Genomic DNA, 57,671 nt, shown 5'->3' on the forward strand with positions numbered 1-57,671 from the left:
ATGGTTTAGGCCCAATCAATACAACAAACACTCGTCCAATCGAAAGTCCAGCACCAGGTGTAATGGATCGTAAATCTGTTCATGAGCCACTTCAAACAGGTATTAAAGCGATCGATGCTCTTGTACCAATTGGCCGTGGTCAACGTGAGTTAATCATTGGTGACCGCCAAACAGGTAAAACAGCAGTTGCACTTGATACAATCATTAACCAAAAAGATGAAGATATGATTTGTATCTATGTAGCTATCGGACAAAAAGAATCAACTGTACGTAACGTAGTAGAAACACTACGTAAGCACGGTGCATTAGATTACACAATCGTTGTAACTGCATCAGCTTCTCAACCAGCTCCATTATTATACTTAGCTGCTTATGCTGGTGTAACAATGGGTGAAGAGTTCATGTACAATGGTAAACACGTATTAGTAGTATATGATGACTTATCAAAACAAGCAGCGGCTTACCGTGAGCTTTCATTACTATTACGTCGTCCTCCAGGTCGTGAAGCATATCCAGGGGATGTATTCTACCTACATTCTCGCTTATTAGAGCGTGCAGCAAAATTAAGTGATGCAAGAGGCGGCGGTTCTTTAACTGCACTACCTTTCATCGAAACACAAGCAGGGGACGTATCAGCTTACATCCCAACAAACGTAATCTCGATTACGGATGGACAAATCTTCTTACAATCTGACCTATTCTTCTCTGGCGTACGTCCAGCGATCGATGCGGGTACTTCTGTATCTCGTGTAGGTGGATCTGCTCAGATTAAAGCGATGAGTAAAGTATCAGGTACACTTCGTCTTGACCTTGCATCTTACCGTGAGTTAGAAGCGTTCGCTCAGTTCGGTTCTGACCTTGATAAAGCAACACAAGCGAAACTAAACCGTGGTGCTCGTACAGTTGAGGTATTAAAACAAGGATTACACAAACCGTTACGTGTAGAGAAACAAGTTATCATTCTTTACGCTTTAACACGTGGATTCCTAGATGATATCCCAGTAGTAGATATCACTCGTTTCGAAGAAGAATTCCATGCTTGGTTAGATTCAAATGCAACTGACTTATTAGAAGAAATCCGCACAACTAAGAAACTTGCGGATGACGACAAATTTGCAGCAGCTATTAATGGATTTAAAAAAGTATTCGTAGCTTCTGAATAATAAAAGCGTAAGCGGCTCGTTCAGGCTGCTGGAGCTAGATAATATATAAAGGCACCTCAAGTATTGAGATTGCTGACGGTTATGTAAAGGAAAAGAGTAGGTGCACCTATTCTTTTCCTTCAATCATGAGCAAGAATATCTTGCAACCTAGATTAGGAAGAGGATTCTTACTAATCGTGCCAACTTCCGGAAAAAAGGTGGTGAAAACCTGTGGCATCTTTACGCGATATAAAAGCGAAGATTACCTCGACAAAGAAAACGAGTCAAATTACGAAAGCGATGGAGATGGTATCTGCATCTAAGTTAAACCGTGCAGAGCAAAATGCTAAATCTTTCGTTCCGTATATGGAAAAGATTCAAGAAGTAGTAGCGAGCATTGCGCAAGGGAGTAAAGGAATTAATCATCCAATGCTAAATGCGCGTCCTGTAAAGCGTACAGGATACATCGTTATTACATCTGATCGCGGACTAGCAGGTGGTTATAACAGTAACGTATTACGTACGGTAAGTAACGTAGTTCGTGAACGTCATAATATGGATTCAAACCAATATTCAATTATTGTGCTTGGACGACTAGGACGTGATTATTTAAAACGTCGCGGCTTTAACATCATTGATGAAGTAGTTGGATTATCTGACCACCCATCATTTACTGATATTAAAGATCTTGCTTCTCGAGCAATTGCGATGTTCGCAGACGGTGCTTATGATGAGCTGTACATTTACTACAATCATTATGTAAGTAAAATTTCACAAGAAGTAACGGAAAATAAAATTTTACCGCTTACTGATGTGGCGTCTAACAAACCGACGACAGCTTATGAATTCGAACCTTCTGAAGAAGAAATTTTAAAAGTATTATTGCCACAATACGCAGAAAGCTTAGTGTACGGTGCATTACTAGACGGTAAAGCAAGTGAGCACGCAGCGCGTATGACAGCAATGAAGAGTGCTACAGACAACGCAATGGAAGTTATCGATTCACTTACACTTTCATTCAACCGTGCGCGTCAGGCAGCGATTACGCAAGAGATTACGGAAATCGTTGGTGGAGCAGCAGCGTTAGAATAGTAATAAAAAGCGGAAGCGGCTCTTTTAGGAGATTCGCGTAAGCTATAAACTAATAAAAATTAAAAGCCGACTTCTCTTAGAAAGCTGGCTAATTAAAAGAAAGCTAGGAGGGAACCCGATGAATAAAGGGCGCGTTACGCAAATCATGGGTCCGGTTGTAGACGTTAAGTTTGATGGCGGAAAGCTACCAGAAATCTACAACGCCCTTACGGTAAAACAAAGCAACGAAAACGGAGCAGGCATTAACTTAACATTTGAAGTTGCACTTCATTTAGGTGATGACACAGTTCGTACAGTTGCAATGTCTTCCACAGATGGACTTGTTCGTGGCACAGAAGTAGAAGATACTGGTAAAGCAATCTCTGTACCAGTTGGTGATGTAACACTTGGTCGTGTATTCAACGTATTAGGTGATGCAATTGACTTAGATGGTGAAGTTCCTGCCGATGTACGTCGTGATCCAATTCACCGTCAAGCACCTGCATTCGAAGAATTATCTACTAAAGTAGAAATTCTTGAAACTGGTATTAAAGTAGTAGACTTACTTGCTCCTTACATTAAGGGTGGTAAAATCGGTCTATTCGGTGGTGCCGGTGTAGGTAAAACAGTATTAATTCAGGAATTAATTAACAACATCGCACAAGAACACGGTGGTATCTCTGTATTCGCTGGTGTAGGTGAGCGTACTCGTGAGGGTAACGACTTATATCATGAAATGAGCGATTCTGGCGTAATTAAGAAAACTGCGATGGTATTCGGACAAATGAACGAGCCACCTGGAGCACGTCAACGTGTTGCATTAACAGGTTTAACAATGGCTGAACATTTCCGTGATGAGCAAGGACAAGACGTACTATTGTTCATCGATAACATCTTCCGTTTCACGCAAGCAGGTTCTGAAGTATCTGCCCTTCTTGGTCGTATGCCATCTGCGGTAGGTTACCAGCCAACACTTGCAACAGAAATGGGTCAATTACAAGAGCGTATTACATCTACAAATAAAGGATCTATCACGTCTATCCAAGCGGTATATGTACCAGCCGATGACTATACGGATCCAGCACCAGCTACAACGTTCGCTCACTTAGATGCAACAACAAACTTAGAGCGTCGTTTAACACAAATGGGTATTTACCCAGCCGTAGATCCATTAGCATCTACATCTCGTGCACTTTCTCCAGAAATCGTAGGAGAAGAGCATTATGAAGTAGCTCGTCAAGTACAGCAAACTTTACAACGTTATAAAGAGCTTCAAGATATCATCGCTATCTTAGGTATGGATGAGTTATCTGAAGAAGATAAGTTAGTTGTACATCGTGCTCGTCGTATTCAGTTCTTCTTATCTCAAAACTTCCACGTAGCTGAGCAGTTTACAGGTCAAAAAGGTTCTTACGTACCTGTAAAAAATACAGTTAGTGGTTTCAAAGAAATTCTAGAAGGAAAATATGATGACCTTCCAGAAGATGCATTCCGTCTTGTAGGTGGCATTGAAGAAGTTATTGAAAACGCGAAGAAAATGATGGCGTAAGGCCTTAGGAGGGACGAAGTATGAAGACATTTCCAGTCAGTATTGTAACTCCTGATGGACCGGTTTACGAAAAAGAAGTAGAAATGGTAAGTGTAAAAGCAGAGAGTGGGGAAATGGGGATCTTACCAGGTCACATTCCAACTGTTGCACCATTAAAAATTAGTGCAGTTCGTCTGAAACATGGTGGACACACTGATTATGTAGCAGTAAGCGGTGGCTTTATCGAAGTTCGTCCAGATAAAGTAACTGTATTATCATCATCTGCTGAAGAAGCAAACCATATCGATATCCATCGTGCAAATGAGTCGAAGCGTCGCGCTGAGCAACGTATGCAAGATAAACAAGCTCATGTTGACTTTAGACGTGCAGAAATGGCACTACAACGTGCTGTGAACCGTTTAAACGTTTCCGATATGAAGTAAAAAAAACCGTAAAGGCTTTGCCTTTACGGTTTTTTTTTATAAATGATAGTTCATGAATAATTTTACAAAAATGGTATAATTATATTGGTATTTGTATAAGTAGAGAATGTACAACAATTTATATTTCATAAAGGAGACGAATCAATGATCGGTGAAATGAAACGAGGAGCATTGTACTCTTTAAAGGGAAATTGGGGACTAGGTGTTGGATCAACGATTTTATATTTTATTTTAAGTTATGTTGTTTCAATGGCTGCAATGCTTATACTTTTAATTCCAGGAATTATTATATTTTTATTATTTGCTGGTTTAACAGGCTCACTTGAAGAGGGAACAATATCAATCGGGGCAGGTATTACATTTGGGATTTTTTATTGTATAATGATCATTTTGAGTAATGCATCTAACGGTATTACATCGTACGGTTATACGAATGTGTTGCTACAAATTAGTAAACGAGACGATGCAAAAGTAGATCACTTATTCGAAGGATTTCGTGGTTTTAAAAGAATGATGAAAACAATGTGGGCAATGCTTGCGATTTTGTTATATACAGGTATGTGGATTCCGATGTTGTTACTGGGTTTATTCGCGCTTTTTGGTGAAGAAGGGAATACGTCGTTTGCAATTGCTTTCTTCGTATTATTAGCTATTTCAATTGTCGGCATGATTGTGATGTATTTTTCTTATGCGATGACGTATTATGTTATGATTGAAAATCCAGATTATAGCGTTTCACAGGCGATGAAAGAAAGTAAGAACCTTATGAGGGGACATAAACTAGATTTATTTCTTTTATGGCTTAGTTTCATAGGATGGGCTATCTTAGCGATTTTTACTCTTGGAATAGGATTTCTTTGGCTTAGTCCATATGTAGGTACAACGACAGCGCATTTTTATCGCTATATTGCAAAAGGTGAATTGCAGTAGGGACGTGCTATACTAATAGAGTTATTACGTATAGGAGGAAGAATATGATTAGTGATTTAAAAGGAGAAGCGCTAGATTCATTAGAAGGGAAATGGGGATTAGCTGTCGGGGCAACATTACTGATTTCGATTCTTATTTCAGCTTTTAGTTTTAGTATTGATTTCATTTTCTCTCAATTTTGGGATTGGAAAGAAGTAAATAACTCACTTTCAGTAGATGTTATTACAATATTGATGGTAGGTCCATTAACGCTAGGTGGTTATTATTTAGCGCTGCATATCATTCGTGAAAAAGAAGCACGTATTGGGCATATATTCAGATGGTTTACAGAAGGAAGTAAGTTTATAAAGTCATTTTTATTATATATAGTAGTGAACATTTATATTTTCTTATGGTGCTTACTATTTATTATTCCAGGTATTATTAAATCATTTTCTTATGCAATGACGTACTTTATTATAAATGATCATCCTGAGTATTCCATAAATCAAGCTATTACAGAAAGCCGTCGTATGATGGATGGACATAAAATGGAGTATTTCATTTTATGTTTAAGCTTTATTGGTTGGTTTATATTAAGTTGTATTACATTAGGGATTGGATTTTTATGGTTAATTCCATATTTTTATACGACGTCAGCAGCTTTTTACGAAGAGATTGCAGAAGAACATTACGAGAAAAAAATTCCGACACTATAAAGTGAAACTTTAAATAGCGGGATAAAAACACCCAGTGTGAACTATTGGTTCATACTGGGTGTTTTTTGTAGAAACCTTATAAATTCTTTACTTGTTAGAGGTTTACTGAAATAGTAACCTTGCATGTATTTACAGTTATTTTTTTTCAAGAATTTAAGCTGTTTTTCTGTTTCAATTCCTTCAGCAACGACGGAGAGATTTAAAGTATTCGCAAGAGAAAGGATAGTGGAAACGATGGCTCTTTCTTCAGGTCGATGATCGGCTAGTTGTGTAAATTCTTTTGGTACTTTTAATGTATCGATAGGGAAAATTGATAAATAAGCAAGAGAAGAATAGCCGGTACCGAAGTCATCAATGGACGTTTGAATACCATATTCTTTTAATTGCTTTAGTCTAGACAATGTTTCTTTTTCATCAATCATCGCAATTCTTTCTGTTAGTTCAAGTGTTACATCTTTCGGGTCAATCTCAACGTCCTTTAGTATTCGTGAAATATTTTCGATTAATTGATTTTGTTGAAATTCTCTCGCTGATAAATTGACACTCATTTTTAAGCTTGTGTATCCAAAACTTTGCCATATTTTTAGTTGAAGACAAGATTCTCTTAACACCCAATGTCCAAGAGGAACGACTTGTGGTGTCTCTTCTACAATTGGAATGAACTCGCATGGTGAAATGTCACCTAATAGTGGATGTTTCCAACGTATTAATGCTTCAGCACCGATAATTTTATTTGTTGTCGTATCAATTTGGGGTTGATAGACGAGATAAAATTCGTTGTTTACTAAAGCGAGTGGCAAGTCTTTTTCGATTCGAGCTTTTCGTTCCATTTTCTTATATAGTTCTTTCGTGTAAAGAGAGCTACGATTTTTCCCTTTATTTTTTGCTTCGTACATGGCCATATCGGCATGTTGCAAAATAGACAGTGGGTCTTCGCCTGCTTCAGGGTATATGGCAATCCCGATACTCGGTGAGATGTGTAAATGTTGATTTTCAATTTCGAATGGTTCGTTCATAGCTACTACAATCATATCAGCTATCTTTTTTACATCTGTTCTTTTTTTATAATTTTCGATGAGGATTGTGAACTCATCCCCAGCTAGTCGAGCAAGTTTCATATTCTGTGTCGATATTCGTTCGAGCCTTTTTGCTACTGCAATTAATAGGAGATCTCCTACCCGGTGACCAAGGGTATCATTAATAACTTTAAAGCGATCTAGGTCTAGAAACATAACAGCAAAAGGTCTTTTCGATATTTTTGCTCGTGCAATTGCTTGTTCTAACTGCTGATGAAATGAACGGCGATTTGCAAGTTCCGTTAAAGTATCGTGATATGCTAGGAAGTTAATTTGTTCTTGTTGCTGCTTGCTTTCTGTAATATCTTTAATCATTAAATAAACTCCAGAAATATGTTCCTTTAAAAAGATGGGAACAGCTGTAACATGCAAATAGTAAATATCTCTATTTTTATGATATGCCCGTATTTCCAAAGAAATAGATTTTCCCTTTTTCACGCGATGGAAGGCATTAATGATTTCTTCCAAATCTTCTTCATACATAAGTGAATAGTATGGTTGGTTTAATAATTCATTCGTTTGATAACCGAGTAAAGTAGTTCCAGCGTTGTTCACATTTAGAAAATTACCGTACAAATCTAATGTGAAAATTGGATCTGGATGATGCTCGTATAAAGATTTAAACATTTGTTGGTTATGATATAACTCATTTTTTTGTTCTACTAAATCTTCTGTACGTAGTTCAATTTGTTTCTCAAGTTCCAAGTTGAATTGCATTTGTGCTAGCAATAATATTTTATTTTGTCTTCGGACTAACATATGGCGTATGAGAACGAAGGCGAAAGTTACCATCAGTCCAATTACTAGGATAGGTGCAAAAACATTTTCGACCAATATAAAAACAATAAGCATCACTACAGAAATATATGGTAATGATAATCGGATTGATTCACCCAATCGAGGTGTTAGTAATACTTGTTCATGTTTTTCAGGTTCTTTTGTGTGAAGTATACAAGCGATTGCTACCAATACTAAAGTTACTTGATAGAATGGAGCAACTGTGAACATAGAGTGCTCAGGTTGGAAGTATTTTATATAAGAATAAATAGCATCCGCAGTAGCATACAAAATTAAAGCACTGCCAAGAAGAGCACCAACTTGTTTTGGTAGTAAGAATAATGGTCTAAATAAAAGATTGATTCCTATTAAAAGAAAGAGTAAATCAGCCATTGGATACGTGAGTTGAACAAACATGTCGATATATGATGTTGTGAAAATATGAATGGTTCTTTCGATAAGCAAATAGTAGCTTAAAGTAAATTGAGCTGTAACAATAATACAAATATCACATATCGTAGAAAGCTGTTCCAATAAGTTTCGGCCATAAATAATTTCATATAGAAAGGCAAATGCAAAGCTAATTAAAAATAATAAGTAAAAAAAGTCTGATGGATCAACGAATGTATAGTAGTCATGTAGAATTAAGCGTTGATAAGCAACTACTATATCACCGATGAAATAAGAGAAGGATCCGATAGTTAATGTTATCCAAAACAAACGGGATAACCCTTGTTTTATATTTGAAAAATAAAATATATAACTGCAAATTGTAATATCAATTAATATGGTACTGATGCCAGTTAATATTTGAAATGGGAGTGCGTACTCATATAAAAAGGACATTGATACGTAATGAATAGCTATATACAACAATGAAATGCTTATAAGAATACTTACGTGTGCTTGTTTTGTCATTTATATCACCCACTGTATATACATAAGAACCGCCTTTTGTAGTATATGTTTTTTTAGGATTGCTTGAAAAACATATAGAATTTCTATATTTATTTTACACATTTATAATGAGTTGTAAAAATAGATTTGTTTAGCAAGTATTAATTGTTGTTTCTGTTCCCAATATATCGACATAGGAATTTGAAGTTTGCTATAATGATTAAAATAGTTGCATTATTTAGAAAAATTTAAAAATAATAAATGATGCAAGTAAGACATATTGTTTACTATGTGAACTTGTTCTTAATTCAGGGGGGAGGGTTTCACAATGGCAAGTGTATATGAAAATAGTTATATGATCGTTTTGATTTTCTTGCTATTAGGTATATTGCTGCCGGTAGTGGCTCTTACATTAGGGAAAATGCTGCGTCCAAATAAACCGAGTGCAGCGAAAGCAACGACGTATGAGAGTGGAATTGAGCCTTTTCATGATGCGAATATTCGGTTTCATGCTCGTTATTATATTTTTGCTTTATTGTTCGTCATCTTTGATGTAGAAACTTTATTTTTATATCCATGGGCTGTTGCATATGACAAGCTTGGTTTATTTGCACTGATTGAAATGCTCATTTTTGTTGTGATGTTGTTGGTTGGATTAGCGTATGCTTGGAAAAAGAAGGTGTTACAATGGTTATAAATTTTGAGGAATTACACCCACAGGAACGAGCGGAATTAGAAAGGAATATCTTTTTTTCTACACTGGAACAGCTCAAGGGATGGGCGCGGAGCAACTCTTTATGGCCGATGACATTTGGACTGGCATGCTGTGCGATTGAAATGATGGGAGTAGGTTCATCACATTACGATTTAGATCGATTTGGGTCATTTTTTCGGACGTCACCAAGACAATCGGATGTCATGATTGTGTCAGGAACGGTAACGAAGAAAATGGCGCCTATTGTTCGGCGCCTATATGATCAAATGCCTGAACCAAAGTGGGTAATTGCGATGGGATCTTGTGCAACAGCCGGTGGTCCGTATGTGAATTCGTATGCGGTTGTGAAAGGCGTAGATCAAATTGTACCAGTTGATGTATATATTCCTGGATGCCCACCAAACCCTGCTGCTTTAATTTATGGAATTAATAAATTAAAAGAAAAAATTCGTTACGAGGCGAAGACAGGGAAGCAGGTGACGAATAAATGAGTGATCCAAATAAAGACTTAGAAAGTATGAAGAGAGAAGCAGCTCGTCATGCGAAAGAGGAAGCGCGAAAACGTCTTGCCGCGAAACATGAGACGGAAATGTCTAAACTTGAAGGAGAACATCGAGAAAAAGAGAAAGCGCTACCAAAGTATGGAGAAGTTAATGTAGAAGAAGCAAAACGTGTTGCAGCCGCAGCCGCAAAAGCGAAAGCAGCGGCATTAGCGAAGCAAAAGCGAGAAGGAACAGAAGAAGTACCGGACGAAGCAAAAGCGAAGGCAAAGGCAGCTGCAGCTGCAAGGGCAAAAGCGGCGGCATTAGCGAAGCAAAAGCGAGAGGGAACAGAAGAAGTACCGGACGAAGAAAAAGCAAAAGCGAAGGCGAAAGCCGCAGCAGCCGCAAAGGCAAAAGCGGCGGCACTCGCGAAGCAAAAGCGAGAGGGAACAGAAGAAGTACCGGACGAAGAAAAAGCAAAAGCGAAGGCGAAAGCCGCAGCAGCCGCAAAGGCCAAAGCGGCGGCACTCGCGAAGCAAAAGCGAGAAGGAACAGAAGAAGTAACGGACGAAGAAAAAGCGAAGGCAAAGGCAGCTGCAGCTGCAAGGGCAAAAGCGGCGGCATTAGCGAAGCAAAAGCGAGAGGGAACAGAAGAAGTACCGGACGAAGCAAAAGCGAAGGCGAAAGCCGCAGCAGCCGCAAAGGCAAAAGCGGCGGCACTCACGAAGCAAAAGCGAGAGGGAACAGAAGAAGTACCGGACGAAGAAAAAGCAAAAGCGAAGGCAAAGGCTGTAGCAGCTGCAAAGGCCAAAGCCGCGGCACTAGCAAAAGCAAAATCTTCGAAAGGTGATGGGGATTCTGGAGGTGAAAAAGCAAAGGCTATCGCAGCCACAAAAGCGAAAGCCGCTGCTGCGGCAAGAGCAAAGGGAGCTGTAAATAAGGTAGAAGATGAACCGCAGCAGGAAGAACCATCAGTTAACCAACCGTATTTAAATCAGTACGTGGAGGTTGTTAAGGAGAAGGTAGGGGAATATGCATTAGTAGATTCCTATATTAATAAGCTTTCAAAAGATGTTCCAACTCTTGTGGTGGAGCCTTCAAAATATTATGAAGTGATGGAGTTAATGCGATTGCATGAGGGACTTGCTTTTGATTATATGTCAGAGCTACATGCGACGGATTTTGTGACACATATGGAAGTATATGTTCATTTATTTTCATATGGAAAGAAACAGTCAGTAGCAGTGAAGGTAAAGCTGGATAGGGAAGCGCCGCAAGTAGAATCGGTGACGCCGCTTTGGAAAGGGGCAGATTGGCCGGAGCGTGAAGCGTATGATTTGCTAGGTATTGTGTTTAAGGGTCATCCTAATTTATCTCGCATTTTAATGCCGGATGATTGGATAGGGTATCCACTTAGGAAAGATTATGAACCGTATGATGTGGAGGTGTAGCTTGTGATCCGTACGGAAGAGATGCTCTTAAATGTTGGACCGCAGCACCCGAGTACACATGGTGTGTTTCGGCTTGTAATTAAGATTGACGGGGAAATTATTAAAGAGGCTACACCAGTTATTGGATATTTGCATCGCGGAACAGAAAAGATCGCTGAGAGTTTGCAATATACACAAATTATCCCGTATACAGATCGAATGGACTATTTATCAGCAATGACGAATAATTACGTCATTTGCCACGCTGTAGAGACGATGATGGATCTTGAGATTCCAGAGCGTGCTGAATATTTACGGGTGCTTGCAATGGAGCTTGGGAGGGTTGCGAGCCATCTCGTCTGGTGGGGAACGAATCTTCTTGATATAGGAGCGGTTAGTCCATTTTTATACGCGTTTCGTGAACGGGAAATGATTATTAATTTATTAAATGAATTGTGTGGTGCAAGGCTTACTTTCAACTACATGAGAGTTGGCGGCGTGAAGTGGGATGCGCCAGACGGCTGGATTGAAAAGGTGAAAGAGTTTGTTCCGTATATGAGAGAGCAATTGGAAGGTTATCACGACCTTGTTAGCGGAAATGAAATTTTTTTAAATCGTGTGAAAGGCGTTGGCATATATAGCGCGGAAGAGGCGATCTCGTATTCTTTAAGCGGCGCAAATTTGCGGTGCACGGGAGTAAATTGGGATCTTCGCAAAGATGAACCGTATTCTATTTATGATCGTTTTGACTTTGATATTCCTGTTGGGGGCACGGGAGATGCTTGGGACCGCTACGTTTGCCGGATGAAGGAAATTGAGGAGTCATTAAAAATTATTGAGCAAGCAGCTGAGCAGTTTCCAAAAGACGGAGCTGTGCTGGCGAAAGTGCCGAAAATCATTAAGGCGCCTAAAGGGGAAGCGTTCGTCCGTATAGAGTCGCCACGAGGAGAGATTGGTTGCTATATTGCTAGTGACGGAAAGAAAGAGCCGTACCGCTTGAAGTTTCGCAGGCCGTCTTTTTACAATTTGCAAATTTTACCGAAGTTATTGAAAGGTGAAAACATCGCCAATTTAATTACGATTTTAGGTGGAGTTGATATTGTACTTGGGGAGGTTGATGGCTAATGATTGAGACGCTCTTACAATCACCTTCAAGCTGGACGAATTTCTTCATTTTTTTCGGATTAGCGGTACTTCTATTATTTGCAGTCCTGGGCTTCGTTACATACGGTATTTTGGCAGAACGGAAAGTGATGGGATTTATGCAAGGGCGGATTGGACCAAACCAAGTTGGGGGGCGGTTCGGTTTACTACAGACGGTAGCTGATGTTTTGAAATTATTATTAAAAGAAGATAGTATTCCGAAAGCTGCAGATAAACCGTTGTTTATATTAGCGCCTGTCATTGCATTCGCACCAGCATTTATGGTGCTTGCGGTTATCCCGTTTACTGATAAATTTCAGTTCGCGGATATTGGCGTAGGATTGCTGTATTACATTGCCGTATCTGGGATTACGACGATTGGCGTTGTAACTGGGGGATGGGCATCAAATAATAAATACTCCCTTTTAGGAGGGATGCGTGCAGCGGCGCAAATGATTTCTTATGAGATTCCACTTGTGATGAGTGTAATTGGCGTCGTTTTGTTAGCAGGTAGTCTTAATTTAAATGAGATTGTAGCGGCGCAGGAGAAGGTATGGTACATTTTTGCACAGCCAATCGGTTTCGTTATTTTCTTAATTGCGGCAGTTGCAGAGTTAAATAGGACGCCGTTTGATTTACCCGAAGCGGAGTCAGAACTTGTTTCTGGATACCATACAGAATACTCAGGTTTTCGCTGGGCGTTTTTCATGCTTTCAGAGTATGTGTATTTCTTCGGGATGTCATCTTTAATTACAGTACTCTTTTTAGGAGGCTGGAATCCAGTTATGTTCCTTGGATTTATTCCAGGAGCCGTATGGTTTGCTTTGAAATTCAGCAGTGTGGTCTTTCTATTGATTTGGTTCCGCGTTACGTTCCCTCGCATAAGAGGTGACCAGTTAATGGAGTTTGGCTGGAAAGTATTATTACCAATCGCACTTGCAAATATTTTCTTAACGGCATTGATTAAGGAGCTATTCTTCTAATCTATAAAGGGGGTGCCAGTAAGAGATGAAAGGACTATTTAAAGGGTTAAAATATACGCTTAGTAATTTGAGTAAGAAAAAGGTGACGTATGATTATCCGAATCAGCCGCTACCATTACCAGACCGCTTTCGGGGTATTCAAAAGTTTTATCCTGAGAAATGTATTGTTTGTAATCAGTGTTCTAACATTTGTCCGACAGATTGCATTCAATTAACAGGAAAAAAACATCCTGATCCTACGAAAAAAGGAAAAATTATCGACACGTATGATATTAATTTTGAAATTTGTATTCTTTGCGATTTATGTACAGAAGTTTGTCCGACAGAGGCGATTGTAATGACGAATAACTTCGAACTCGCAGAGTATTCACGTGATGATTTATTTAAAAACTTGCAGTGGCTCGACGAAAACGACGAGAACGTCAGGAAGGAGAATAAAGCATGAATGGCGAGTTTGTAGCATTCTTTATCCTATCCTTGTCTGCGATTATCGGCGGAGTGCTTATGCTGAACTTAACGAAAGTAATGCATATGATGCTGGCTCTTGTACTTACATTCCTTAGCATTGCAGGCTTGTACTTTCTTTTATCGGCCGAATTTATCGGAGTTGCACAAATTTTACTTTACTCTGGTGCGATCACTATTATTATGATTTTTGGCATTATGTTAACGAAACATAACGAGGAAAATGAATCGCGCCTTACTCTTCGAAAATGGATTATCTTCTTTGCGGTTGTAGCATTTGGAGCAGTTATGTATTTCGCTGTTAATAGTATCGATTTTTCAAATCAAAGCACACAAGGAAGTTTACCTCTCCATGAAAACAACACACTTCAAATCGGTACACTTCTCTATTCAAAATATATTATTCCATTCGAGTTAACTTCAGTTATTTTACTTGTAGCACTTGTAGGAGCGATTATCCTTGCGAAGAAGGGTGAGGGGGAGGAGGATTCCCATGAGTAGCGTTCCGGCTTCTGCGTATTTAACACTTGCGATTATTTTGTTTTGCATCGGCTTATTTGGAGCTTTAACAAAGCGAAATACAGTAATTGTATTAGTTTGTATCGAATTAATGCTTAACGCGGCCAATTTAAACTTAGTAGCGTTTAGTAAATTAGGCTTGTTTCCGAATTTAACAGGACAAATTTTTTCGCTGTTTACGATGTCTGTAGCGGCAGCGGAGGCAGCGGTAGGGCTTGCAATTTTGATTGCTTTGTACCGTAATCGCCCGACGGTTCATGTAGATGAGATGGATACGCTCAAAGGATAGCATTGTGACCGAAAAGGGGGAAGGAAACAATGATCGATTATGCATGGCTCATACCGCTTTTCCCGCTTGTTTCGTTTTTGTTACTTATTGTGTTCGGGAAGAAAATTAGAGAGGGAAGTAGTGTACTAGGTATTTTCTTTACCTTTCTCTCTTTTATATCCGCGGTAGTGGTACTAATAGAACGGTTTTCATCTGAGGCAGTGAAGTATAAGTGGGTATGGCTTAGGGTAGGAGATATAGATATATCATTTGGTTTTGAAGTTACCGCATTAGGAGCTTTAATGTTGTTTATCGTTACGCTTGTGAGTTTTCTTGTACATGTGTACTCAAAAGGTTATATGAAAGGCGACGCCAGATTACCAACCTTTTATGCATATTTAGGGCTCTTTACATTTGCGATGCTTGGGCTAGTTATATCGACGAATTTATTACAACTTTATATATTTTGGGAGTTAGTCGGCCTTGGTTCGTTTTTACTTATCGGTTTTTATTTCTTTAAAGAAGAAGCGAAGGCTGCTGCGAAAAAGGCTTTTATTATGACACGGATTGGGGATGTTGGGCTATTTGTTGGGATGATTTTAATTTTTTGGCACGCAGGTAGTTTTGAATATGACGCGATTTTTAAAGCAATTCATACGGGTGACCTCTCTCCTTCTATGATTACAATAACGGCGATATTAATTTTTATCGGTGCAATGGGGAAATCGGGTCAGTTTCCGCTTCATACATGGTTGCCAGATGCAATGGAAGGACCGACGCCTGTTTCGGCGCTTATTCACGCGGCAACGATGGTTGCAGCCGGCGTATATTTAGTAGCGACGATGTTCCCGCTATTTTCAGCAAGTGCGGTAGCGATGCAAACTGTGGCAATCGTTGGGGCTTTCACCGCAATCTTTGCGGCCTCTATTGGTCTTGTACAAACGGATATTAAGAGGGTTCTTGCTTATTCTACCGTTAGTCAGCTCGGGTATATGATGCTTGCGCTAGGCTCTGCTGGTTATGTAGCTGGTGTCTTTCACTTAACGACACACGCCTTCTTTAAAGCATTACTGTTCTTGGCGGCAGGAAGTGTAATTCATGCAGTCCATACGCAAAACATTAATAAAATGGGCGGTTTACAGAAAAAGATGAAAGTAACCGGTGCACTATTTTTAATAGGCACACTTGCAATTAGTGGAGTTCCTCTTCTTTCCGGATTTTTTAGTAAAGATGAAATTTTAGCGGCGACTTGGGTGAACGGCAATTACTTTCTATTCGTTTTAGCAGTAATTGCGGCATTTCTAACAGCATTTTATATGTTCCGTCTATACTTTCTTGTTTTTACAGGGGAAACGAAGACGGAGGAAGAGGTGCATGAATCACCTCGCACAATGACGTATCCGATGATTGTCCTTGGTGTTCTTGCGGTAGTGGCAGGCTATATAAATACACCGTGGTTCGGAACGTTTCTTGGGGATTGGCTTATGAAAGATGTAGGATTTAAAGTGCAGGAAGTACATGGACCTGTTTGGATTATGATTGTTGCAACGCTCGTTTCATTTGCGGGAATTGCCCTCGCATATTTCATATATGGTAAGAAAGCTATCTCTAGAGATTGGGCAGGCGGAGAAGGGACGCCTCTTTATAACCTTTTGAAAGAAAAATATTATGTGGATGAACTTTACAATGTTACGGTGCTTCCTATTACGAAAGGAATCGCTTATGTGCTTCGCTTATTTGAAGTATACGTTGTAGAAGGAATTGCAGTTTTAATTGCGGGATTGGTTAAAGGCGTGAGCCGTCTAGGATCGCGGCTTCAAAACGGGAATGTACAAGTGTACGGAACTGTAACGGCCGTTTCGCTCGCTGTGCTCATAATTATTTTGTTATATACGGGAGGGGATTTACGATGAATGGATTGCTATTAACGTTCTTCATTTTCTCCCCGCTTTTAGGGATTCTCTTGCTTGTGTTAACGCCGAAAAAAGAATCGCGTACAGTGCGAGCGCTTGGTTTATTTGGGACGGCGCTTCCATTTGGTATCGCTATCGTCCTCGCTTGTACATATGTTTCAGGAAAGAGTTTATCGATATTTGATGAGAAAGTGAAATGGATTAAATTTGGGGATTTTGCAGCGGTAGATAAAAGATGGTTTTCCATTTATTACGAGATTGGTATTGATGGTTTATCGCTTGTAATGATGGTGCTGACAGCCCTATTAGCGATGCTTGCAGCAATTGCGGCGTTTTCCATTAAAAGAAATTTAAAAGCATTCTACATGCTATTACTCATGCTAGAAATAGGGATGCTCGGTGTCTTCGCTGCTCAAAATTTAATGCTGTTCTTCATCTTCTTTGAAATTACGTTGCCACCAATGTTTTTATTAATTGGCAAGTGGGGGAAATTGTCGAGTGAAAAGGCTGCATATAGTTATTTAATATATAACGGTATCGGATCAGCTATTTTACTTATCGTTTTCTCGGTTTTATTTGCGAAAACAGGTACAACAAATATTATGGAGCTTAAAGAAATATTAACGAGTGTAGGTGCTGGAGGAGGAATGGCTGTTTCAAGTAGCTTACAGTTCGGCTTGTTTCTTGCCATAATGATTGCCTTTGCGATTAAGCTTCCTGTTTTCCCTTTGCATCGCTGGATGGTCAATGTACACATAGAAGCGCATCCTGCTGTAGTTATGCTTCATGCGGGAGTTTTACTGAAAATTGGAGCATACGGTATTATTCGCTTCGGGAAAGGATTATTTCCAGAACATTTTCGTGATTTTGCAACGCTAATTGCGATTTTAGGAGTCATTAATTTATTGTACGGGGCCTTTCTAGCACTCATCCAAACGGACTTTAGAAAGGTGCTTGCTTACTCTAGTATTTCGCATATGGGCATTGTATTAATGGGTCTTGCGGCGTTAAATGCACCAGGTATACAAGGGGCACTGTTCCAAGTTGTGTCTCACGGTTTAATTGCAGCATTGCTCTTCTTCTTACTTGGCATGATTGAAGAGCGTTTTGGGACTTCAGATATTACAGCGCTTGGTGGGCTCGCAAAAAGTGTTCCTGTGCTTAGCGGCTTCTTCCTAGCGGGAGGTATGGCATCGCTTGGAATGCCAGGGATGTCTGGATTTATTAGTGAATTCCTTGCCTTTCTCGGTTTATTCCAAGGGAAACCGGTTATCGCTGCCGTAGGTGTACTTGGAATTATTTTAACCGCTGTATACGTATTAAGAGCGACACTTCAAGTAACATTTGGTAAGAAAGAATGGGAAGCGAAATCTGATATACACGGATGGGAGTACGTTCCTGTTATATTACTTCTCGTTTGTATTATCGCAATTGGAGTAATGCCAGAACTACTAGGGGATCCGCTTCAAAATACGTTGAAAACATTGGGGGTGAAGTAGGATGGATATGAATACGTTACTTAGCTTGTCGTGGCATCTGATGGTGCCGGAATTCATTATTCTTGGGGCAGCCATCCTTCTTTCCATATGTGATTTGTTTTTTAAGCTGAACCATAGGCACGTTGCGATTGGTGCAATCGCAGCCGTCGTATTAGCGGCCGTGTCATTAATTACGCTATATAGTGAACCAGCGGGAGATATTTTAAATGGATCGTTTGTGTTAGATGGATTTTCAAAAGGGTTTAAAACGTTATTATTAATCGGGGCATCTCTCGTCTTATGTATGGCAATGAGCGATGACGAGAAGGAGCCTATTCAAGATAAGGGAGAATATTATTACTTAATGTTAATGGCGCTTCTTGGAGCGATGTTCATGGCTTCAAGCGTTGATTTCATCACACTATTCGTCGGTTTAGAATTGCTGTCGCTTTCTTCCTACATTCTTGTAGGAATCCGAAAAAGAAACCGCGCATCGAATGAGGCGGCAATGAAATATGTCATTAACGGAGGAATTGGAACAGCCATTACGCTCTTTGGAATGAGTTATTTATACGGTATTACAGGATCGACCAACATAGTGGAAATGCAACAGGCATTTACGCAAGGATTGGCCGGGGGCATTCAATTATTGTTAGCTCTCGCATTTCTACTTTTACTTGTTGGACTCTCATTCAAAATTGCAACAGTTCCATTTCATATGTGGGCACCGGATGTGTATGAGGGAGCAGCTACACCTGTCACTGCTTTTCTCGGAACGATTTCTAAAATTGCTGGTTTTCTACTCATTACGCGTTTGTTTCTTATGGTGTTTGCAGGCGTGGCAATCCAAGGAGACGCACAATCTTTGTACGGGCGTATGAGTATATACATTGCTGTGCTAGCTAGTATTACGATGATTATTGGGAATGTAGTAGCATTAAAGCAATACAACGTAAAACGTCTATTTGCCTATTCAGGTATCGCGCATGCTGGGTATTTGCTCGTGCCTCTTGTGGCGCTATCACAGTTCACGATGGATAGTATGTGGTTTTATATGCTTGCATATATGCTTATGAATATAGGAGCATTTGCAATCATCCACGGATTAATCTTACAAAATGATAAGGAAAATATGACGATTTTTACAGGATTATACAAGCGATCTCCATTTACAGCTATAGTGATGACAATCTTTATTTTATCGTTAGCTGGAATACCGGGGACAGCTGGTTTCATCGGGAAAATTAACATCTTTTTAGGGGCACTCCATGTTGAACCTGCTCATTACGTATTAGCTTCTATTATGATGGGGACAACAGTTGTTTCATTCGTATATTACTTTCGGATATTACAGCAAATGTTTTTCCGCACTGGAGAGACAGAAGAGAGACTTCGGTTACCGTTAAATATAAAGATTGTCATGAGTTTTTGTGCAATTTCGATTGTAATACTAGGGATTATGCCGATGATTGGTTACAATTTCTTTTATGAATATTTTCCATTAATGAAGGATTTCTTCTTCTTGGGTAACGTGGTACAATAGTGAAAATAAAGGGTGTAGAGTCCGTACTCTGCGCTTTTTATTTTGGAGTAACAGCAAACGGAAACGTATATAAGTATATGTTTTTTGAGAGGAACTTACGATTTGAAATGTAAGAAGCCTATTCGCGTTTGAAAAAGTGTGGCTCCTACTTATTATGGTATCGTTTTTACATTTTGCGTAAGTAGTAGCCAAGTAAAAAGGGGTCGATTTTTTGGCACAACTTTTAGGGCAACAAGCACTGATTGCCATTGTTTCGCATTTATTGTTTATTACTATTACGTGGTGGGCCTTGCAAGGTATTCACATTGAGCGTTTAATGAAGTCTGGGAAAGTGATGCAGACGAGAGTATTACTCATCCTAGTTACGATTGCGATTGGGACATCTGTCAGTAACTTTTTCCTTGATTATTTAGGCTATTCAAAGAGTTTAACGTATTTAGTAAAGTAAGTGTATAGAACCTCATATCTCCGTTAACAATGGGGATAGGAGGGGATGAAATTGAAGCTTAAAGCCATTCTTATCGTTGTCTTAAGTGTTGTTTTATTTTTGGTTGGATATAGAGAGATGAAACCTATAAGCGATGAACAGAAGATGGAGAGCATGATCGCAGCTTTAGAGAAGAATGATGCAAAAGTAGAGCGGTGGTCATGGTTAGCGCGAGAAACAAAAACAATTTCTAATATACATACGTTTCAAAAATTGTTAAACGATGTGAAGGAAAAGGCAAATATCGAAAGTTGGGAATTAGAACAATCTCCAGATGGATATAAAGCTACATCCTATAAAAAATCTTCTTCATATGAAGAACGAGTAGTAGTAACTTGGACGAAAGAAAATACTAAAGAAAACACTTTCATTATATTTGAGGTAAGCGGGGCGAAATGGGACCCGAAGTACGTTCAGAAAATGAATAAAATTTTTAACGGAAAACCTACAATTTACACTTGTGTTCAAGGTGTATTGAATGATAAGATTGAAGGTGTTTTGCAAAATAAAACCAATCAGGTTTTGAAAGATCTTTCAGCAAGAGCGATCGAACAGACAGAAGAAAGAGCATTTGTGTCAGTCTCCGCATATAATAAAAAGTGGAATGACGCTCTTTCGATAAATAGAGAGAAAATAAATGTGCAAATAGCAATACGTTCTACAGACAACAAAGATACAATTGTGGTTGGCACACCGATCATAACTTCTGAGTATTGAGTGAATAGATACTGAAAAAAGGACACGGAGGGGAATAATTTGGAAAAGATCATCGTCCGTGGCGGAAAGCGGTTGAACGGCACAGTGCGTGTTGAGGGCGCAAAAAATGCTGTATTACCTATAATCGCTGCAGCCCTATTAGCGAGTGATGGAAAGAATGTACTATCTGAAGTACCAGTTTTGTCTGATGTATACACAATTAACGAGGTATTACGTCATTTAAATGCTGAAGTCGTATTTGAAAATAACCAAGTAACAATCGATTCTTCTAAAGAATTAAACATTGAAGCACCATTTGAGTATGTACGTAAAATGCGTGCATCTGTCCAAGTAATGGGACCTTTATTAGCACGTAACGGTCGTGCTCGTATTGCACTTCCTGGTGGATGTGCAATTGGTTCACGTCCAATTGACCAACATTTAAAAGGCTTCGAAGCAATGGGAGCAAAAGTAAAAGTTGGTAACGGTTTTGTTGAGGCGTACGTAGAGGGAGAACTAAAAGGAGCTAAAATTTATTTAGACTTCCCAAGCGTAGGCGCGACAGAAAACATTATGTCTGCAGCGACATTAGCAAAAGGGACAACAGTCCTTGAAAACGCAGCGAAAGAACCAGAAATCGTTGACTTAGCTAACTTCTTAAATGCGATGGGAGCGAAAGTACGCGGAGCTGGAACTGGAACGATTCGTATCGAAGGCGTTGATAAATTATATGGCGCAAACCACCCTATTATTCCTGACCGTATTGAAGCAGGAACATTCATGGTTGCAGCAGCAATTACTGGTGGAGACGTCTTAATTGAAAATGCTGTACCTGAACATTTACGCTCAATTACAGCGAAAATGGAAGAAATGGGTGTTAAAATTGTTGAGGAAAATGAAGGTATACGTGTTATCGGCCCAGATAAGTTAAAAGCGGTTGATATTAAAACTATGCCTCACCCAGGTTTCCCAACAGACATGCAATCACAAATGATGGCATTATTATTACAAGCTGAAGGAACAAGCATGATTACTGAAACGGTATTCGAAAACCGCTTTATGCACGTTGAAGAATTCCGTCGTATGAATGCTGATATTAAAATTGAAGGTCGTTCTGTAATTATGAACGGTCCAAACAGCTTACAAGGTGCTGAAGTAGGCGCGACTGATTTACGTGCAGCAGCAGCATTAATTTTAGCTGGTTTAGTATCAGAAGGTTATACTCGTGTAACAGAGTTAAAACATCTTGACCGTGGCTATGTAAACTTCCATAAGAAATTAGCTGCATTAGGTGCAACTATTGAACGTGTAAACGAAAAAGTAGAAGAAGTGAAAGAACAAGAAGTTTCTGATCTTCACGCTTAATTGAAATAGTCTCTATGTCTTTTGACATAGGGGCTATTTTTTTTACTATTACTGTTATAGTCAAGAAATTCTATACTTATGCACGTCTCAGTAAAAATATTTAGAAAATTTTCGTTTTATTTCGCTATTTGTGGTCAGTACAACTTCACCGCATTAAAATTTCACTTTATATCGATACCCCCAAGCATGTTCTAAAAGAGTCCATAGTTCCATAAGAATGAAAAGAAGCCAACTTTATATTGGGGGAATAGGATGAAATTTTCAAAGCCACTTTTCATTACAGTAGCGCTTTTAATAGCGCTCGTCATCATTGTACCTGCTGCTCTTGTTATTCCGTTTGCGAAAGCAAAAGTAGGGGAAGAAGCAGCTTCTAAAACTCCTCCAGCGATAGAAAGTATACCAGCTCCAGGGAAAGTGGATACAGCGGTTCAGGTTGCTGTGTATCGCGATCGGCAGAAGAAGGTAGACACATTACCTATGGAGGAGTATGTGACCGGTGTAGTAGCTTCTGAGATGAATGCCAGCTTTGAAATAGAGGCGCTAAAGGCGCAGGCATTAGCAGCGAGAACATTTGTAGTCCAGCGTATGCTAAGCGGAGGAAAGAAAAACAATGCGGACGTGACAGATACGGTGAAAGATCAAGTGTACAAAAGCAAAGAAGAATTGAAGAAACAATGGGGTAATAACTACGAAAATAATTTAAAGAAAATCGAGGAAGCCGTTTCGAAAACCGCAGGACAAGTTTTAACGTATGATGGAAAACCAATTTCAGCTTCTTTCTTCTCAACGAGTAACGGCCGGACAGAAAATGCAGCTGATTATTGGGGAAATGATTATCCGTACCTGAAAAGCGTAGATAGTCCGTGGGATCAAGCATCTCCAAAATTTACGAGCGAGCAAACATTTACAGTAGCTGACTTTCAAAAACGTCTCGGTGTGAAAGTACTAGCGGACGGAAAAGTCGGCGATATTAAAGACCTTACAGAAGGCAAACGAGTAAAAGATGTAGCATTTCAAGGAAAAACATTAACAGGAAAAGAAGTACGTGAAAAGTTAGATTTACGCTCTTCTGACTTCACGTGGAAACAAGATGGAGATAAAATCATTGTTACGACGAAAGGCTTCGGCCACGGCGTTGGTATGAGCCAATACGGAGCAAATGGCATGGCAGCGGAAGGTAAGAAATATACAGATATCGTCGCGCATTATTATAAAGGCGTTGAAATAAAGACGATGAATGATTATGAAGGAAAATTGATGGTGAAGAAGTAGGGTGAAAAAAGGCCTGTCCCAAATGGTAGTTGGGACGGTTTTCTTTTGTTGGTAGGTAGGGTATTTTTGTCGTATTTTGCAGTTAAGTGGATATAACTCATAAATTTGATTATCATTGCAATCGTAACAAAGAAGAAAATAGCTTTAGTCAGAAGTTCAATTTCGGAATGTCCTTTTTGTAATTATTTGTAGAAATAAATGGAAGTTACCCTGCATACTGCGTGTTATAATACAGTTATGTGAATATATAAAATATAATAACAGGGGGTAATGAAAAATGATGATGGATGTACCACTTCTCATTCCGTCCATGATGGAACGAGCGGAGAAATATTTTTCGAAAAAGGAAGTTGTTTCACGGACTGCATCGCGTATTCATACATTAATATACGGAGAAATTGCAAAGCGGACGAGAAGGCTCGCTAGTGTATTAACGAAAATGGGAATTGAACAAGGGGATAAAGTCGGGACAATTGCTTGGAACCATCATAGGCATTTGGAAGCATACTTTGCGATTCCAGGAATCGGAGCGGTGTTACATACAATTAATTTAAGGCTTTCCGCTGATCACATTTCATATATTATTAATCATGCAGAAGATAAAATCATTCTTGTCGATGAAGATATGGTACCTATATTAGAGAGTATTCAACACGAAATCCCGCATATAAAAGCCTTTATTATTATGACAGACGATCATAAACTACCTCACACAACACTATCACCAGCATATCATTATGACCAATTGCTTGAAGAGGGCGATGAGACATTTCCGTTTGTAAAAGATTTAGATGAAAAAGAACCAGCCGGTATGTGCTACACATCAGCTACAACAGGAAAACCGAAAGGTGTAGTTTACACACACCGTAGTATTGCGCTCCATAGCTATACACTTGGACTTGCAGATGGCGGGAATATATCAGAAGTAGACACTTGTATGCCTGTCGTTCCAATGTTCCATGTTAATGCATGGGGATTACCGTTTGCGAGTACATGGTTTGGGACAAAACTCGTATTACCAGGACCGCATTTCACACCGGAAATTTTAGCGGAGTTAATTGAAAGTGAGAAAGTAACAATTACGGCTGGTGTGCCGACAATTTGGATTGGCTTATTACAAGAACTTGAGAAGCATCCATATGATATTAGTAGCGTAAAAACGATATGGTCAGGTGGATCAGCGGCTCCGCAAAGTATGATTCGTACGTATGAAGAGAAATATGAAATTGCATTTAGACAAATATATGGAATGACAGAAACGAGTCCTGCTGTTGTAATTAATTGTCCGAAATCATATCAACGCGATTTACCGAAAGAAGAATATTATAACTTGCGCTCTCGCCAAGGATATTTATTCCCTGGGCTAGAAATGAAAGTGATTGGACAAGACGGTGAAATTAAGTGGGACGGGGAAGAAATGGGAGAACTTTGCCTAAGAGGCCCATGGATCGCTGGTAGCTATTATAAAGATGAGCGTACAGAGGAATCGATGAAAGATGGTTGGCTCCATACAGGAGATATCGTTACAGTTGATTCGGAAGGATTTATTAAAATTGCTGATCGCACGAAAGACTTAATTAAAAGCGGCGGCGAGTGGATTTCTTCAGTAGATTTAGAAAATGCCTTAATGTCACACGATAACGTATTAGAAGCATCTGTCGTGGCAGTTCCGCATGAGAAATGGCAAGAACGTCCTGTTGCTTGTGTCGTATTAAAAGAAGGACAAGCAGTAGAAAGAGAAGAGCTGTATGCATTACTAGAAGCAGAATTCCCGAAATGGTGGATGCCAGATGATATTCTGTTCGTAAATGAAATTCCGAAAACATCTGTAGGGAAATTCTTAAAAAGAGCACTTCGTGATCAGCTCAAGACTTATATGGTGGAGCAGAAATAGAGAAGAAGGCTATCCTGATGGATAGCCTTCTTTGTTGATACAGTATAAAAACATTGTATTAAATATCATAATTTTCCATTAATTGTTTGGTATAATAGGATAAAAAAACATTTGGGGGAGACAGAATGGCGTTATTGGAGTTGAAACAATTAGGGAAGACGAACCAGTTACCGGCAGTTGAATTGAAGGTTGAAAAAGGACAGTGTGTTGTTTTGCAGTGTAATAATCATACAGCTAAAGTGTTGCACCGGATTATTATCGGAGAAGAAGAGGCTTCTTCGGGCAGTGTGTTATTTGAAGAGGAGCCGATTGGAAAGAAAGTATATTCACGCATCGGTTTTTGTTTTTTGAGAGATGAAGCATACGACCGTTTGAAGGTGAAGGAGTACTTCAAGTTTTTATTGGGGCTTTATGAGTCACATATGAGTATAGAAGAAGTTGTGCAATATGTCGGTCTCCTAGATAAGTTGAACGTTAAAATAGAAAAATTGTCATTTTCAGAGAAACGCCGTCTTCATCTTGGGCGAGTTATGATTCATAATCCGGATTTAGTTATTTTAGAAGAGCCAGAGCAAAATGTAGATACAGAGAGTACGATTATTATTCGAAAAGCGATTATGAAAATGAAAGAACAAGGAAAGGCAATCTTCATTACGTCCTCCTTTTTATCAGATGCCCTTTCGCTGACAGAAGATGTATACATATTAAATAACGATGGTGTGAAAAAGGTAGAAATAGAGCAAGAAGAAGTTGAAGAAGTGGATGAAGAAAAAGTCGTTCAAATGATTCCGCAAATGAAACTTGAAAGAATACCAGCGAAAGTGAACGATAAAATCATTTTACTGGATCCGATGGAGATTCATTTCATTGAAACGCAAAACGGAGTGACACATATTCATGTGCGCGAAGGGGATTTCGTATGCGCATTAACATTAAGTGAACTAGAAGTGAGATTAACAGGATTTGGATTCTTTAGATGTCATCGCTCGTACCTCGTCAATTTACAAAGAGTACGAGAAGTCATTACTTGGACACGTAATAGTTTTAGTTTAATTTTGGATGACGAAAGAAAAAGTTCAATTCCGCTTTCAAAGGGACGAATGGATGAGTTAAAAGGTGTAATTGGACTATAAAAATGCTCCAATAAGCTCAAAATAGGATTCATTCACCGGTAAAAATACTCCTTTTACCGGTATTTTACTGCGTAACCCCTTTGTTTTTCATATGATTGAGTCAAGAAAAGCGAAACAAACAAACGAAAAGCGCTAAAGCGACTTTCATCTATAAAAAGAAAAACAAAGGGGATGACGAAATGACATTGGCAATTGAAATGAAAGATGTAATGAAAAGTTTCGATGGAAAAACGGCCCTTCGAAATGTAAATATTGAGGTGAAGCAAGGAGAAATCTTTGGATTCCTCGGACCGAGTGGATCTGGGAAAACAACAACAGTAAAGATTTTAACTTCTCAATTGCTTCATAGCGTTGGAACAGTACGAGTGTTAGGGAAAGACATTACAGGGCCAAGTAGTATCGATTACAAACGAATCGGTATTTTAACAGACAATAGTGGCTTATACGAAAGACTTAGCATTTATGATAACTTACTATTATTTTGTGACTTATACGATTGTAAAAAAGAACGAATCGATGAAGTACTAGCACAAGTGAACTTATTAGATGATAAAAAAACACAAGTAAAAAAATTGTCAAAAGGAATGAAGCAACGTGTCACACTAGCGAGAGCGATCCTTCACAAACCAGATATCCTCTTCTTAGATGAACCAACATCTGCACTTGATCCAGTAAACGTACAAAACATTCATAAAATCTTAAAAGACTTAAATAAAGAAGGAACAACGATTTTCTTAACAACGCACAACATGGATGAAGCAGAAACGCTTTGTAACCGCATCGCCTTTCTATGCGGCGGAGAAATTGTAGCGCTTGATACACCAGAAAACCTTCGCCTACAATACGCGAAAGATCAAATACAAGTCGTATTAAAAGATAAGCAAAAAGAAGTAGTGCAAAAAGACGAATTAGGTGCAAAACGTATTTCAGAATGGATGAAAAAAGGTGAATTACTATCCATTCATTCACACGAACCAACGCTAGGCGATATCTTTATTGAAGTTACTGGGAGGGGACTATAATGACATTTTCAATGAGACGATTTTCAGCAATTTTTCGAAAAGAGGTACAGGATTTTAAAACGAATTCACAAACTTTAATTATGTTGGTAATGCCACTTGTCTTTTCGGTATTATTTAGTCGCTCAGATAATATGAGAGAAGTTGGAGCAAGTACGTTAACTGCGATGGCGTTAGTTATGGTCGGAGGCTTTGTACAGGCGATGCTTATCGCTGAAGAAAAGGAAAAAAATACGCTTCGTGTTCTTATGCTATCACCAGCATCATCTATTGAAGTATTAATTGGTAAAAGTTCATTAACAGGTATGATTACAGTTGCAATCTGTTTTATTAATCTACTTATTTTAGGTAAATTAGAAGGTAATTTTGCATTATTATTACTTATCTTTGTTCTTGGAATGCTAATATTTAATCTCATTGGTACTTGTATTGGATTATTAGCTCAAAATGTACCGCAAACATCAACAATTGGATTACCAATATTAATGACATTCCTTTTCGGTGATTTAATTGGAATGTTTGTGAAGAATGAAGTCGTTACAAAAATAGTCGATTATTTGCCAACTCGTCATATCGGTCTTGCAGTTAGCAGTGTTATAAAAGGTGGAGGCTTTAGTGCAATTACTAGCAATTTATTGAACATAACTATTTGGTTAGTTGCAGTACTTGTTATTACACTCTTCATTTATAGAAAGAAACAAATGGACTAAAAACTGAGCTCAAACGCTCAGTTTTTTCTTTTTTCTATCATTTCCTCGGAAATTTTGCAATCCCTATACATATTTTTACAGATTTTGTCGAAAAGTAATTAGTTATAGGTTGTATAGGATGATTGAATATTGTTCAAAATGATTGCTGAGGTGATGATGGAATGCGAGGAAGAAATAATAAAAAGTCGCGAAAAGTAGTACATTTATTTCAAAGAAGATGGGTGTTTCCGGCTCTATATATTGCTTGTGCAGCGGTAATCTTAATGGTTGCGCTATGGTTCCAAGGAGCTAATCCGAAGAAAGCTCCGAACCAAGATCAAGCAACACCGTATACACAAACGGAAAATCCAGCAGTACCAGTAACAAAGTCTTCAGAAGTAGTGAAAATGCCAGCTGCAGCAAATGCAGAAGTAGTAGTACAGAAGAAATTCTATGAAGATGCAGCATCAGAGGCGGAACAAGAAAAAGCACTTGTCTTTTATAACAACACATATTCCCCTAATAAAGGAATCGACATTGCTGCGAAGAACGGAAAAGAATTTGATGTGACAGCTGCTTTAAGTGGTACAGTAACGAAAGCTGAAAAAGATTCACTTCTTGGTTATGTTGTAACAGTAGATAGTGGAAATGGTGTAGCAGCATCTTATCAAAGCTTAGGCAGTGTGAAGGTAGAAAAAGGTGCAAGAGTTGCGCAAGGTGAAGTGTTAGGAAAATCAGGTCTAAGTGCAATGAATAAAGATGCAGGTTCTTACGTTCACTTTGAAGTACGTAAAGACAATGTGGCTGTGAACCCTGAGCGTTATTTAAATAAATCAGTAGCAGAAATTAAAGCTGATGCAGGTGCTGCAAAGGCGACAAATGCTTCTGGTAAAAAGGCTGACGACAAATCTCAAAAAGAAGAAAAGTCAACAAGCACGAAACCAGAAAGTAAAACAGAAGATAAATCTCAAAAAGAAGAGAAATCAACGAGCGGTTCAACTAGTGACAAAGGGACGAACAGCAAGCAAGATGATAAATCTCAAAATGAAGAAAAATCAACGAATGGTTCTACAGAATCATCTAACGATTCTTCTTCACAAGAATAATAAAGTGAAAAAATCAGTTCTTACTAGAGAGCTGATTTTTTCATTTTTATATAAAAATAATAAATTTCGAGAAAAAAGTTGCAATAACAAGGAAAAATGACGAGATTCTCGAATATATATTACAAAAGGGAGGGGATACTGTGTCATTTTTATCTGTTCTGTCGATTGCTATCATTTTATTGTTTGTTTTATTCGCTTTATATTATTATATTGCCGGTAAGAAAGAAGTTCCCCACCATCAGTTGTTAGAAGAAGAGTATGAAAGAGAAGAGTGACACTCCAAAAGGGAGTGTCTTTTCTTTATTACACCTATTGGAATTTTTAGAGCTAGGACGTATAATACTAATTGTGATTTTTTTACATAAGAAAACAATATTTGAATACAGTATGAATCTAAAATACTGTATTTTTTGTTGTGGTTTAGGGGGAAAATTAATGAAAGCCAGAGAAAGCAAGGGTTCTAAAAAAAATTTTATTTTAATCGCTGCAGCAATTGTATTAATTGGTGGCATTGGATTCGCTGTTTTTAGTCAAAGTAATAAAGAACAAAAGGTACCTGTACTGTTATATCATCACTTATTGACAGAAAAAGAAAAGGATTCTAATCCGGCTTTTAAAAATAAAGGAACTACTTTATCGGTTGAACAGTTTGAAAAGCAAATAAAGTATTTGGCGGATAATAACTACCATACTATTACATTAAAAGATCTTGAAGAATTTACGAAAGGGAAAAAAGACCTCCCGAAAAAGAGTATATTAATTACTTTTGATGATGCATCAAAATCAAACTATGTTTATGCATATCCTATTTTAAAGAAATATAAGATGCATGCTGCTTCTTTTGTTGTCACATCAAGATTAAGTGATAAAGAAGAAAAATTTGATTCTAAAACAGTTCAATCGTTAAGTAAATCAGAAATTAATAAAATGCAGGATGTTTTTGAATTTGGTAGCCATACGAATGCTTTGCATAAACTAGAAGAAGGAAAAGCGGCAATACTTAGTAAGAAAGGTGCGGAAATTAAACAAGATGTTTCAGAAAGTCAAAAGATATTAAAAACGAATTACCTTTCTTATCCATTTGGAAAATATAATGAGAATGCTATTAAGGCATTGAAAGAGTGTAAATTCCATATGGCTTTTACAAATTCTCGTGGATATGTTAATCAAGAAAGCAATATGTTAAAAGTTAGTCGTTTTGCTATTTCTCCAGAAACAGATATTAAAGAATTCTCCCGCATAGTAGCAGGAGAATATGAGAATCAAAAGTAAGCAAAATAATATATAAGGCATGTAGTGTTTGCTGTGTAAGATAAGCAAATACTACATGCCTTTTTATTTTCTAATAATCAATTAATAAATTTGAAAATGTATTTTTGACTTTTTTGCTTGGGAAATCTATTTAACCAGCTTATAACTTTGCTCATCGTTTATTTTTTAGTGCTATACACGTTCCATTATAGTATCCAGTTAGTAGTATACAAAAATAAATATCTATTCTTGGAATTTCATGTGACAAATAGTTTGTTCAATTGATGTATTTTTAAATATCCTAACTTTTATCATTTTTTTGTATTATGACCCGCAAAAATAAACAACTTATAGCATATATCAGTAGTGCGAGCAATACAATGGTATAAACCAAAGCAAAGAGAGTGTTTGAGGTGAGAAATCGTGAATCATTTCATTATAAATCCAAGAATGTTTAACGCTTACAAACAGCACTCACATTTACTTCTTAGTCGTATGCAGCGAGTCTCATTTCACACTTCTCACATCCAATTTAGGGAGGCGAGTGGTGTGCACGATTACATCAAAGAGAGAACTATCAAGATTGGCAAGTATATCGTGGAGACAAGAAAGACAGTGCGTGTAATTGCAAAGGAGTTTGGGGTATCAAAGAGTACAGTCCATAAAGATTTAACAGAACGTTTGCCAGAAATTAATCCAGAGCTTGCAAATGAAGTGAAAGAAATTCTTGATTATCATAAGTCTATTCGTCATTTAAGAGGGGGAGAAGCAACAAAGCAGAAGTATCGTAAAGAAGATACAGAAAAGCCTGTACGCCAATAAATATAAGAGAGCAAACATTCCTTGCAAATTCGGTAATATTTTTCAGAAGAATTCTTTTTGCGAATATTACGTTTCTGTTAAATTTATGATAAAATCAGAAATTAGGTGTAAAAGAATTCGGGTGTAACCTGATTTTGAATATCGAGGAGGAAAAGACGGGAATGTTTGCGCGAGATATCGGAATTGACCTAGGTACGGCTAATGTATTAATTCATGTTAAAGGTAAGGGTATTGTATTAAATGAGCCATCTGTTGTGGCAATTGATCGTAATAGTGGAAAAGTATTGGCAGTAGGTGAAGAAGCAAGAAGTATGGTGGGACGTACGCCTGGTAATATCGTAGCAATTCGTCCACTTAAAGATGGTGTAATCGCAGATTTCGAAATTACAGAGGCGATGTTAAAGTATTTCATTAACAAATTGGACGTAAAGAGCTTCTTTTCAAAACCTCGCATTTTAATTTGTTGTCCAACAAATATCACATCTGTAGAGCAAAAAGCGATTCGTGAAGCTGCTGAACGTTCAGGTGGGAAAACAGTATTTTTAGAAGAAGAACCAAAAGTAGCCGCAGTTGGTGCTGGTATGGAAATCTTCCAACCAAGCGGAAACATGGTTGTTGATATTGGTGGAGGTACAACAGATATTGCCGTACTTTCTATGGGTGATATTGTTACCTCTTCCTCTATCAAAATGGCTGGCGATAAGTTTGATATGGAGATCTTAAACTATATTAAACGTAAGTATAAGCTATTAATCGGAGAACGTACTTCGGAAGACATTAAAATTAAAGTTGGTACAGTATTCCCAGGTGCACGTAGTGAAGAACTTGAAATTCGCGGACGTGACATGGTAACAGGTTTACCACGTACAATTACAGTATGCTCTGAAGAAATTACAGAAGCACTAAAAGAAGATGCAGCTATCATTGTACAAGCTGCAAAAGGCGTACTAGAGCGCACACCACCAGAACTATCTGCGGACATTATCGACCGTGGTGTGATTCTAACAGGCGGAGGAGCGTTATTACACGGTATCGACATGCTTCTAGCAGAAGAATTAAAGGTGCCAGTATTAATTGCTGAAAACCCAATGCAATGTGTTGCTGTTGGTACAGGTATTATGTTAGAGAATATCGATAAATTACCACGTCGTGCATTGAAATAGATATAGAATTAATATGATTTGAAATACTGTAAACCTTGAACAGTTGGTTGTGTTATTTACTGTTCAAGGTTTATTTATATTTGGTCAATTCATAGTAATTATTCAGATGAAAACACCTTTTTTATGAATTAATTAATATATTCTAATATATTTTTCGGGTTATAAAAAGCTAAATTATTAGGCAGAAAGGTTCAATTTTGTCAGATTTAGTGATATCCTTGTATTTGTAAATTTAAAGTGAACTTTGTAAATTTAAAGAGAATTTTGTAAAAAAATAGTAAATAAATAGAGAATGATTAGAGAAAATAGAATGGGGCATTAATTGATATGGGAGGAAGAAGGGACATAGAAAAATGAAGAAAGTGTTAGTGATAGCACAGAATTTTTATCCGGAAATTGGGAGTGCAGCGAATCGGATTAAGAATATTTACTCGGAATTAAATGAAAAAGGATATGATGTTACAATTTTAACTACTGATCCAAGGTATCCAAATGAAAATTTATATAAGAAAAAGGAATTTTGGGATGAAGTATCGTTAAATAGTGACGACATTATAAGAGTAAAACCCAAGGTGAAGAAGTACACTAATAATATGTTAAGAAGGTTATTTTTGTATTTAGAAATCACAACACTCTTTATTATGGCTATATTACGTATGGATAAAAAATATGATTATGTGTTTGTTTCAACCCCGCCTATTTTTATCGGTATAGCAGGGATTTTTGCTAAGAAAAAACTGAAGGCTGAACTATTGTTAGATGTCCGAGATTTATGGCCAGAATCATTATTGGGTGTTGGAGTTTTTGCGAATCGATTTGTTCTATCGATAGCATATGCTTTAGAAAAGCTGTTATATCGTGCAGCAGATCAGATCATTGTAAATAGCGCAGGATTTATTCCGTATCTCGAGTTGAAAAATATTAAACGCGAAAAAATATCATTTATGCCAAATTCTTTAACAGAGGAAGAATTACATATGGTAGAAAATAAGCGGAGTATAACTTCCTCGGCTACTGAAACAGTGGAAGTAATTTATACAGGTAATATCGGATTAGCTCAAGACGTTCTAAAGTTGATTGATGTAGCAGAATTTCTAAAAGAAAAGGAAAATATTAAATTTAAAATAATTGGCTATGGATTTAAAAGTTATCGAGTAGCTGAAGTTATTAAAGAAAAAAAACTTTCTAATATAGAAATTATTAAAGCAAAAAGTCGTAATAAGACTCTACAGGAAGTGGCAAAAGCACATATTGCATATGTTAGTTTGGTAGATGAAAAAGTATTTCAAACAGTTTTGCCAGGAAAGATTATTGACTATATGTGTATGAAAAAGCCTATTGTTGGCGATGTGTCTGGATATGCAGAAAAGGTTATTAATGAAGCTCAATGTGGTTTGATTTCACACGATCGAACAGTTAAAGAATTAGGAGAGCATATTTTAAGATTAGCTGAGAATGAGATATTACGCAGAAAAATAGGGAATAATGGACATAAGTTCGCTTTCCAATATTTGAGATGGAAAAATAATATCAAAGTATTAACGAGTTTAATGGAGGAAAAAGATGCAACAGCAGAAAGTATGTATGTTCGTATGGAACCACTTCACAAATGATGCTCGTGTATTAAGAGAATGTACGGCTTTAACTGAAGAGGGTTATGAAGTGGACTTGATATGTATTCATAATTGGAAGCAATCGGATTTACCTAAGTGGGAGATGCGAGAAGACGGATTCACAGTAACACGTGTAAATAACCGTCTATCTTTTTTACAGAAAGGTTTAGGTACTGCAAAACGAGTAAAGCAGTTGATAACAAAAAATGTAGTTACAATGTTTTTATTTGGAGTAATTGGGGTACTTTGTTTGTGGAAATTTCCAATGATAACATGTTTGATATTATTATTTGGTGCAGTATTTTCCATGGGAAAGCTACGGACATTAATTGTACGCTCTTACATATTGGCTCAAATGGTCAAGGTTGGTTTGAAAAAAGAATATGATTTCTATCATTCTAATGATTTAAATACACTACCACAAGGGTGGCTTTGTGCGAAAATATTTAGAAAAAAGAAATTAGTTTATGATTCACATGAGGTACAGACCAGTCGTACAGGATACAATAGTAAAATTTATGGGATTATGGAGAGGTTCTTTCTTAAATATACAGATGTGATGATTATGGAAAATCATACTCGTGCAAAATATGCAGAAGATTTATATGGCTTTTATCCTAAGGTCATTCATAACTATCCTTTTGTAACGCAACCAGAAGAAAGTAATTCAATTAATCTGTATGAAGTGTTAGAGATTTCAAAAGAAGAACCCATCTTGTTATACCAAGGTGGAATTCAAATAGGTAGAGGATTAGAAAAGCTAGTACAAGCAGTTCCGATGTTTAAAAAAGGCACGCTTGTATTTATTGGCGATGGACGTATTAAACCTGAGTTACAAAAGATGGTATTGGAGTTAGGCTTGGAAAATAAAGTGAAATTCATTCCGAAGGTGCCTGTAAATGAATTATTACACTATACGAAAAATGCGTATTTAGGTTTTCAAGTTTTAAATAACGTTTGTTTTAATCATTATTCAGCTTCATCTAATAAACTATTTGAATATATGATGAGCGGGGTGCCTGTTGTTGCTTGTAGTTTTCCTGAGATACAACGTGTGGTAGAAAATGAATATGTTGGGGTTTGTATAGATTCTCACAATCCTGCTTCCATTGCTGAAGGCGTAAACTACATATTAGAACATCCAGAAGAAAGAGAAAAAATGAGAGAAAATAGCTTCATTGCCCGTAATAATTATAATTGGGAAAATGAAAAAGAAATCTTTATAAAAATATATAAGGACTTGGAGTAAAATAGGGGAAAAGGTATTCAATTTCTAAGTAACCATATGAACTAAAAGATGGGAATGAGAGTTTCTTGAAGAAAGCGAAGCTAAGTGTAGTAATTACAAGTTATAACAAAAAACAATATTTAGCTCAGTGTTTACAATCTGTTATTGAGCAGACATTAAAGGGGATCGAAATTATTGTTGTTGATGATGGTTCAACAGATGGTAGTATGACAGTGTTGAGGCAGTATGAAAAGCAACATAATAATTTGAAAGTTTATAAGCAACAGAATGCTGGTGTGAGTACTGCGCGCAATATAGGATTACAAAAAGCAAATGGGGAATATGTTACATTTTTAGATGCAGATGATTATGTACATTTAGCCGGATACGAGGAAATGTATGAGATTGCAAGCAAAAATAATGCAGATATGGTTATTGCCAATATTATTTGTTTTAATGAATATAAAAATTGGCCACTTTCATACATGAAAAAAATATTTGATAAGGAACTTCCGTTAATTAGGAATATTGCAACGAACTTAGAATTACATTTCACCCCATCCACAAGCAATAAGATATTTAAAAGAGAAATGTGTGTCCTCAATGGTATTCATTTTGATGCAGATCTTTGGGTAGGGGAGGACTTATTATTTACACAAAAATGTTTGTTAGTTGCAGAAAGAGTAATTGTACGCGATATACCGTTACTTTACTATAGGATATTAGATAACGGTGATAATAACTTATCTAAAAAAACAACGATTACATTCTTTAATCAGCTAGTTATATTACAGATGAAATTAACAGCCATGTATAAAGAGAAAGAAAGACTTGCATTAATCCATACTATAGAGGCAAGACAATGGAAATTCTTTGTGGATTCCATTGTTTTAAAGGGAAAAGATTTTTCAAGTGAAAAGCTTTTAGAAGTCATTCAATTAGGAAATAACTTTCTATCAAGCCTAGTTAGTTTGAAGCATGTAGAGAATTTTAATGTACGCGATAAATTAATAACTGAAATGATAAAGGAAAAGGATTGTATAAGTTTAGAAAAATTATTAAATATCATTCAGGATGAATTAATTTCAAAAGAACACGTATACGATAATGAAAAATATTATTATTTTTATTATCAATTTTTCCCTCGATATAAAGAATTATTGCAAGTTAATAATTTGACCATAGTTCATAAAATTGAAGGAATAAAACTTCGTAAAGAAATTCTTACAATTAGTGGATATGCATTTTTTGAAAATTTACCGACTAAAAAAATAAAAAAAGAATTAATATTTTATAAAGAAGGAACTACTAAAAAAATCCAACTAAAAAACTTCTTACGTACCGATATAACATACTTACTTTCTAACAATAAAATTGACTATAATGATGCGGGGTTTGAAACAATAGAGGTCAATGTAAAAGATTTGTTAGAAGAGGGAGAATGGAGAATATCAATACGCCTCAGCATAGGGAATACTGTCGTTGAAGAACCGCTACGGGTTCTGTTAGCGCAGTTACGCAATAACACAAAGTATCAAAACGTAAACTCATTAGATATTAAAGTACTATATAAAAATAGTGAAGCTATAATTCAAATTCTTAAGTCTACCTATATGAAAAGGATGATAAATAAATATAGAGAAATTAAGCGAGCAATCCGTTATGATGTAGGCTTATTTAAACGGAAAAATTATGAAACATTACTTGCAATTATATTATATAAATTATTTGGATCATATTTTCGTAGAAAGAGGATATGGCTAATTGGTGAAAGAGAAGATACAGCGCAAGATAATTCTTATCACTTATTTACGTATATTAGAAAGGAACACCCTGAAGTTCCGGTTTTTTACATTATTAATAAAGAAAGTAATGATTATAAAAACATTGAAGATTTAGGGGGTATCATCCAGTTTGGGAGTTTTAAACATACATTCTATTTGCTGATTTGTGATAAGACGATTAATAGCTATTCAGAAACAGCAAATATGTATACAGATGAGTATAAACATATTTTAAAATACTATCCAGAATGGCAACAAAACAAGAAGATTTTTATTCAACATGGTGTCATAGGCGTAAGTCGAGTAAATCATGTGTTAAATAAAAATCGAATGGGCTATTCTCTATTTGTTGTGTCCTCACAGTTTGAAAAGGATCATATTGTAAAAGAATTTGGATATGAGGAAGAGGAAGTAATTGTAACGGGGCTTGCACGTTGGGATGCCTTGAAAGATGAGAGTAAAGGGAATGAAATTTTACTCATGCCAACTTGGAGAAGTTGGATTAAAACGAAAGACCAGCTAATGCAATCTAAGTACTGGCAGACATATATGTCATTTTTACAAAGTAAAGAACTTCATCAGATATTAGAAGAACAAGACATGACATTAACTTTCTTTCCGCATTACCAGACTCAAAAATTTGGTGCAGAAGTGCCTGTATCTCATGAGCGAATCAAAGTTATTAAACAAAGTGAAGAAACAGTACAAAGTCTATTAAAGCGACATTGTTTACTGATTACAGATTATTCTACAGTTTCATTTGATTTTGCTTATATGAATAAACCTGTTATTTTCTATCAGTTTGATTATGACGAATTTTATTCTAAACATTATAACGAAGGCCCAATCGATCATAAGGTGGAATTGTTTGGAGAAAAAACGGAAAGTGAGAAAGATATACACCTTTTGTTAAATGATTTTGAAAATTTATTGAAGGGCCCTAATTTAGAGAAAGTAAATAAGTACGTTGTTAAGCCCAAAGAATTACATTGTCAAATGTTATTCAAAAATATAAAAGGAGTGTAAGGATTTGAAAAAGCCACTAGTTTCGGTGATTTTGCCTATATACAATGTAGAGATGTATATAGAGGAGTGTTTAAATTCTTTAGTGAATCAAACAATTGGTATAGAGAATTTAGAAGTTATTATGGTAAATGATTGTTCTACAGATTCCACAAAATCAATTATGGATAAATATAGTGAAATATATTCGAATTTTATATCAATCCATTTAGAAAAAAATACAGGTTCGCCTTCTACGCCTAAAAATATAGGCGTGGAACGAGCAACAGGTGAGTACTTAATTTTTCTAGACCCGGATGATTATGTTCCTAAGGATGCTTATGAGAAATTATATACATATGCTCAAACGTATAAATCAGACTTTGTAATGGGAAGTTTAGTTCGCTTTAATTCACAGAAACAATGGAAACAACCGCAACTAAACACCTCTATGTTACAAAGGTATCATAGAAATATAAAGATAGAAGAGAAACCAGAATTTCTATCTGTCTTAGGTTATTTAGTAAATAAATTAATCAAAACATCTTTTTTTAAGAAGCATAAAATTCAATTTAATCCATCAATTAAATTAGGTGAAGATTTTATTATATGTAATCAACTTATGTTATTGGCTAAAAGATTTAGTTATATTCCGGAAAATGTATATTTTTACAGAATGAGAGATGAAGAAGAAGAAAATTCTCTTACACAGTTGGAACCGTATGAGGCAATCTCAAATTTCGTTGTAGCTGATAATATTATATTTGGTAATTTTAGTAGTTTACAGAAGATGGACATGTACAAAAATTCTAATTTACAAACAGTTCAATCAATTATTTATCGATTGAACGATGAATTTCTTACATTATCAATTAAAGAGCAAACAGAAATTATAAATTTGGCGCGTCCTACTTTATTAAGATTTGATAATGAATTTTTAGAGGAATTAATAGAATTCGATAGAGGTCTTATAAAATTTTTTAAAGAGGGAAATTTAGGGAATATTATATTATATATTGAATTAAAAGTGAAAAGAAATGAAGCTTTTCAAGCCCAAAGGGAATTGCAAATAGCATCAACTGAACTAAATCGTATTTATAAGTCGAAATATTGGAAGGTGACTAAGCCTTTTCGAAAAGTTAGGGCTAAATTAACTTTGAAAATGAAAAAACTAGTATTCGTTTCAAAATAAAAAACCTTTGAGGTGAGGACATGAATAAAAGTATAGAAATTTCGGTAGTAGTAAATACGTGCAACTTTGAAAAGTACATAAAAAAATGTATGAATTCTATTTTAAGTCAAACTTTTGATTTAAATAAAGTTGAAATTTTAGTGATAGACGATTGCTCAGATGATGAAACACTAAAAATTTTAGACTGGTATTCTAAAAAACATAAAAATATAAAAGTGATTAAGTCAGAAAGCCATATAGGTAACCAAGCTATAGTGAAAAACCTTGGAATACATAAGGCTGTAGGAAAATACATTACTTTTTTAGATGGTGATGATTATTTTGCTAAAACAGCTTTGGCAGATCTATACACACAAATAGAAGAGGATAAAATAAATTTAGTATTAGGTGGTTTAGTAAGAGTTACTAAGAAAAAAAATATTATCTCTTGGGATTATAAACAATCATTTATGCAGCTGGAAATGCTTAAAACTTCTGTAACAGAGAATCCAAAAATTTTATCAGTGCTGCTTCATAAATTTGTTGGACTTGTGAATACTTCTTTTTTAAGAGAAAGTGAAATTAAATTTAACGAAGAGTTACCAATTTACTGTTCAGAAGCATTCGTGAAACAAGTATTAATTAAAGCAAAAACATTTTCTTATATGCCTAACTTAGTTTATAACTATCGGGTAAGAAATCAAGATAAGGATGTTTCTCTTTCTCACGTCCATTCGTACGAAATATCCCACGAAGTTGGGAAGCTAGATGCTATTTTATATGAGTACTGTCAGAAGCTAAATGTCATAAAATCGGTATATGGAGCAATTAATTACATTCTTGTTAGAAATGCTATATTTAGACTGGACTATGATTTTAATAAATTGCCAGAAGAGTTGAAAGAAGAAGTTCTAATAAACTATTTGAACTTAATGAAAAGAGCAAATGTATACAGTATTCGAAGATTTAATAAACTAAACACATTAATAATCAAGTTAATTAATGAAGAAAATTATGAGCAAGCAATTTCTTTATTGAGCGTAAAATTATCAAAAGAGTATTATGAAGAGCGATTAGAAAATCTAAAAGGCCGAGATGTCAAGCTTGAAAATGTAAAGAAATCCAAGTCATGGATTATTACATCTCCTATAAGAATGGTAAAAAAAATGTATACGAATATTAAGGAGCAAATTTCGAATCCATTATTGTTAATTTGTTACTTTATGACTAAATCGTATTATGGGAAGAAAAATATATGGCTAATTGGGGAGAGAAATGATCAAGCAGAAGATAATGGCTATCACTTATTTAAGTATTGTAGAACTCATCGACCTGATTTGAATTTATATTATATTATTGATAAAGATGCAAAGCAGCTTGAAAATGTAAAATCGCATGGGAATATAATATATCATTCAAGTTTTAAGCATAAATTGATGATGTTGCACGCTAAAGTTTACATTTCAGCATACCACTTTTTAACATTTTCTTTCCCGAGACCAGGAAGGGAATTCCAAAAGAAATTTGCAAAATATATTAATGCTAAAGAAGTGTTTTTACAACACGGTGTATATATTCATGATGTGAGTAAATGGACTTTTAAAGAAAAAAATCCATATGATTTATTTATTACAAGTTCTGAGTATGAAAGACAATATGTAATTAAAGAATTGGGTTATGAGAAGCAGACAGTAAAGAATGTGGGATTAAGTCGTTTTGATAATCTTTATAAAAATGATGTAAAAAGAGAAATATTGATTATGCCAACATGGCGAGATTTTTTACGTCATCAATCGCGTAAACAATTTGTGTACTCGGAATATTATCGTAGATATAACGATTTAATTAATGATTCCCGTTTTATAGAAATGCTTGAAAGGTATGATTTGAAAGTTAATTTCTACATTCATAGTGAGATGCAAAGGTTTATTGATTTATTTAATTTCGAGAATGAAAGAATTGTAATCCACACAAAACAACAAGCATCTGTGCAAAATTTACTGAAAGAAAATAGTTTGTTAATTACAGATTATTCATCTGTTTCAGCTGATTTCTTATATATGGATAAAGCAGTGATTTTATATCAATTTGATCCTGAAAAATTCCATTATAGACCTTCTGAATATATACGTTATCGTGATATGGGGAAGGTAGTAAATGAAAAAGAACTTGTTTTGGATGAACTAGAGAAGTTTATTCAAAATGATTTTAAATTAAATGCTAAACAGAGCAAAAAGGCAAAAGAAATATTTAATGTTCGAGATAGAAATAATTGCTATAGAACTATTAAATCTATAGAAGAAATGGAAATTAGGGCGAATTAATAAGTGTATAATTGTTGAAATAATTATATGGTGGTAGTTTTTATGAAAAAAAGGATTGGTATTATAGGAAGTTGTGTTACGCGGGACGTTTTTGATAACAATATTAATTTAAATATTGAGGGAGATTATGAAATAGCTTTTTATATTTCTAAGTCATCTTTAATTAGTCTAGAGTCCCAGCCTATAAATGATATATCTGATATTCAACATCATACTAAATTTGGTACCAAAACCCTTCAAGCGGATTTTAGAAAAAATTGGTTTGAGCATATTCCTTTAGATCTAGATTTATTAATTATTGATTTTATGGATGAGCGGTATGATTGCTTTAACATAGGTGAAGGTTCTATCATTACGAGAAGCGATTTTCTATTAGAATCAGGGTTGGTTAATAAGTTAAATATTGAAAGTCAATTATATCGAGTAAAGGACGAAACGATAAATATCTGGAAAATTGCATGTGACAATTTTTTGTATAAATTATTTAAGTTTATAAAACCTGAAAAGGTTATACTTCATAGGGCACTCTATTTAAATTCTTTTAGGAATGTAGATGGGATTATAAAAAGGTTTGATGGTATGTATAATAAGTACTTCAATTTAGAGGAAATTGAGAAACATAATAAACTACTGATTGGATATTATAATTATGTTACATTCAATCATCCTAATTTAAAAGTAATAGACTTACTTCAAGATAATAGTTTTGTCGCAGATTATGAGCATAAGTGGGGATTAGCGCCCTTTCATTATGAATCTAGGTATTATCAAATTTTCAAGGTCGAATTAGAAGAATATTTAAGAATTTACCTTAAATCGGATGAAAACTGTTAATTTTATGGGGTAGTAGAGGTTATAGTGGAGGATTAATTTATGAGAGTCTGTGTAGTAGGTTTAGGATATATTGGTCTCCCAACAGCTGCCATGTTTGCGAAACATGGTGCTGAAGTAGTAGGAGTGGATATCAATCAACACGTTGTAGATAAGTTAAATCAAGGGGAAATTCATATTGAAGAACCGGGACTTGGAGAGATTGTTCAGGAGACAATAAAGCAGAAAAAACTATCTGCTTCTCTTGATGTGGTCGGAGCAGATATTTTTATTATTGCCGTGCCTACACCAAATAAAGATGATGAATATAAATCATGTGATTTAACGGGTGTTTTAACAGCCGTTAAAGAGGTAATTCCTAATATTAGAAAAGGAAACACATTAATTATAGAATCAACAATTGCTCCTCGGAGTATGGACGATTTTATAAAACCTTTAATAGAAGATGCTGGTTTTGTAGTTGGGAAAGATGTCTTTTTAGTACATTGTCCAGAGCGAGTCTTGCCAGGAAAGATTATGGACGAAATTATTTTTAATAATAGGATCGTAGGAGGGATTACTCCAGCTTGTTCCAAAATGGCGGCCAAAGTGTACAGTTTGTTTGTGAAGGGGGAAATAATTCAAACTGACGCCAAAACAGCAGAAATGTCTAAATTGATGGAGAATACATTCCGCGATGTAAATATTGCATTATCAAATGAGTTGGCAAAAATATGTAAAAAATTAAAAATAAATGTATTGGATGTTATTAAAATGGCCAACAAGCATCCACGTGTAAATTTACACCAACCAGGTCCTGGTGTGGGAGGACATTGCTTAGCGGTCGATCCATATTTTATTGTAGCAAAAACACCGGAAATGGCGAATATTATTCAGATGTCTCGTGATGTAAATGTTTCTATGCCATTGTACGTTTGCGAGAATATTGAACAATTGCTTAAAGGAATTGATTCTCCTAAAATTGCTGTATTTGGGGTTGCTTATAAAGGGAATACAGATGATATGCGAGAAAGCCCGGCTTTAGAGATCATTGATGTGTTATATCGAAAAGGATATAACGTATCAATCCATGATCCTTATGTTAAGAGTGCGTTATTTAATTTGAAAACGGCGGAAGAAGCTGTAGAAGGTGCAGATTTAATATTAGTATTGGCCGATCATAATGAGTTTAAAGCTATGGAGTACAGCCAATTTGTTTCAAAAATGCGCCGACCAATTTTATTTGATGCTCGAAATTGTATATCTTTAAATAAAAAAGGAAAAATGAAAGTCGTTAATTTCGGGAATATTCACGAAATGTTACAATCGGATGAGGTTTTTGTATGAAAGCTATAAAAAATGTTATTAAAGAGCAATTAGATAATTTATATTTAATGGGAAGGCTTTCTATATATGAAATTAAACAGCAATACGCTGCTAGTACGTTAGGGATTATATGGGTATTTTTGAACCCTTTAATTCAAATTTTTGTATATTGGTTAGTATTTGGTTTAGGAATTCGAGGTGGAGCTCCTGTAGAAGGAGTTCCGTTCTTCGTTTGGATGATATGTGGTATTATTCCATGGTTTTTTATAAATGGCTCAATTATTCAAGGATCAAATTCTATTTATGCTAAACTAAATACAGTTTCTAAAATGAATTTTCCATTGAGTGTAATACCTACTTATATTATTTTATCGCAGTTATATACACATTTAGTGTTACTGGCAGTTTTAATACTTATCGTTATATGTATTAAAGGTATAAGTTTTCTTGGTATAGTTGGATTGATTTATTGTATATTTTCTACATTTAGTTTTTTAATTGCTTTAGCTTTTATTACCTCTACAATTTCTACTATTTCTAGGGATGTACATTTATTTATTCAATCAATTACAAGAATGTTCTTTTATTTGACACCAGTTTTGTGGAAACCAAGTGAGCATATGAATGGTATATTTGCATTTTTAATGAAGATAAATCCGTTTTACTATGTAGTTGAGGGATATAGATCTTCATTATTACATGGAAGTATTAGTTTTATAGGTTCATTGTATACACTATATTTTTGGGGAGTAACAATTATTTTGTTTGTAATTGGGGCAATGTTCCATATTAGATTCCGCAAGCAGTTTGTTGATTACTTATAAAAGGTGAATAATCCAATGAGTTATAAAGTAAAGTTTGAACATGTTACAAAAAAATATAAAATGTACAGTAAATCTTCAGATAAATTAAAGGATTTACTTTTTAGGGACAATAATGGTGATTATCATTATGCTTTAAATAATGTCAGTTTTGAAGTGCCAGAAGGAGAAATTGTTGGAATTGTTGGTTTAAATGGTTCGGGGAAGAGTACATTATCAAATTTAATTGCAGGTGTCACTATTCCGAATAAGGGGAAAGTGACAATTAATGGTTCTGCATCGTTGATTGCAATCTCTTCTGGGCTAAATAACCAATTAACAGGAATTGAAAATATTGAGTTAAAAGCCTTAATGATGGGTCTTACAAAGGATCAAATTCGAGAGATTACACCAAAAGTTATTGAGTTTGCTGATATAGGAAAATTTATATATCAACCAGTGAAGACTTATTCAAGTGGGATGAAGTCTAGAATTGGATTTGCGATTTCGGTTCATATTAATCCCGATATTTTGGTAATTGATGAGGCTCTCTCTGTTGGAGATCAAACTTTTACTAAGAAATGTTTAGATAAAATGAATGAATTTAAGGAACAAGGGAAAACTATCTTTTTTATTAGTCATTCACTTTCTCAAGTGAAAAATTTCTGTACGAAAGCTCTTTGGCTACATTATGGTCGATTTAAAGAGTATGGAGATATACATGAAGTAGTTGGGCATTACGAAGAATTTTTAAAGAAGTATAATCAAATGACTGCAGAAGAACGAGAAAAGCAAAAAGAAGAAGAAGCATCGAATCTTCAACATGGATTATTACAAGTGAATTCTGCAAGTATTAAAAGAAAGCCTCATCGCAAGGTAAAGAGGAAACAATTTGTTATACCTGCTATTGTTTTAACGATGCTAGTAGCAGGAATTTATTATAAAGATACACTGTTAGGTGCTAATAAGGCAGATACCAGTGCAGAAAAAGTGGTTTCAAGTAAGACTGTATCCGAAAACAAGATAAGCGAAAAAGAGAAGGTACAGAAGTACGTTGTAAAGAGTAATGGGATTAGTATCCGAAAGGAAGCTAAGGTAAATGGTGATAAAATAGGTATAGCAAATTTTGGTGATATTTTTAGTGTAGTTAATAATGATAAGAATATAGAAAAAAATGAAGAATGGCTAGAAGTTAAGCTATTAAACGGTGAAAATGGATGGATTAATGAAAAGTATATGGAGCCGTTTAAATCGGGAAATGCTATAGTTGAAGACACAAAACTAGCAGATTTAACTTATTTATTAAAGCGTGTATATGGTGCGAATACTGTAAGTGCCCCAGGATATTTAGGGAAACCAATGGATGAATTAAAATCAGAATACCCTACTTCTTTAACTTCATTGCCGGATCAAGCTGGGAAAAGAAATGTTAAAGATGGAAATATTCAATTTGTTATTTTAGAAGATAAGGTTGTTGAAGTTGTGTTTCAAGATATTTCAATGTCATTTGCAAAATTACATGAAGTATTAGGTACCGCAATGATGAACAATGATAATGAAAAACATTATTTCTATGAAACTAAAAGTTATTATATTGCAGCACGTTCAGATGAAACACATAAAGAAGTTCAATCAATATCGATAGTGAAAAAACAATAGTATCAGGCTTTGTTGGAGATTTATCTTTTTTACAAAGATAAATCTTATTTTGAAAGGTTAAGCAGCTGATAAAAACTAAGAAGCCTAAAATATTGAATATATATTGAGATTTTTTGTGGTTTAAACATGTGATTTTTAAAAGAGAATAGGTGAAAGATAGATTATAATTTGCAGCAATATGGTTAAAAATAAACGTTATTAAGTAAGGATGGAATAGGAATGAAAACAGTAAAAAAAGCTATTATCCCAGCAGCTGGATTAGGAACCCGTTTTCTACCAGCAACTAAAGCAATGCCAAAAGAAATGTTACCAATTGTTGATAAACCAACAATTCAATACATTGTAGAAGAAGCAATTGAATCTGGAATTGAGGATATTATTATTGTAACTGGAAAAGGAAAGCGTGCTATCGAAGATCACTTTGATCATTCTTTTGAGTTGGAACAGAACTTACTAGAAAAGGGTAAGCATGAAATCCTTAAGAAGGTGCAAGAGTCTTCTAAAATTAATATTCACTATATTCGTCAAAAAGAGCCGAAGGGCTTAGGTCATGCTGTGTGGTGTGCTCGTAAGTTTATTGGTAATGAGCCATTTGCTGTTTTACTTGGTGATGACATTGTACAAGCTGAAACGCCATGTTTACGTCAATTAATGGATCAATATGAGGAAACACACTCATCGGTAATTGGTGTTCAAACCGTTCCAGAAACGGAAACACATCGCTATGGTATTATTGATCCACTGGTACAAAAGGGTCGCAGTTATCAAGTAAGTAAGTTTGTAGAAAAGCCAGCTCAAGGAACAGCACCATCCAACTTAGCGATTATGGGACGATATGTACTATCACCTGAAATCTTCATGTTCTTAGAAGACCAGCAAACAGGAGCTGGTGGCGAGATTCAGTTGACGGATGCTATACAGCGTTTAAATGAGATTCAAAGAGTGTTCGCTTATGACTTTGAAGGAAAGCGATATGACGTTGGGGAGAAGCTTGGATTCATTCAGACAACAATTGAAATGGCATTACAGCACGATGAGTTAAAGAATGAGTTATTAGGTTATATGGAGAAACTATTAAAAACAGAAATGGTTACTAATTAACTTTCACAAAAACCATCCAGGAAATGTATTGTTAAAGCAATTTCCTGGATGGTTTTTTATAATTGTTTCATTAATTTATCTGCGACTTTTTTAGAAAGCTGCTTTGTCATTTTGGGAACAAATGGTTTTATTGCTCCATTAAAAATGAAGGCTCCTGTACCAGTTGTTTTTATTTCTAACTGACTTGTTACCTTTGTAGTAGAGGGAGAGGTTAATTCAGCATGGAAAAAGCCGCTGCCAATTAACTTCTTGGTTGGAGAAGTCATTGTAAAGCTAATTTTATCTGGCATGTTCCATTCAATAATTTCAACATGTAGACTAACGTCGCGTTTAATAAATCCCAAATCACCGTGCAAACGCCAAGTTGAATGTTTATCATCAATAATCTTATGTTTTACATAGCCTGTAACTAGTGGGGCCCAATTATTTATATTACTAATAAAGCTCCAAATTTGATCTGGGGAGGCCGTTAATTCTATAGTATGTACACCTTTTGCCATTTGTTCGCTCCTTTCTAAAAAGCCAATATATTTGAAGTTGAAGAGTTAGGTCGGAATTTTTATATTCATTTTATCATAATATCCAATATTTATGTTATAGGATGTTTTCATTTTTATTTTTTTATTTTTTTATTAAAATTCATATTTCTAAATATCACATTTAAGAGAATGTAAGGAAAATAGAGAAATCCTAAGTAAAATTAGGGAATTAATACGAAAAAGGTCGAAAATTAGGTTTTTATTTCTGATTTTTGTCATATATAATAAACCATGAATACGACATTAAGGCTTAATATATTCGATATAATTTGCCTTTCCCTAACTTGGGTATACACTCTTTTCAACCTCCGTGTCAGTAATAATTTATATTGAAAAGAGTGTATACATTTTTTTTACTTGGAAGCAGAATTTTGAAGTTGTTTTTTTCTAATGACAAATAAGGACTGAAATGGGATAATGATAGTATAACTTCTGGTGGTATGACCAATTTTGTTTAAGGAGAGAAGTATATGCTAGATATTCAACAAATTAAAGAAATTATTCCTCACCGCTATCCATTTCTACTTGTTGATAAAGTTTTAGAAGTAGAAGAAGGAAAGCGTGCTATTGGAATAAAGAATGTTACAGCTAATGAAGAATTTTTTAATGGACATTTTCCAGACTATCCTGTAATGCCGGGTGTTTTAATTGTAGAAGCTTTAGCGCAAGTTGGCGCTGTGGCGATGTTAAAAAAAGAAGAAAATCGTGGCCGTTTGGCATTTTTTGCTGGTATCGATAATTGTCGTTTTAAAAGACAAGTACGCCCAGGTGATCAGCTTCGTTTAGAAGTTGAAATGACGCGCGTACGAGGATCAATTGGAAAAGGGAAAGCAATTGCAACTGTAGATGGTGAAATTGCTTGTGAGACAGAAATTACGTTTGCGCTTGGTGACAAGAAAGAATAAATATATTAAGATATATGGTAGACAGATAACGATATACAATTGTTATTTGTCTATTTTTTGTGGATTGATATATAATTTAGTTTTATTAAATTGTTTTTTGCTCTGTATAATAGGGTTTACATGTATTGTAAGTTAGGTTGACGATAGGTTTAAGAAGGAAGGTTTAAATAATGAAAAAGAAAATTTTATTTTGGGTACTCGGTATTATCGGGGTACTAATCATAGGTGGAGGAATCTACGCTTATAATGTGTATTCCTCTGTATCTAAAACATTAGAGGAGGTTCATAAACCTCTGAAGCGTGATCAAAATAACAATAAAGTTGGAGAAAAAATTAGTAATAGTGAGCCGGTTTCAATTTTATTATTAGGAGCAGATGAACGCGGTGAAGACAAAGGCCGTTCAGATTCTTTAATGGTCATCACGTTAAATCCTAAAAATAATTCAATGAAGACTGTAAGCATTCCTCGTGATACATATACAGAAATCGTTGGAAAAGGGAAAAGTGATAAAATCAACCATGCTTACGCATTTGGTGGCGTAGATATGTCTGTAGCGACTGTAGAAAAATTCTTAAATGTTCCTATTAATTATTATATTGAAGTGAATATGGAAGGATTTAAAGATATTGTAGATGCAGTTGGCGGGGTAGATGTAAATAATGATTTAGAATTTACGCAAGATAAGCATCATTTTGCTAAAGGGAATATTCACTTAACAGGTGATCAAGCACTAGCATTTACACGCATGCGTAAAGAAGACCCACGAGGCGATTTCGGACGCCAAATGCGTCAGCGTCAAGTGATGCAGGCTGTTATTAAGAAAGGCGCAAGTTTTTCTTCTTTAGCAAGTTATGGAGATGTACTTACAGCGATTCAAAAGAATGTAAAAACAAACTTAACGCAGGATCAAATGTTTGATATGCAAAAGAACTATAAAGATTGCTTGAAAAATAGTGAAGAAATCCAAATCCCAGGAGACGGCCATAAAGCCGCTGATGGGATTTGGTACTACTATGTTCCAGATGCAGCAAAACAAGACTTAACGAATAAATTAAAAGCGCATCTTGGATTGAATCAGTAATTTTTAATAATCGTGACCATAAGTAAAGATAGTTAGGATTATTTTGTAGCTAAGTAATGAAGGGTATATAAAAGGTATACGAGCAATCGTATACCTTTTATATTAGTAAAGTAATAAAGAAATCCTAGTAAATATGTGGGGGGAAAACAATGAAATCAATCTTAATCTGCGGCGGAGCTGGCTATATCGGTTCTCACGCTGTTAAAAAATTAGTGGATGAAGGTCTATCTGTTGTAGTAGTAGATAACTTACAAACTGGTCATGAAGATGCAATTACGGAAGGTGCGAAGTTTTATAATGGAGACCTTCGTGATAAAGGATTTTTAAGAGATGTTTTTAAACAAGAAAATATTGAGGCGGTTATGCATTTTGCAGCTGATTCTTTAGTTGGAGTTAGTATGGAGAAGCCTCTGCAATATTATAATAACAATGTTTATGGTGCACTTTGCTTGCTAGAAGTAATGGATGAGTTTAAAGTAGATAAGTTTATTTTCTCTTCTACTGCGGCAACGTATGGTGAGGTAGATGTAGATCTTATTACTGAGGAAACGTTGACAAATCCAACGAATACATATGGTGAAACGAAGCTAGCGATTGAGAAGATGCTTCATTGGTATAGCCAAGCTTCTAATTTAAGATATAAGATTTTTAGATACTTTAATGTAGCTGGTGCAACTCCAAGTGGTATTATCGGGGAAGATCACCGTCCAGAGACACATTTAATTCCTCTTGTTTTACAAGTGGCGTTAGGTCAACGTGAGAAGATTATGATGTTCGGTGATGATTATAACACACCAGATGGTACTTGTATCCGTGATTATATTCATGTTGAAGATTTAGTGGCAGCTCATTTCTTAGGACTTAAAGACCTGCAAAACGGTGGAGAGAGTGATTTCTACAACTTAGGAAATGGTAATGGCTTTAGTGTAAAAGAAATCGTTGATGCAGTTCGTGAAGTTACGAATCATGAGATTCCAGCTGAGATGGCACCACGCCGTGCGGGAGATCCAGCACGCTTAGTAGCTTCTTCTCAAAAGGCGAAAGAGAAGTTAGGATGGAATCCTGAGTATGTAAATGTGAAGACAATTATCGAGCATGCGTGGGATTGGCATCAGAAGAAACCTAATGGGTATGAGAAATAAGTTTAATAAATGAGAGAGGGTATCGTCGACAAAATATGTTCGACAATACCCTCTCTTTTTTTGTTTTATTTTTGCTATACTAAACTGTACTATAATACAGGATGGAAGGAGGAGAATGATGAAAATACTTGTAGTAGATGATGAATCGAGTATTCGTAACTTGATTCGGATGCAGTTAGAGATGGAAGGATATGAAGTGTTGACGGCGGCTGATGGGAGAGAAGCTTTAGAGAGATGGAATGAGCAGCCGGATGTACTTATTTTAGATGTGATGCTTCCTGATACGGATGGGTATGAGTTATTACGTTTATTCAGAGAGAAGGATCGTGATATTCCGGTGCTTATGCTGACGGCGAAGAGTCAGATGAATGATAAGTTACTTGGTCTTCAGCTTGGAGCTGATGATTATGTGACGAAGCCTTTTAATTATGCGGAGCTTATTCTTCGGGTGAAGAATATGAGTAGGCGTGTGAAGAAGGAGGTAGCTGTAAGCCACGAAGTAATTCGCGCAGGTGAGTTAGTGATTTGTCCTAAGGAGAGAAAAGTACATGCCGAAGGGCAGGAGATTCAATTAACGTACCGAGAGTTTAATTTGTGTCAGTTGTTTGTTTCGAATCCGCAGCGTGTATTCATGAGAGATGAGCTATTAGAGAAGGTATGGGGGTTTGAGTATATCGGAAATACGAGAGCGGTTGATATTATGGTGCAAAGGCTTCGAAAGAAACTAGGGAATAGCGGAGAGTATATTAAGACAATTTATGGTGTGGGTTATAAGCTCGATTGCTAAAAGGTGATGATATGTCTTTAAAACGAAATATGGTGTTTGGGATAGTTGGATTGTTGATTCCAATTCTTGTTCTTTTATACGCAGTTGTTTATATTGCACTGGAGAAGAATGTGTATCATAATGCGGCGGATTCCTTAGAGAAGTTAAGTGTGGAAGCGCAAATTTATACGATGAATTATTTAGAGAAGGAAGCAGAGGTAGAGACGTTAGGTCCTAATTCGCTTTTAATTGCTTCGTATTTAGCGAAGCGAATGGATGTCCGGGTGCAGATGATAGGGAAGAATGGAGATGTTGTTGCAGATACACAAAAAGGAGCATTACTTCATCGGAATATTGATATTGAGAGTTCTTTGAAGGGAAAGAAATCTTATGTTTTCGAGGAGGGAGACCCAGCTCCAATTCTTTTGTTTTCAAGTCCGGTTTATTATGGAAACGATGTCATTGGGAGTATTCGTTTTATAAATGAGTTAACAGATGAGAAGGAAGTTTTAACAAATGTGAGTTGGACTTTTTTAATGACGTCTCTTTGTTTAGTAGCTGCTGGTATTTTCTTTGCAATTCGTTTGGCGAAGTCTCTTCATAAACCAATTGATCAGTTAAGGCAAATGGCACATCGGCTCGCGAATGGGGATTATGAAAGTAAGATTGAGCTGAATGAGTATGTGGAGATTGCACAGCTTTCAGCCTCCTTTAATGCGATGGCTGATGGGATTGAACTGCATATTAAGCAGCTGAAGGAAGAGAAAGAGAAACAGAAAGATTTCTTAGACCGTATTACGCATGAGCTGAAAACACCGCTTACGGCAATTATCGGTTATGTTGATTTAATTCCGAAGTTGCAATCGAAGGAGGATGTGCAGGAGAGCCTCCGTTATGTAGCTGTAGAAAGTGAACGTCTCTTATCACTTGTTGAGGAGTTACTTAAGTCTTCAAAGTACGGGACGAGTACGTTTGAAGTGTCGCCTACAGTCGTGAATATAAAGGAATTGGCAGAAGAAGCAGTTTCGATTGTGAAACTCAGGTTGCAGCAGTTTGAAATTGAAGTTATGAATGAGTTAATGGAAGTACACATCGTTGCGGATTTTGATAAGACGAAGCAAATTTTCTTGAATGTGCTTGATAATGCGATTAAATATAGTGATGCTACGCAAGTTCGTATGAATGTAATTATAAATGAGCAGGAAGCGAAAATTTTTGTTCATGATGATGGTATTGGTATGGATGAAGGTGTTCTTGCAGAATGGAATGAGTCTCCGGAAGGTAAGGTGCTTCCTTCTAGTTATGGGAATGGCTATGGTTTATACATTTGTCAGGAGATTATGAAGAAGCAGGGCGGAAGTATGCGAATTGAGAGTAGTGAAGAAATGGGAACTACAATATGTATGACATTTTTACTTCCGAGACGGATGGAAGACATAAAAAACTTGAAAGCGGTTAAATGATACATTTATGAAACAATTATGCGGTATTTTCGAAACAACGTTTTTTTATCTTGGAGGTAGGCAGAAATGAAAAGGCTATCATTTCAAATTCTTATGTTTGTCTTTTGTATGATTGCTTCTCTTATTTTGTTTTATGTTATTGAGAAGCAAATATATAATCGAATCACGATTGTGGATGACAAACAAGCCGTTTTACAAAGAGTGAATGAATCCCTTCCTACTGAAGTGAAGGTAAGGCATGAGAAGTGGGGAGAAATTGTTGTAACGGATGAAGTTCGTTTGCATACGATTGTTTCATTCTTTGACCGAATTCGAATAGAACCGAGAGAAGCGAGGAATCAAGAACAAGTATTTACTGGAGAAGTAACGTACTTGAATGGACATAAACGTACTTTTGCAGTAGGTGACTTGTTCCAGTATGAGGCTAATGTATACGGAAAGAATGGTACGGATCCGATGATCTCAGCATTGCAAACGTATTTGTTAAGTCTGTATTATACACCAGAGCGCATTAGTAATTTCTTTGCGGAGGCAAAGGAAGTTGTAGTGAGGCAAGGGGATGTAATACGTACTATAGATCTTACGCAAATATTTGATTCTATTCGATACGCAAAGCAAATTACAGATTACGGAGAAATTCAGAAATTATTACAATCACAGAATGAGCCGATTGCTTATATTACTGCCTATAAAACAGGCAAGCGTGTAAAGAATGAGCGGGAGGATATTCTAACTATTTCTGTGTATCCATCGTACTTTGTTGTGCAATATCTCGGTGATAATAACGGGAATGTCATGTATATGAAGGGCTCCCTAGCAGAATTCCTTGTAAAGGAGAATGTGTCATGAGAAAGATAGCCTTTTTCTTCTTTTTGCTAGTAATCGGAGGAGCGATGTCTAGTTGCTCTCGAGATACAACCTCTATTAAATATAATAAAAGTGGTCTCCCTATTTTGGATGATCGTCATCTCGTTGCGTATGTAGCAGCCCGCGAGGAAGTTGGTGAAGCTTTGCTTTCATCATTTTGTAAACAACGCGGGTGTACATATGAATTTATTCGCCTATCGACAGAAGAACTTCTTCGGAGAGTAGAAGAGGAAGCTGGGAATCCGAAAGCGGATATTATTATTGGCGGTACAGTAGATGCGCATCAAATGATGAAGCAAAAGAACCTTTCTATTCCTGTTACGACCCAGCATGCGAACCGTATTTCAAAGTCTGTTAAAGATAAAGATGGTTATTGGTACGGTTATGAAGTGGAGAAACTAGCAATCGCGATTAATAAAGAGCGGTGGAATGAAGAAATAGCGCCGCTCGGTCTTCCATATCCATCAAGGTGGCAAGATTTATTAGATCCGGTATATACGGGTAAGATTGCAATGCCTGATCCAAATGTTTCTGGCACAGCATATACTTTGTTTCAAGCACTTATTGATACTTTAGGTGAAGAAGAAGCGAAAGAGTATGTTAAGAATCTTGCAAGGCAAGTTGGTGAAGTAACGGTGAATGGTTATATGCCCGCAGAACTGGTTGCGAGCGGTGAATATATGGTAGGCATCAATTTTATGGGAGATCAGAGAATGCTTCAAAAGCGAGGCTTTCCTATTTTAAGTAACGAACCTGAGCAAACAGGGTTATCTGTTAATGCGATTTCGAAACTGAAGCGTGCACCGAGTGGTTTTATTGCGGACTTATTTATTGATTATTGTTTATCAGAAGAAGCGGGGCACATTTTAGAAAAAGTTTCGTTTGGCGTACCAACGATGTTTGCGAAGAACCAAAAAGAGATAGAAGGTCAGCCAGTTAGAAGAACGAACAAAAATATATCAAATAGTGGAATAATCGAGATATGGAATAGACAGCGTCTCTCTCAAAAGTGAGAAAAGGAGACGAGAGTATATGTTTAAATGGCTTAAGCCAGCACCTGCAATTGAGAGGTTACCAGCGGATATGATCGCTAAAGTATATACATTACTACGTATTCGTGTGCTAATCGGAATCTCAGTTGGATATGCTGCTTATTATTTAGTGCGCAGTAACTTTACGTTATCAAGTACGTATTTAGTACAAGAATATGGTTTTAGTACAGCTGAAATTGGACTACTAGGTTCAGTAATGGCGATTGTTTATGGATTTAGTAAGTTCTTTATGGGGAATTTATCAGATAAAGCTTTTGCCCAGCGCTTTATCGCAGTCGGATTATTCTTATCAGGGCTTGTAAATATTTGTTTCGGGTTTGCATCTTCATTTGGAATGATCGTTACATTACTTGTCCTGAACGGTATTGTACAAGGTATGGGAGCACCACCTTGTAGTATCGTTATGACGAAATGGTTCTCGAAGAAAGAACGTGGTACGAAAACAGGTATTTGGAATATTTCACATAACGTTGGCGGAATGCTTGTGCCACCACTTGTTGGAATTGGTGTAGGTATTTTTGGTGAAAACCATTGGCAAGGCGGCGTGTTTATTTTCCCAGCGATTATCGCAATGGTAATTTCAGTTCTTGTTTGGATCAATGCGAAGGATACACCAGAGTCTGAAGGTCTTCCTCCAATTGATGAGTATCGTAATGACTATGAAAATCTTGAAAAAGCAGATAATGCTAACAAGATGTCACCAAAAGAAATTTTAATGAAATATGTAGTGAAAAATAAGTTCGTTTGGTATTTATGTATTGCGAATGCATTTGTTTATTTAATTCGTTTCGGTGTTATTAACTGGGTTCCGCTTTATTTAACAACAGTTAAAGGTTTTTCAAAAAATGAAGCACATGCTGCATACGCGATTTTTGAAGGGATGGCGATTCCAAGTTCATTAATCGTTGGTCTTTTAAGTGATAAATTATTTAAAGGAAAACGTATGCCATTATGTATTATGAGTATGGCTGGTGTTGTTGTTGGTACGGTTGTATATTGGCAAGCATCTAGCGTACTTGTTGTAAGTATTGCAGTTTCTATTATCGGGTGTTTAATTTACGTACCACAATTTTTAATTGGTTTAAGTGCAATGGAATTAGTGCCGAAGTTCGCAGTAGGTACAACAGTTGGTATGTGTGGTCTGTTCGGTTATGTAGGTGGAAGTCTTGTAGCAAACGCAGCAATTGGTATTATTGTTGATCGTTCTGGCTGGGATGGCTGTTTCATATTACTACTAGCAGGCGGTATTTTATCAACAGTATTCTTATTTATCGTTCAACGTGGACATGAGAGTAAAGGTCCTAAAGTAGCATAATAGTTTATTCGGGAAAGCGATCCAATCATTATTTTGGATCGCTTTTTTAATAATTGAAAGGACGATCATATGTAAAATTAAAGTTTTATGTGTAAATCGCTTATATAATAAATAGTACTTTCAGTTACTGAGGGGCTAGTTACTTAATATAATTTTTTTAGATTTAATAAACCGACTATATACATGGATAGACCAAAAAATCCGCCACCACAGCAGTAAAGCACAACATTAAATAAAGAAACCGAGATTTCTTCTGAACCTAAATAGGGAAGGATATAATTCATAAAAACAAACATTTGGAAGCCCCAAAGTACACCTGCTTTTAAGCCAGCTTTTCTTAATGTTTTTTTATGTTGTAAATACTCTTCTTCTGTTGCGCACTCAGTATCATTTAGACCCTTCTTTTTGAATTTAAAAGTCAAGTAATTGGCATAAATCATATTAATAAGAAAAATAAATATAGTACCTATAGATATTGTATGGTTCATAGTATCGACGAGTAACATAATAAGCATTACCAACATATTTAACCACCATAAACCAATTCCAGCTATAGCCAATTCTTTATTGATTTCTTGTCTTTGATACTCATCTCTTTCACTAATTGTTCCAATAAAATTATTATAAACTCTTTCTTTCCATTCAATTTTCATCATTTAATCTCCCTCCCAAAATAGGCTGTTTAAATCTGTTTTTAGCGCTTTTGCTAATTCGATACATAAAGCTAAAGAAGGATTATATTTATTGTTTTCAATTAAGTTTATTGTCTGTCTAGCCACATTAACTTTTTTAGCTAATTCTAGCTGAGATAGGCCTTCAGATTTTCGATAGCTTTTAACGTTATTCAAATATAAACCTCCTATTAATAGTTGTAGGCTTCGTGTACCAAAGTGTCATGTATATATGACACTTTACACTTGGATAAATAAAATGTCAAATATATATGACAAAATGAGGGAGCATGAAATTGATGTTGTGTAAGATGAAAATGTATCGTCTAAATACAAAAAGACTAATTTAAATTGGATTTTTCTTTTCCTTAAAACTATCTTAAAAGATAGGATGTCATATTTCTAATCATTGGTATTTTTGTTACAATATAAATGATTGTGTAAAACTTTGTAAAATGAGTGTAACAATGTAAGTATGGTTATAATTTTCGGAAAGTTTTATACAATTGAATATCTATTAAACTATTAAGATATAAAAGGAGAGAGAATATGTTACCAAATACGGTTCGTACTCCAAACAAGAAGAAGAAATGGATTATTATCGGGGTTATTGCACTAATTGTTATTGTAGCAGCAGTTAATATTTTTATTAT

At 36.0% G+C, this 57,671-nt stretch carries 53 protein-coding genes (2 of these 53 running past the window's edge); 49 read left to right on the plus strand and 4 right to left on the minus strand.

Annotated elements, in window-relative coordinates; translation table 11 throughout:
- From atpA to SJY24_RS03860, 6 genes are all read left to right on the plus strand, one after another.
- On the plus strand, window positions 1-1,163 hold the 3' portion of the coding sequence (gene atpA, locus SJY24_RS03835; protein WP_000027511.1) for a F0F1 ATP synthase subunit alpha. Its footprint begins 346 nt before the window's first position; only the last 1,163 of its 1,509 coding nucleotides appear in the window; the start codon falls outside the window, past its left edge; it ends in the stop codon at window positions 1,161-1,163.
- Between the two features lie 210 nt (window positions 1,164-1,373).
- On the plus strand, window positions 1,374-2,234 hold the full coding sequence (atpG, locus tag SJY24_RS03840) for a F0F1 ATP synthase subunit gamma (RefSeq protein ID WP_002034912.1): 861 nt from the start codon (window positions 1,374-1,376) through the stop codon (window positions 2,232-2,234).
- A gap of 118 nt (window positions 2,235-2,352) precedes the next feature.
- On the plus strand, window positions 2,353-3,762 hold the full coding sequence (gene atpD, locus SJY24_RS03845; protein ID WP_377863794.1) for a F0F1 ATP synthase subunit beta: 1,410 nt from the start codon (window positions 2,353-2,355) through the stop codon (window positions 3,760-3,762).
- 20 nt (window positions 3,763-3,782) lie between these two features.
- On the plus strand, window positions 3,783-4,184 hold the full coding sequence (atpC, locus tag SJY24_RS03850) for a F0F1 ATP synthase subunit epsilon (RefSeq protein ID WP_000847207.1): 402 nt from the start codon (window positions 3,783-3,785) through the stop codon (window positions 4,182-4,184).
- A gap of 144 nt (window positions 4,185-4,328) precedes the next feature.
- Complete coding sequence (locus tag SJY24_RS03855) at window positions 4,329-5,114, plus strand: DUF975 family protein (protein ID WP_377863795.1); 786 nt, start codon at window positions 4,329-4,331, stop codon at window positions 5,112-5,114.
- Window positions 5,115-5,158: 44 nt separating this feature from the next.
- Window positions 5,159-5,812 (plus strand): DUF975 family protein, encoded by a 654-nt coding sequence (locus SJY24_RS03860; protein WP_377863796.1) that lies wholly within the window; start codon window positions 5,159-5,161, stop codon window positions 5,810-5,812.
- 41 nt (window positions 5,813-5,853) lie between these two features.
- Here the strand turns inward: SJY24_RS03860 and SJY24_RS03865 are convergent, their stop codons facing one another.
- On the minus strand, window positions 5,854-8,583 hold the full coding sequence (locus SJY24_RS03865; protein ID WP_377863797.1) for a putative bifunctional diguanylate cyclase/phosphodiesterase: 2,730 nt from the start codon (window positions 8,581-8,583) through the stop codon (window positions 5,854-5,856).
- Window positions 8,584-8,890: 307 nt separating this feature from the next.
- On the opposite strand from SJY24_RS03865, the gene nuoA reads away from it, so the two are divergent.
- The 34 genes from nuoA (at window position 8,891) to galU (ending at window position 47,216) form a co-directional block, all read left to right on the plus strand.
- Window positions 8,891-9,259 (plus strand): NADH-quinone oxidoreductase subunit NuoA, encoded by a 369-nt coding sequence (gene nuoA / locus SJY24_RS03870; protein ID WP_000179270.1) that lies wholly within the window; start codon window positions 8,891-8,893, stop codon window positions 9,257-9,259.
- Window positions 9,250-9,768: an NADH-quinone oxidoreductase subunit NuoB gene (nuoB, locus tag SJY24_RS03875; RefSeq protein WP_000236333.1), complete on the plus strand. Its 519-nt coding sequence runs from the start codon at window positions 9,250-9,252 to the stop codon at window positions 9,766-9,768. The genes nuoA and nuoB overlap by 10 nt, the downstream gene beginning before the upstream one ends.
- Window positions 9,765-11,210, plus strand: coding sequence for an NADH-quinone oxidoreductase subunit C (locus SJY24_RS03880; RefSeq protein ID WP_377863798.1), 1,446 nt, complete (start codon window positions 9,765-9,767; stop codon window positions 11,208-11,210). Before nuoB ends, SJY24_RS03880 begins: the two co-directional genes overlap by 4 nt.
- 3 nt (window positions 11,211-11,213) lie before the next feature.
- Window positions 11,214-12,314 (plus strand): NADH-quinone oxidoreductase subunit NuoD, encoded by a 1,101-nt coding sequence (gene nuoD / locus SJY24_RS03885; protein WP_377863799.1) that lies wholly within the window; start codon window positions 11,214-11,216, stop codon window positions 12,312-12,314.
- Window positions 12,314-13,315: an NADH-quinone oxidoreductase subunit NuoH gene (gene nuoH / locus SJY24_RS03890; RefSeq protein ID WP_002068471.1), complete on the plus strand. Its 1,002-nt coding sequence runs from the start codon at window positions 12,314-12,316 to the stop codon at window positions 13,313-13,315. The genes nuoD and nuoH overlap by 1 nt, the downstream gene beginning before the upstream one ends.
- 25 nt (window positions 13,316-13,340) lie before the next feature.
- Entirely contained in the window at window positions 13,341-13,760 is a 420-nt protein-coding gene (gene nuoI / locus SJY24_RS03895) for an NADH-quinone oxidoreductase subunit NuoI (protein ID WP_000677191.1), read from the plus strand.
- Entirely contained in the window at window positions 13,757-14,281 is a 525-nt protein-coding gene (locus SJY24_RS03900) for an NADH-quinone oxidoreductase subunit J (RefSeq protein WP_377863801.1), read from the plus strand. Before nuoI ends, SJY24_RS03900 begins: the two co-directional genes overlap by 4 nt.
- Window positions 14,274-14,588 carry an NADH-quinone oxidoreductase subunit NuoK gene (nuoK, locus tag SJY24_RS03905; RefSeq protein WP_000100081.1) on the plus strand — a complete coding sequence of 105 codons (315 nt, stop codon included), beginning with the start codon at window positions 14,274-14,276 and terminating at the stop codon, window positions 14,586-14,588. Before SJY24_RS03900 ends, nuoK begins: the two co-directional genes overlap by 8 nt.
- A 29-nt stretch (window positions 14,589-14,617) precedes the next feature.
- A complete protein-coding gene (nuoL, locus tag SJY24_RS03910; protein WP_377863802.1) occupies window positions 14,618-16,480 on the plus strand; it encodes an NADH-quinone oxidoreductase subunit L in 1,863 nt (620 codons plus the stop codon).
- Window positions 16,477-17,979: an NADH-quinone oxidoreductase subunit M gene (locus tag SJY24_RS03915; RefSeq protein ID WP_377863803.1), complete on the plus strand. Its 1,503-nt coding sequence runs from the start codon at window positions 16,477-16,479 to the stop codon at window positions 17,977-17,979. Before nuoL ends, SJY24_RS03915 begins: the two co-directional genes overlap by 4 nt.
- 7 nt (window positions 17,980-17,986) lie before the next feature.
- A complete protein-coding gene (nuoN, locus tag SJY24_RS03920; RefSeq protein ID WP_377867209.1) occupies window positions 17,987-19,501 on the plus strand; it encodes an NADH-quinone oxidoreductase subunit NuoN in 1,515 nt (504 codons plus the stop codon).
- 211 nt (window positions 19,502-19,712) lie between these two features.
- Complete coding sequence (locus tag SJY24_RS03925) at window positions 19,713-19,949, plus strand: DUF1146 family protein (RefSeq protein ID WP_071734725.1); 237 nt, start codon at window positions 19,713-19,715, stop codon at window positions 19,947-19,949.
- Between the two features lie 51 nt (window positions 19,950-20,000).
- Entirely contained in the window at window positions 20,001-20,705 is a 705-nt protein-coding gene (locus SJY24_RS03930; RefSeq protein ID WP_377863804.1) for a YwmB family TATA-box binding protein, read from the plus strand.
- A 39-nt stretch (window positions 20,706-20,744) separates the two neighbouring features.
- The gene (murA, locus tag SJY24_RS03935) at window positions 20,745-22,049 is read left to right on the plus strand and encodes a UDP-N-acetylglucosamine 1-carboxyvinyltransferase (RefSeq protein ID WP_000411272.1); all 1,305 of its coding nucleotides are present in this window, start codon (window positions 20,745-20,747) and stop codon (window positions 22,047-22,049) included.
- 252 nt (window positions 22,050-22,301) lie between these two features.
- On the plus strand, window positions 22,302-23,321 hold the full coding sequence (gene spoIID, locus SJY24_RS03940) for a stage II sporulation protein D (protein WP_377863805.1): 1,020 nt from the start codon (window positions 22,302-22,304) through the stop codon (window positions 23,319-23,321).
- 277 nt (window positions 23,322-23,598) lie between these two features.
- Window positions 23,599-25,215, plus strand: coding sequence for a long-chain fatty acid--CoA ligase (locus SJY24_RS03945; protein WP_377863806.1), 1,617 nt, complete (start codon window positions 23,599-23,601; stop codon window positions 25,213-25,215).
- A 125-nt stretch (window positions 25,216-25,340) separates the two neighbouring features.
- On the plus strand, window positions 25,341-26,348 hold the full coding sequence (locus SJY24_RS03950; protein WP_377863807.1) for a LytTR family transcriptional regulator DNA-binding domain-containing protein: 1,008 nt from the start codon (window positions 25,341-25,343) through the stop codon (window positions 26,346-26,348).
- Window positions 26,349-26,527: 179 nt separating this feature from the next.
- A complete protein-coding gene (locus tag SJY24_RS03955; RefSeq protein ID WP_000170829.1) occupies window positions 26,528-27,370 on the plus strand; it encodes an ABC transporter ATP-binding protein in 843 nt (280 codons plus the stop codon).
- Window positions 27,370-28,077, plus strand: coding sequence for an ABC transporter permease (locus tag SJY24_RS03960; RefSeq protein WP_377863808.1), 708 nt, complete (start codon window positions 27,370-27,372; stop codon window positions 28,075-28,077). Before SJY24_RS03955 ends, SJY24_RS03960 begins: the two co-directional genes overlap by 1 nt.
- Window positions 28,078-28,238: 161 nt before the next feature.
- Window positions 28,239-29,162 (plus strand): stage II sporulation protein SpoIIQ, encoded by a 924-nt coding sequence (gene spoIIQ / locus SJY24_RS03965; protein WP_377863809.1) that lies wholly within the window; start codon window positions 28,239-28,241, stop codon window positions 29,160-29,162.
- A gap of 140 nt (window positions 29,163-29,302) precedes the next feature.
- The gene (locus SJY24_RS03970; protein ID WP_002016211.1) at window positions 29,303-29,437 is read left to right on the plus strand and encodes a hypothetical protein; all 135 of its coding nucleotides are present in this window, start codon (window positions 29,303-29,305) and stop codon (window positions 29,435-29,437) included.
- 160 nt (window positions 29,438-29,597) lie between these two features.
- Window positions 29,598-30,434 carry a polysaccharide deacetylase family protein gene (locus tag SJY24_RS03975; protein WP_377867210.1) on the plus strand — a complete coding sequence of 279 codons (837 nt, stop codon included), beginning with the start codon at window positions 29,598-29,600 and terminating at the stop codon, window positions 30,432-30,434.
- A gap of 528 nt (window positions 30,435-30,962) precedes the next feature.
- Complete coding sequence (gene spoIIID, locus SJY24_RS03980) at window positions 30,963-31,235, plus strand: sporulation transcriptional regulator SpoIIID (RefSeq protein ID WP_000544011.1); 273 nt, start codon at window positions 30,963-30,965, stop codon at window positions 31,233-31,235.
- Between the two features lie 161 nt (window positions 31,236-31,396).
- Window positions 31,397-32,398, plus strand: coding sequence for a rod shape-determining protein (mreB, locus tag SJY24_RS03985; RefSeq protein ID WP_000457977.1), 1,002 nt, complete (start codon window positions 31,397-31,399; stop codon window positions 32,396-32,398).
- A gap of 353 nt (window positions 32,399-32,751) precedes the next feature.
- Window positions 32,752-34,011 (plus strand): glycosyltransferase family 4 protein, encoded by a 1,260-nt coding sequence (locus tag SJY24_RS03990; RefSeq protein WP_377863810.1) that lies wholly within the window; start codon window positions 32,752-32,754, stop codon window positions 34,009-34,011.
- Window positions 33,962-35,260, plus strand: a complete 1,299-nt coding sequence (locus SJY24_RS03995; RefSeq protein ID WP_377863811.1) for a glycosyltransferase — start codon at window positions 33,962-33,964, stop codon at window positions 35,258-35,260. The genes SJY24_RS03990 and SJY24_RS03995 overlap by 50 nt, the downstream gene beginning before the upstream one ends.
- A 65-nt stretch (window positions 35,261-35,325) precedes the next feature.
- On the plus strand, window positions 35,326-38,049 hold the full coding sequence (locus SJY24_RS04000) for a bifunctional glycosyltransferase/CDP-glycerol:glycerophosphate glycerophosphotransferase (protein WP_377863812.1): 2,724 nt from the start codon (window positions 35,326-35,328) through the stop codon (window positions 38,047-38,049).
- Between the two features lie 4 nt (window positions 38,050-38,053).
- On the plus strand, window positions 38,054-39,217 hold the full coding sequence (locus tag SJY24_RS04005) for a glycosyltransferase family 2 protein (RefSeq protein ID WP_098631966.1): 1,164 nt from the start codon (window positions 38,054-38,056) through the stop codon (window positions 39,215-39,217).
- A 20-nt stretch (window positions 39,218-39,237) separates the two neighbouring features.
- Window positions 39,238-41,520 (plus strand): bifunctional glycosyltransferase/CDP-glycerol:glycerophosphate glycerophosphotransferase, encoded by a 2,283-nt coding sequence (locus tag SJY24_RS04010; protein WP_377863813.1) that lies wholly within the window; start codon window positions 39,238-39,240, stop codon window positions 41,518-41,520.
- Window positions 41,521-41,562: 42 nt separating this feature from the next.
- Window positions 41,563-42,354, plus strand: coding sequence for a DUF6270 domain-containing protein (locus SJY24_RS04015; protein ID WP_377863814.1), 792 nt, complete (start codon window positions 41,563-41,565; stop codon window positions 42,352-42,354).
- A 39-nt stretch (window positions 42,355-42,393) separates the two neighbouring features.
- Window positions 42,394-43,677 (plus strand): nucleotide sugar dehydrogenase, encoded by a 1,284-nt coding sequence (locus SJY24_RS04020; RefSeq protein ID WP_098631972.1) that lies wholly within the window; start codon window positions 42,394-42,396, stop codon window positions 43,675-43,677.
- Window positions 43,674-44,480, plus strand: a complete 807-nt coding sequence (locus tag SJY24_RS04025; protein ID WP_098631974.1) for an ABC transporter permease — start codon at window positions 43,674-43,676, stop codon at window positions 44,478-44,480. The genes SJY24_RS04020 and SJY24_RS04025 overlap by 4 nt, the downstream gene beginning before the upstream one ends.
- Window positions 44,481-44,495: 15 nt before the next feature.
- Complete coding sequence (gene tagH, locus SJY24_RS04030) at window positions 44,496-46,115, plus strand: teichoic acids export ABC transporter ATP-binding subunit TagH (RefSeq protein WP_377863816.1); 1,620 nt, start codon at window positions 44,496-44,498, stop codon at window positions 46,113-46,115.
- A 219-nt stretch (window positions 46,116-46,334) separates the two neighbouring features.
- A complete protein-coding gene (galU, locus tag SJY24_RS04035; RefSeq protein ID WP_377863817.1) occupies window positions 46,335-47,216 on the plus strand; it encodes a UTP--glucose-1-phosphate uridylyltransferase GalU in 882 nt (293 codons plus the stop codon).
- A gap of 56 nt (window positions 47,217-47,272) precedes the next feature.
- Here galU and SJY24_RS04040 read toward each other — a convergent pair whose 3' ends face one another.
- Window positions 47,273-47,716: an SRPBCC family protein gene (locus SJY24_RS04040; RefSeq protein ID WP_377863818.1), complete on the minus strand. Its 444-nt coding sequence runs from the start codon at window positions 47,714-47,716 to the stop codon at window positions 47,273-47,275.
- A gap of 509 nt (window positions 47,717-48,225) precedes the next feature.
- On the opposite strand from SJY24_RS04040, the gene fabZ reads away from it, so the two are divergent.
- The 8 genes from fabZ (at window position 48,226) to pgtP (ending at window position 56,347) form a co-directional block, all read left to right on the plus strand.
- The gene (fabZ, locus tag SJY24_RS04045; protein ID WP_000884320.1) at window positions 48,226-48,660 is read left to right on the plus strand and encodes a 3-hydroxyacyl-ACP dehydratase FabZ; all 435 of its coding nucleotides are present in this window, start codon (window positions 48,226-48,228) and stop codon (window positions 48,658-48,660) included.
- A gap of 170 nt (window positions 48,661-48,830) precedes the next feature.
- The gene (tagU, locus tag SJY24_RS04050) at window positions 48,831-49,742 is read left to right on the plus strand and encodes a polyisoprenyl-teichoic acid--peptidoglycan teichoic acid transferase TagU (RefSeq protein WP_377863819.1); all 912 of its coding nucleotides are present in this window, start codon (window positions 48,831-48,833) and stop codon (window positions 49,740-49,742) included.
- A 149-nt stretch (window positions 49,743-49,891) separates the two neighbouring features.
- Window positions 49,892-50,884, plus strand: a complete 993-nt coding sequence (gene galE, locus SJY24_RS04055; RefSeq protein ID WP_377863820.1) for a UDP-glucose 4-epimerase GalE — start codon at window positions 49,892-49,894, stop codon at window positions 50,882-50,884.
- A 118-nt stretch (window positions 50,885-51,002) separates the two neighbouring features.
- On the plus strand, window positions 51,003-51,671 hold the full coding sequence (locus SJY24_RS04060) for a response regulator transcription factor (RefSeq protein WP_377863821.1): 669 nt from the start codon (window positions 51,003-51,005) through the stop codon (window positions 51,669-51,671).
- A gap of 11 nt (window positions 51,672-51,682) precedes the next feature.
- A complete protein-coding gene (locus tag SJY24_RS04065; protein ID WP_377863822.1) occupies window positions 51,683-53,113 on the plus strand; it encodes a HAMP domain-containing sensor histidine kinase in 1,431 nt (476 codons plus the stop codon).
- Window positions 53,114-53,179: 66 nt separating this feature from the next.
- The gene (locus tag SJY24_RS04070) at window positions 53,180-53,962 is read left to right on the plus strand and encodes a DUF3919 family protein (RefSeq protein ID WP_377863823.1); all 783 of its coding nucleotides are present in this window, start codon (window positions 53,180-53,182) and stop codon (window positions 53,960-53,962) included.
- Entirely contained in the window at window positions 53,959-54,993 is a 1,035-nt protein-coding gene (locus SJY24_RS04075; protein WP_377863824.1) for an ABC transporter substrate-binding protein, read from the plus strand. The genes SJY24_RS04070 and SJY24_RS04075 overlap by 4 nt, the downstream gene beginning before the upstream one ends.
- Before the next feature lie 19 nt (window positions 54,994-55,012).
- A complete protein-coding gene (pgtP, locus tag SJY24_RS04080; RefSeq protein WP_377863825.1) occupies window positions 55,013-56,347 on the plus strand; it encodes an MFS transporter in 1,335 nt (444 codons plus the stop codon).
- A gap of 143 nt (window positions 56,348-56,490) precedes the next feature.
- On the opposite strand, the gene SJY24_RS04085 is transcribed toward pgtP, so the two are convergent.
- Window positions 56,491-57,003 carry a DUF3278 domain-containing protein gene (locus SJY24_RS04085; protein ID WP_377863826.1) on the minus strand — a complete coding sequence of 171 codons (513 nt, stop codon included), beginning with the start codon at window positions 57,001-57,003 and terminating at the stop codon, window positions 56,491-56,493.
- Window positions 57,004-57,195, minus strand: a complete 192-nt coding sequence (locus SJY24_RS04090; RefSeq protein ID WP_377863827.1) for a helix-turn-helix transcriptional regulator — start codon at window positions 57,193-57,195, stop codon at window positions 57,004-57,006.
- A gap of 372 nt (window positions 57,196-57,567) precedes the next feature.
- Between SJY24_RS04090 and SJY24_RS04095 the strand changes: the two genes are divergently transcribed.
- Window positions 57,568-57,671, plus strand: partial view of an efflux RND transporter periplasmic adaptor subunit gene (locus SJY24_RS04095; protein ID WP_377863828.1) — the 5' end (the start) only. 1,090 nt of this gene lie beyond the right edge of the window; 104 of the gene's 1,194 nt are visible here — the first part of the coding sequence; it begins with the start codon at window positions 57,568-57,570; its stop codon lies beyond the right edge, outside the window.

The sequence above is a fragment of the Bacillus sp. R86525 genome (genome assembly GCF_042466195.1).
Taxonomy (GTDB): domain Bacteria; phylum Bacillota; class Bacilli; order Bacillales; family Bacillaceae_G; genus Bacillus_A; species Bacillus_A nitratireducens.

What these genes read in the sequence shown, in the direction of transcription:
- SJY24_RS03975 (WP_377867210.1), top strand. Translation starts at nt 29,598, where the DNA reads ATGAAAGCCAGAGAAAGCAAGGGTTCTAAAAAAAATTTTATTTTAATC.
- SJY24_RS03865 (WP_377863797.1), bottom strand. Translation starts at nt 8,583, where the DNA reads ATGACAAAACAAGCACACGTAAGTATTCTTATAAGCATTTCATTGTTG.
- SJY24_RS04060 (WP_377863821.1), top strand. Translation starts at nt 51,003, where the DNA reads ATGAAAATACTTGTAGTAGATGATGAATCGAGTATTCGTAACTTGATT.
- spoIID (WP_377863805.1), top strand. Translation starts at nt 22,302, where the DNA reads ATGAAATTTTCAAAGCCACTTTTCATTACAGTAGCGCTTTTAATAGCG.
- SJY24_RS03855 (WP_377863795.1), top strand. Translation starts at nt 4,329, where the DNA reads ATGATCGGTGAAATGAAACGAGGAGCATTGTACTCTTTAAAGGGAAAT.
- nuoN (WP_377867209.1), top strand. Translation starts at nt 17,987, where the DNA reads ATGAATACGTTACTTAGCTTGTCGTGGCATCTGATGGTGCCGGAATTC.
- SJY24_RS04040 (WP_377863818.1), bottom strand. Translation starts at nt 47,716, where the DNA reads ATGGCAAAAGGTGTACATACTATAGAATTAACGGCCTCCCCAGATCAA.
- SJY24_RS03945 (WP_377863806.1), top strand. Translation starts at nt 23,599, where the DNA reads ATGATGATGGATGTACCACTTCTCATTCCGTCCATGATGGAACGAGCG.
- nuoK (WP_000100081.1), top strand. Translation starts at nt 14,274, where the DNA reads ATGAGTAGCGTTCCGGCTTCTGCGTATTTAACACTTGCGATTATTTTG.
- SJY24_RS03880 (WP_377863798.1), top strand. Translation starts at nt 9,765, where the DNA reads ATGAGTGATCCAAATAAAGACTTAGAAAGTATGAAGAGAGAAGCAGCT.
- mreB (WP_000457977.1), top strand. Translation starts at nt 31,397, where the DNA reads ATGTTTGCGCGAGATATCGGAATTGACCTAGGTACGGCTAATGTATTA.
- SJY24_RS03995 (WP_377863811.1), top strand. Translation starts at nt 33,962, where the DNA reads ATGCAACAGCAGAAAGTATGTATGTTCGTATGGAACCACTTCACAAAT.
- atpD (WP_377863794.1), top strand. Translation starts at nt 2,353, where the DNA reads ATGAATAAAGGGCGCGTTACGCAAATCATGGGTCCGGTTGTAGACGTT.
- SJY24_RS04025 (WP_098631974.1), top strand. Translation starts at nt 43,674, where the DNA reads ATGAAAGCTATAAAAAATGTTATTAAAGAGCAATTAGATAATTTATAT.
- SJY24_RS03990 (WP_377863810.1), top strand. Translation starts at nt 32,752, where the DNA reads ATGAAGAAAGTGTTAGTGATAGCACAGAATTTTTATCCGGAAATTGGG.
- SJY24_RS03950 (WP_377863807.1), top strand. Translation starts at nt 25,341, where the DNA reads ATGGCGTTATTGGAGTTGAAACAATTAGGGAAGACGAACCAGTTACCG.
- galE (WP_377863820.1), top strand. Translation starts at nt 49,892, where the DNA reads ATGAAATCAATCTTAATCTGCGGCGGAGCTGGCTATATCGGTTCTCAC.
- SJY24_RS04075 (WP_377863824.1), top strand. Translation starts at nt 53,959, where the DNA reads ATGAGAAAGATAGCCTTTTTCTTCTTTTTGCTAGTAATCGGAGGAGCG.
- SJY24_RS03955 (WP_000170829.1), top strand. Translation starts at nt 26,528, where the DNA reads ATGACATTGGCAATTGAAATGAAAGATGTAATGAAAAGTTTCGATGGA.
- SJY24_RS04070 (WP_377863823.1), top strand. Translation starts at nt 53,180, where the DNA reads ATGAAAAGGCTATCATTTCAAATTCTTATGTTTGTCTTTTGTATGATT.
- SJY24_RS04010 (WP_377863813.1), top strand. Translation starts at nt 39,238, where the DNA reads ATGAATAAAAGTATAGAAATTTCGGTAGTAGTAAATACGTGCAACTTT.
- pgtP (WP_377863825.1), top strand. Translation starts at nt 55,013, where the DNA reads ATGTTTAAATGGCTTAAGCCAGCACCTGCAATTGAGAGGTTACCAGCG.
- SJY24_RS03900 (WP_377863801.1), top strand. Translation starts at nt 13,757, where the DNA reads ATGAATGGCGAGTTTGTAGCATTCTTTATCCTATCCTTGTCTGCGATT.
- SJY24_RS03960 (WP_377863808.1), top strand. Translation starts at nt 27,370, where the DNA reads ATGACATTTTCAATGAGACGATTTTCAGCAATTTTTCGAAAAGAGGTA.
- SJY24_RS03860 (WP_377863796.1), top strand. Translation starts at nt 5,159, where the DNA reads ATGATTAGTGATTTAAAAGGAGAAGCGCTAGATTCATTAGAAGGGAAA.
- tagH (WP_377863816.1), top strand. Translation starts at nt 44,496, where the DNA reads ATGAGTTATAAAGTAAAGTTTGAACATGTTACAAAAAAATATAAAATG.
- nuoH (WP_002068471.1), top strand. Translation starts at nt 12,314, where the DNA reads ATGATTGAGACGCTCTTACAATCACCTTCAAGCTGGACGAATTTCTTC.
- fabZ (WP_000884320.1), top strand. Translation starts at nt 48,226, where the DNA reads ATGCTAGATATTCAACAAATTAAAGAAATTATTCCTCACCGCTATCCA.
- nuoI (WP_000677191.1), top strand. Translation starts at nt 13,341, where the DNA reads ATGAAAGGACTATTTAAAGGGTTAAAATATACGCTTAGTAATTTGAGT.
- SJY24_RS04065 (WP_377863822.1), top strand. Translation starts at nt 51,683, where the DNA reads ATGTCTTTAAAACGAAATATGGTGTTTGGGATAGTTGGATTGTTGATT.
- nuoL (WP_377863802.1), top strand. Translation starts at nt 14,618, where the DNA reads ATGATCGATTATGCATGGCTCATACCGCTTTTCCCGCTTGTTTCGTTT.
- SJY24_RS04015 (WP_377863814.1), top strand. Translation starts at nt 41,563, where the DNA reads ATGAAAAAAAGGATTGGTATTATAGGAAGTTGTGTTACGCGGGACGTT.
- spoIIQ (WP_377863809.1), top strand. Translation starts at nt 28,239, where the DNA reads ATGCGAGGAAGAAATAATAAAAAGTCGCGAAAAGTAGTACATTTATTT.
- SJY24_RS04085 (WP_377863826.1), bottom strand. Translation starts at nt 57,003, where the DNA reads ATGATGAAAATTGAATGGAAAGAAAGAGTTTATAATAATTTTATTGGA.
- tagU (WP_377863819.1), top strand. Translation starts at nt 48,831, where the DNA reads ATGAAAAAGAAAATTTTATTTTGGGTACTCGGTATTATCGGGGTACTA.
- SJY24_RS03915 (WP_377863803.1), top strand. Translation starts at nt 16,477, where the DNA reads ATGAATGGATTGCTATTAACGTTCTTCATTTTCTCCCCGCTTTTAGGG.
- atpC (WP_000847207.1), top strand. Translation starts at nt 3,783, where the DNA reads ATGAAGACATTTCCAGTCAGTATTGTAACTCCTGATGGACCGGTTTAC.
- galU (WP_377863817.1), top strand. Translation starts at nt 46,335, where the DNA reads ATGAAAACAGTAAAAAAAGCTATTATCCCAGCAGCTGGATTAGGAACC.
- nuoA (WP_000179270.1), top strand. Translation starts at nt 8,891, where the DNA reads ATGGCAAGTGTATATGAAAATAGTTATATGATCGTTTTGATTTTCTTG.
- nuoB (WP_000236333.1), top strand. Translation starts at nt 9,250, where the DNA reads ATGGTTATAAATTTTGAGGAATTACACCCACAGGAACGAGCGGAATTA.
- SJY24_RS04020 (WP_098631972.1), top strand. Translation starts at nt 42,394, where the DNA reads ATGAGAGTCTGTGTAGTAGGTTTAGGATATATTGGTCTCCCAACAGCT.